A 54874-nucleotide genomic window follows, 5' to 3' on the forward strand; every position below is an offset into this window, starting at 1 on the left:
GCGGGCGACGTTGCCGATTCAGCCCGACCCGTCGCCGCCGGCCAAAAGGTCGGCGACGAAGGCCGGCACGGTCTCGCTCGCGGGACCGAGGCGGGTCCGGGCGAACATCCCGGCATTGTCGGCGGCCTCGAGGTTCAGGGCGAGCGTCGGGATACCGAATTCCCGCGCCTGCGCGGCGTAGCCCGCCGCCGGATAGACCGCCCCCGAGGTGCCGATGGCGACGAACAGATCGGCCTTGAGCAGCGCGTCCTCGATGGCGACGAGGTGCTTGGGCATCTCACCGAACCACACCACGTCCGGGCGCATGCCGCCGGTCGCGCCGCAATGCGGGCAGGACGTGGCGACCGACAGGTCCTCGCGCCAGGGTCTGCTCTCGCCGCAGGCCGTACACCGGGCGCGCAACAGCTCGCCGTGGATATGCGTCACCGCGCGCGAGCCGGCCCGCTCGTGCAGGTCGTCGACGTTCTGCGTGCACAGGAACAGTTCCCCGCCGCGCTTCGCGAGGTCCGCTTCCAGCCGGGCCAGAGCCGCGTGGGCCGGGTTGGGCTCGGCCTTCATCGCGTCGCGGCGGCGCATGTTGTAGAAATCGTGGACCAGCACCGGATCGGCCGCGAAGGCTTCGGGCGTGGCGAGCTTCATCGGATCGAACCGGCTCCACACCCCGCCGCGGTCGCGAAACGTGCCGAGCCCGCTCTCGGCCGAGATGCCGGCCCCCGTCAGCACGAAGATGTTTTGGATGTCCATCGTGCCCCGGCGACGGAAGATTGCATTCGGCCCTCTGGCCGTACCCGGCGACAGGCTGACGGAGTTGAGACGGACCCGCAAGTCTCACCGCGCCGGCTTCGGGACCGAACCAAGCCGCTGCGCGGCTATTTCGGCGACAGCGCTTCCAGCTCCGGGAACGGCGTATACGGGGCCTTGCAGCGCTGGTCGGAGTCGTCGGTGTATTTGTTGAGGGTGACCGACATGCCGTTCGGCCCCTCGACCACCTCACCCGAGATGCCGCGGTTGCGAACGCCGGTGACGTCGTTGGCGACCGTCACCTTGACGCAGACGGGATTGATACCGGCCTCTCGCGGCGGAACGCTGATCTGCGCGGTGTTGTAATAGCGCTTGCCGACCAGCCAGTTGTCCACGCCGAGGGCGTTGCTGCGCGCGACCAGCTTGGCGAAACCCAGTCTGATTTCCTGATCCCGGGTTTTCGTCTGCTCGGCGTTGAAGGGCACGAGCGGCGTCGAGGCGCAGCCGCCGAGGAACGCGGCGGTGACGCCGGGGACAAGCAGTTTTCGCAGCACGAGAGGGACGCCTGACGAGAGAGGACCGGTCCCCGGTACCATGCCGCTCCGGTTGCAGCTGTGGCCGAACGGTTGCGGACAGCACTATTCGATAACACGCTGCGGCGTCGCTCGGAGCCGCTTCCGCTCCTTTGTCCGTTAAGCCGCCACCTTCTGCGCCAGCACCTTGTCGATGCGGCGCCCGTCCATGTCGACGACCTCGATGCGCCAGCCCTGCGCCTCGATGGAATCGCCCTCGGTCGGGATGCGGCCGAGCTGGACGATGAAGAAGCCGGCGAAGGTCGAGAAATCGTCCGAGCGCGGCTTCTCGGAAAAGTCCAGGCGGTCGAAGGCGTCGGCGGCCGGCATCATGCCGTCGATGAGGAGCGAGCCGTCCTCGCGCTCGACCACCATCTTCTCCTCGCCGGGCTCGGGGATCTCGCCGGCCATGGCCTCCAGGAGGTCGGTCTGGGTGACGATGCCCTCCAGGCTGCCGTACTCGTCCACCACGATCGCCATCCGCACCGGTTTGGTCTGGAACATCTCCAGGACCTTCAGGATCGCCAGCCCCTCGTGGACCACGATCGGCTCGCGGGTCGCGGCCTTCACGTCGAGGGGCTTGCCGTCGAGGAACTGGTCGAGAAGGTCCTGCTTGCGCAGCACGCCGACCACGTCGTCGATCTGGCCGCGGCTCACCACGATCTGCTCGTGGCGGCAGGCGCGCACCGCCTCGATCATCTCTTCTTGCGTGTCGTCGAGATCGACCCAATCGACCTCGTTTCGCGGCGTCATGATCTCGCGGATGCGCCGCTCGCCGATGGCGAGGATGCGGGCCACCGCGTCCTCCTGCGCCTCGTGCAGCAGACCGGCCTCGTGGCTGGCGGTGACGAGCAGGCTGAGTTCGGCGGGCGAGGGCAGGTGGCCCTCGCCCTCGCCGGGGCGTAAGCCCAGCAGACGCAGGACGCCGTTGCCGAGCCCGTTGAGCAGGTGGATCGCCGGGCCGAACACCAGCAGGAACAGGGAGAGCGGGCGCACGATGACGAGCGCCGTGCGCTCGCTGCGCTGAAGCGCGAGGCTCTTCGGCGCCAGCTCGCCCAGCACGATGTGCAGGGTCGTGATGATCGCGAAGGCCAGCACGACGGCCAGCGTGTGCGTGGTGACGCCGGCCGCCATCGGCGGCAGCCACGCGAAGGCGGGCTCGATCAGGTGGGCCAGCGCCGGCTCGCCGACCCAGCCGAGCGCAAGCGAGGACAGGGTGATGCCGAGCTGCGTCGCGGCGAGATGCGCGTCGAGCCGGTCGGTGGCGCGCTGGAGCGCCTTGGCGTTGAGGCGGCCCTCGTTGACGAGTTCGGCGATCCGGCTGCGCCGCACCGCCACGAGGGAGAATTCCGCCGCGACGAAGAAGCCGTTGGCGAGGACGAGGACGACGACGGCGACCAAGCCGAGCGCCGAAGACCAGAGACCGTCGGAAATCGTGCCCTCCCGGGGCGATGCCGCATCAACGACCGCACCCATCGGCGGCAGGCTGCAATTAAGGCCGAACCCGGGGGCGGGGGAAGGGGGCCGGGGCCAATCGTCCGTGGTTCGGGGCGAAGCGATGGCCTCGCGCCATCTTTTCGCTCCCAGGGTCCGGCATCGCGGTATAGGGACCGGGCGCCGACCGGCCACCGTGACGAAGGACCCATCGTGATCAAGCTGCCGAGGCTGCTTCGGCCGAAACGCCGCGATGCCGCGCTGGCACGACCCTTCTTCGATGCCGCGTTCTACCGCTCGGAATATCCCGACGTGGCCGCGGGCGGGATGGACCCGCTGCTGCATTATCTCGACCACGGCTGGCGCGAGGGCCGCAACCCGTCCGCCGTGTTCGCGACGCTCTACTACGCCGACCGCCATCTGCCGGGCGGCGTGCCGGAGAATCCGCTCACCCATTACGCCCGGCTCTCGCCCGCCGAGCGTCTGCGCATTCCGACCCGGCCGGGGCCGGATTTCGTCGCGCTCCAGGCGGAGGTGATCGCGCCGTATTTCGACGCGCGCTCCTATTCCCGCCTTGCCGGACTGGAGGAGGGCGGCGAGGACCCGCTTCACCACTACGTCACGAAGGGCTGGCGCCGCGGTCTGGCCCCGAACGAGGCCTTCGACGGCACGGCCTATCTCCAGGCCCACGCCCATGTGCGCCGCCTCGACGTCAGCCCGTTCTACCACTTCGTCTCGACCCGGCGGCTGAACCCCGCCGAGGCGTCCCTGCCCGAGCGGCGGGTGCCGGGAGAGGGGTCCCGGCTCCCGGCCGATCCGGCCGACGCCACCGACGCGCAGATCTACGAGGTGGTCGCGGCCGAATTCGACAAGGCGTATTACCTCGACCGCAACGCCGACATCCGCCATTCCGGCGTCGATCCGATCCGCCACTTCCTCGATTTCGGCGTGCGCGAGGACCGCGACCCGAACCCGCACTTTTCGCTGCGCTTCTATCGCTCGCAGTATCGCCGGGAGATTGCGCCCGGCCTGAACCCGTTCTTCCACTATCTGGCAATCGGCCGGGAGCGGGGCTTCAAGCCGAACGCGTATGGCCGCGGTCCGTGGCCGGCGCAGGTCGCGCCGAGCGAGGCCGAATGGGCGCAGGCGCGGCCCGCCGCCGATCTCGCGGGGGCGTCGGTCGTCCTGATCATGCCGGTCTACAAGGGGATCGACGACACCCTGCGCGCGATCCATTCGGTGTTGAGCGCCCCCCAGGCGACGCCTTTCGCGCTCCTCGTGATCGACGATTGCAGCCCCGAGCCGGTGCTGTCGGCCGCGCTCGCGGAACTAGCCGGGCGCGGCCTGTTCGTCGTCGAAAGGAATGCCGAAAACCTCGGCTTCGTCCGCACCTGCAACCGCGGCCTCGCCCTTGCGGAGGCCCGCGACGTGGTGCTGCTCAATGCCGACATCGTCGTCTTCGGCGACTGGCTCGACCGCCTGCTCCGGCACGCCGCCGACGATCCGACCATCGCCACGGTGACGCCGTTCTCCAACAACGCCACGATCTGCAGCTACCCGGTCTTCTGCATCGACAACCAGGCGCAGCTGGAGATCGGCCCGGCCGAGATCGACGCCTATGCGGCCGCCTGCAACGCCGGCACCCGCTCGACCGTGCCGACCGGCGTCGGCTTCTGCTTCTACATGCGCCGGGCCGTGATCGACGCGGTCGGCCCCCTCGACGCCGAGACCTTCGGGCGCGGCTACGGCGAGGAGAACGACTTCTGCATGCGGGCGCTGAAGGCCGGCTTTTCCAACGTGCTCGCCCACGACGTGTTCGTGTTCCACTCGGGCTCGGTCTCGTTCGGATCGCTCATCGCCACCAAGGGCGCCGACATCTTCCGCACCGTGCTGACCAAGCACGCCGACTATCAGCGCCGGATCGAGACCCATATCCAGGTCGATCCGGCCCGCTTCGCGAGGGCCCGCCTCGACCATTACCGCTTCGCCCGCCGCGCGACCGTGGCGGAAGGCCGGCGCGTCGCCCTGATCGTCACCCACGATTTCGGCGGCGGCATCGAGACCCATGTCGAGGCGATGAGCGCGCGGCTGGCGCAAGCCGGGCTCGACGCGGTCTACCTCCGCACCGACGAACTCACCGGCCTGCGGGCCGACCTGCCCGAGGCGAGCCGGATCGACTTCCCAGCCTCGGTGCTGGAGCCGATCTCCCTCGCCCACGACCGCGCGTTCCTCGCCGAACTGATCTCCTGGCTCGATCCGGCCCTGGTCCACGTCCATTCGCTGGCCGGGCTCGACTGGCCCTCGACGCTCGCCCTGATGGACCTGATCCGCAACCTGCCCACCGGCTTCGAGGCGACGCTGCACGACTATTCGGCGGTCTGCCACCGCAACCATCTCGTGCGGCCGGAAGGCGTCTATTGCGGGTTGCCGGCCCCGTCCGTCTGCCGCGACTGCATCCGCCTCGACGACGATCCCGAGAGCCCGCCGCCCGATCCCGAGGCGCGCCGCCGCGCCTGGGCCGATTTTCTGGGCGCGGCGCGGCGCGTCTACGCGCCCTCGCACGATCTCGCCGCGCGCATCGGTGGCAGGCTCGGTCTCGACGGAATCGTGCTGCGCCCGCACGAGGAGAGCATGCCAGAGGCGTCGCCGCGTCCGAGCGAGCGCCGGGAGGGGCCGCTGCGGGTGGCGGTGATCGGCTCCATCGGCGTCCACAAGGGCTTCGACGTCGTCCACGACCTCGCCCTCGACGCGCAATTGCGGAACCTGCCGATCCAATACACCCTGGTCGGGCACAGCTACGCCACCAAGGCGATGGAGGCGGTGGGCGTGCGCGAGACCGGTCGCTACGGCAGCGACGCGGCGGCTCTGGCCGAAATCGCCCGGCTCGATCCCGACCTGATCCTGCTGCCCTCGATCTGGCCGGAGACCTATTGCTACACGCTCTCGCTGGCGCTCGCCGCGGGCGTTCCCCCTGTGGTGTTCGACCTCGGCGCGCAAGCCGAGCGGCTCTTGGACTTGGGCCAGGGGTATCGGCTCGATCCGGCGCTCGCCGGCGATCCGCAGCGGCTCAACGCGGCCTTGCTGGCGCTGCCGCTCGACGCGCTCCGGGCCGCGCAGCCGGCCTTCCGCCCGGCTGCCTATCCGCGCATCCTCGAGGATTATTACGGCTTGCCGGGCAAGGCTTTCGCGGCGGATCGGGGCGGGGCGGACGGGGGGGCGGCCTGAGCGGGCGGCGCTTCCTTAACATCCATTCATTTACGGCCCCCGTCTCCCGGGGCTACAACGGTCGAGCTTGGCCGAGTCGCGCGCGGCCTCGTCCAGGCGTTCGTTGCAAGCCAAGGGGACTCCCATGACCACGCAGAACCTCACCGTGACCGCTCGCGAGCGCGACACGCTTCTGGCGGCGTTGCGCTACTATCAGTTCTACCGGATGCAGGGTCACCCCTTCGACCCCCGGAAGGACGACCTGATCGACACCATCGCGGCCACCAGCGGCGATGCCCTCGATCTGGCCGAGGTCGACGACCTCTGCGCCGGCCTGCGCGGCAACGTGCACGCTTTGGCCGCCACAGGCTGAAGAGCCCTCCGCAACGAAGCAGCGCCCGCCCGCCCGACGACAGGGGTCAGGCCAGCAGGGCGTTGAGGATCACGGCCGCCCCCAGGCCGATGGCGAACACCGCGGCGAGAAGAGGCGCGTCCGCGGTGGTCAACGGGAGGCTCCGCCCGCCGAGATGCCGACGACGAGCGGCCGGCGGGCGACAAACAGACCGTCCGCCGCATCCGCCGTCTCGATGCGGGCGCTGACCGGGCCGGTGGCGCCGGCCTGCGGCAGGCGATGGGTGAAGGCCTTCGACGCGGGCTGCGCCGGCACCGCCTCGACCACCGAGGGCACCAGGGCGGCGTAGGCGCTGAGCACCGCACCGGCCGCCGCGATCTTGAACAGGTCCCGCATGATGTCCGCCCCTCTCGTCGGAGCCTTGCCGGCTCTCGTCTGAGGCTGAACCTAGGCTGGACAGATTGCCGACGCCTTGCGCGGGCGCACATGGCGACGGCCCGGACGCGCCGCCGCCCCGACATTTCCGAATCAGGCTGAACGAAACTTTTCCGGGCCTGCCGCCGTATCGGCTCGGTCGTCGCGAGAGGGCGGGCCATAACGCCCCCGCCGCGGCCCGAAGGCTCAGGGAGCCCTTCGCCAGGAGAGCAGGGCAGGGCATCCTGAACGGATGTCCTGCCCGTTCGGGCTCAGGCCTTCGCCGGCGCCCGCGCGGGCTCGGCCTCCGCCAGCTCCGGCCCGAACCGTTCCGCCGCGTAGGCGTCGAGGTCGAAGCGGTCGTCGGGCATCTGGAACATGAAGCGCTCGGCCACCTGCCCGATCACGAGATCGGGCCGGACCCGCTCGAGGTAGCCCCAGTCGAGCGACGACGACCAGATGAAATGCACCTCGGCGAAGGTCTCGGCGATGAGCGCGGTCAGCATGATCGGCGCGAAATGCGCGTAGGAATCGCCGAACAGCACCACCTTGCGCGGGTCGGTCCCCGGCGATTCGTTGCGATAGATCACGTGCGAGCCGACATGGAGCGTGTCGGCGCGGCCCGTGCGCTCGCGTAAGGCAACGATCGGGCTCGCATGGACCCGCACGGCGTCACGCTGCACCTGGCGGATCGGCCAGGGCTCGCTCTGCGGCGGGATCAGCTTGGCGCCGAGGTCGCCCGCCCGCTCCAGCCACTCGTGCGGCGCGTTGTGCAGATCCTTCGGCGCCGCACCGCAAGCGTCGCAGATCAGGCGATAGGCGGTCTCGCAGCCCTCGAACGACCAATGGCTGTCGGTGCGATAATAGAGGTCGCGGGCATCCCGCACGGCCCGGAACGCGCCGACGAGGTCGAGACAGGCGCGCCGGGCGCGCCGGTGCCAGAACAGGGCGCGGCGCAGGCGCAGAGCCGGCGAGAGCCGCACCTTCACGGCGAGCCCGTCGAGCTTGTGGTCGTAGACCGTCAGCTTCTCCGGCACGATCACGTGCAGATAGCGGCTCCCGAGCCGCTCGCAGCCGCGCACCCGCGCGATCACCAGCCGCTTCCAGCCCCGCACCCGCCGCGCCATCAGGCGCGAGCGGCTGAACTGGCCGACGACGTTGTTGCTGCCCGCCGTCAGGAACAGCCAGCCGTCCCGCCCGACATGGACGTGCTCCGTTCCTCGGATGCCCCCTTGATTGCCCTCTTGGATCGCCATGCCCGCGGGCTCAGCCCCCGAACACGGAGGTCAGCGTCTCGCCGCCGCGGTTGATCGAGACCTCCCACAGGCCGAAGCTGCGCTGGGTCAGCCGGTCGAGATCCTTGGTCGAGGTGACCGGCATGCCGTTGACCGCCACGATCACGTCGCCCTTCTTGAAGCCGGCGCGGTTGGCGAGCGACCCGTCCTCGACCGAACTCACCGCCACGCCCTCCTCGGGCAGGTCCGCTTGCAGCTCCTCGCCGACGGCGGGGGAGGTGTTGACCAGCGTGGCGCCCGCGAACGGCGTGCGGGTCTTCACCTTGAGGGCGTCGCGCGGGCGCGTCTCCGGGGCCGGGCCGAGCTTGACCGGAATCGTCTGCCGCCGCGTGCCGCGCAGGATGCCGAACTGCGCCGTGCCGGTGATGCCCTTCAGCGCGAAGCGGTAGCCGAACGCCTCCGGATCATCGACGTTCTGTCCGTCGATCGAGAGGATCACGTCGCCGCGCTTGAGGCCCGCCTCCTCCGCCGGGCTCTTGGCCTGCATGCTCGCCACCAGCACCCCGGTCGGCCGGTCGAGGCCGACGCTCTCGGCGATGTCCGGCGTCACGCTCTGCACCCGCGCGCCGAGCCAGGGCCGGCGCACGAGACTGCCGCCGGTTTTCGCCGCATCGACCACCGCGCGGATCATGCTGGCCGGAATCGCGAAGCCGATGCCGTGGCTGCCGCCCGATTGCGAGTAGATCGCGGTGTTGACGCCGACCAAGCGGCCCTGGAGATCGACCAGCGCGCCGCCCGAATTCCCCGGATTGATCGCCGCGTCGGTCTGGATGAAGAACTGGTAGTCCGACGAGCCGACCTGCGTGCGCGCCAGCGCCGAGACGATGCCCTGCGTCACCGTCTGGCCGACGCCGAACGGGTTGCCGATCGCCAGCACGAAGTCGCCGACCTCGAGATGGTCGGAATCGCCGATCGGCATCGGCGCGATGTCGGCGGGCGTCTTGATCTTGAGCACCGCCAGATCGGTGCGGGGGTCGCGCAGCACGATCTGCGCCTCGAACTCGCGCTTGTCGGCGAGCGAGACCTTCACCTCGTTCATGTCGGCGATGACGTGGTTGTTGGTGATGACGAGGCCGGAGCCATCGACGATCACGCCCGAGCCGAGCGAGCGCTGCGCCCGCTCGCCCGGCGCCCCGCCGGGTCGCCCGCTGCCGCCGGGCCGGTCCTCGCCGAAGAAGCGGCGCATGAACTCGTCCATGGCCGACGAGCGCGCCGAGCGCTTCTCGACATGGGTGGCGTAGACGTTGACGACGGACGGCGCCGCCCGCTTCACCACGGGCGCGAGGGAGAGCTGCACGTCGCCCTTGGAGAGCGGCACCGCCTTGTCTTGGAAGGTCTTCTCTTGGAAGGCCTTCTCTTGCGCCACCGCGGGCGACGCGGCGAGCAGCAGCACGGACAGTAGGCCGGCCGGCCGGAGCGGCGAGAAGGACATGTCGGGTCTCCCGGAGAAGGCTGAACTCCGGGCTATGTAGCCTCGCCGGTCGCGGGGGGCGAGGGCCGCCTTCGCCGTCCGGGGCGCTGCCCCGGTCCCTGCGGAAGGACTTGTCCTTTCGAAACCTGGACCCAGAGACTTAGAGCGCATTCCGACGAAGTGGATGCCGGTTCGTCGAAAGAATGCGCGGCAAAACAAAAACTTAGAGCCGCGCGTAGGGTTCCGTTTGGTCGAGCACGGCTCTAGTGCTTGAAGTCCTGCCCCCTCAGATCGAGCATGAAGCCCTTGCCGCGCACCGTGGTGATGACCGGGCCGCCGAGCCGCACGAAGTCCGAGAGCTTCGTGCGCAGGTAGCCGACATAGACATCGACCACGTTGAGCGAGAGCCCGCCCTGGCTCGCCCACAGCCGGTCGAAGATCTCGCCCCGCGAGATCGGGCGGTTCACCTCCTGCATCAGCAGGGCGAGCAGTTCCGCCTCCCGCGGCGTCAGCCGGGCCGAAGCCTCGCCGAAGCTGACTTGGCGGATGTTCACGTCGAGCGTCAGGCGGCCCGCGGTGAAGACCGTGCGCGGCGTGTCCGCCTCGCGGCGGCGCAGCAGGTGGACCTGAAGGCGGGCCAGAAGCTCGTCGAACACGAACGGCTTGACGATGTAGTCGTCGGCCCCGAGCGCCAGCCCCTCGGCCCGGTCACGCACCTCGTCGCGGGCGCTCAGGAACAGGATCGCCCCGGGATAGCCGCCTTCGCGCAAGCTGCGGCAGACGTCGTGGCCCGAGCCGTCGGGGAGCGTGATGTCGAGCACCACCGCCTCGGGGGCCGCGTCGCGGGCGGCGCTCAGCGCATCCTCGACGCGGCCGGCCACGCCCACATCGAACCCTTCCGCCTCCAGGCCGCGGGCCAGCATGCCGCGGATGTCGATATCGTCCTCGACGATCAGAACGCGCGTCGTCATGCGGCGTCGATCCTCTCCCGTGTCGCCCCGTGTCCAGCCGGATCGGCGCCCAGATCGAACGCGGGCAGGTCGAGGACCACCCGTGCGCCCGCGCCGCGCCCGGCCTTGCCGAGGCTGATCCGGCCATCATGACGCTCAACGACCCAGCGCGCCAGAGCCAAACCGATGCCGAAACCCGGCTCTCCCGTCGGAGACTCGCGCCGGAACCGCTCGAACAGACCCTCCGCATCCTCGGGGAAGCCCGGCCCGTCATCCTCGATGGCGATGAGGGCGCGCTCGCCGTGCGGCCCGAAGCGCTCCTCCACCGAGACGGTGACGCGGGTCAGGCCGGCGGCGTGGCGGAAGGCGTTGTCGATCAGGCTCTCGATGACCTGACGCAGCCATTCGGGGTCCGCGGAGAGTTCGATGTCGCGCTCGCCCGGTTCCAGCACCAGCTCGATCCGGCGGCGGGCGGCCTCCGAGACGAGGTCGTCCACCGCGTCGCTCGCGATGGCGACCGCCGAGACCGGGCGCCGGTCGAGTTCGATCTGGCCGGATTCCGAGCGGGCGACCCGCAACAGGTCCTCCACCCGCCGCTTGAGCCGCTGCGCCCGCTTGCGGATGGTGCCGAAGACGGGGGTGAAGTCGGCGGGCCGCGGGCTGCCGCGCTCGATCGAGCGCTGGGCGAGGTCGCATTCGCCGAGGATGACGGTGAGCGGCGTGCGCAGCTCGTGGCTCACGTCGGCGAAGAAGCGGCGGCGCGAGCGGTCCACCATCTCCAGCCGCTCGTTGGCGGCGCGCAGATCGGCGGTGCGGGCCTGCACCGTGTCCTCCAGGGCGGCCCGGTCGGCGGCGAGCCGCCCCTCGCGCCGCGACAGGCGCGCCACCATGCGGTTGAAGTTCGCCACCAGCACGCCGAGTTCGTCGCGCGTCTCGACCGTGAGGCGGGTGTCGAGCGCCCCGCTGCCGACGGCGCCCGCGGCGCGGCGGATCTCGTCGATGCGCGCCAGGGTCGGCCGCGTGACCGTGCGGTAGAGCAGCCCGACGAAGGCCAGCGCCAGCGCCATCGCGGCGAGCGAGGCGGCGGTGAGCCGTTGCGAGAGGGTGCGGGCATCCTCGGAGCCCGCGTTCATGCTGCGCCGCTCGGCCTCGATCAGTAGCGACAGCGGCGGGCCGGTCATGGCGCCGAAGCCGTTGAGCGCCCCCTGCATGGCGTTGCGCCGCCGCTCCGGCTCGCTCTCGCGCTGGGCCATCTGCACCTGCCGGTCGAGCATGGCGCGGGCGGCGCGCACGCTGGCGAGCGGCCGGGTGCGGGCGACGTACTGGATGCGGTCCTGCGGGTCGTCGCTCGACCCCAGCCCCCGGCCCAGCGCATCGTCGACGGCGGTCAGTGCCTGATCGACCCGGTCGCGGGTCACCGAGAGGGCCTCGGGCGGGGCGTCGGGGTTGTTGACGCTCTCGATCGCCGCCAGCCCGTACTGCGCGAGCCGGCCCGACAACTCGGCCATCAGCTCAAGCCGGTGCTGGGCCGCCAGCGTGCGCTCGATGACGCGTTCCGACAGCCGCGTCGACCACAGCACGCCGCCGGCGGCCATCAGCGCGATGAGCGCCGTGCCGCCGAGCAACAGGGCGAACCGGACCTTGAGCGAACGCATGAGCCGCATTGTTCCCGCCGCTCAAGGCGGCGGGCGGACCCTGCCACCGCGCGGCGGGGGGCTCAAGCGCCCGGACCCCTACGTCTTGTCCCGCACGCTCCCCTTCGCCGCGCAGCGCCAGCTCTTCACGTGCAGGTCGGGATGCTCCTCCTGCCACGCGGCCAGGGTCGCCTGGGAGTTGCGCAGGCACAGGAACGGATTGGGATTGTCGAAGGTGAGGTTGATCCGCTCGTCGTGGCACTTCGTCGGCTCGGCGATGAGACAGACGGACAGGAGCAGGAACATGCCGCACGACCTCGCAGGATGAGCGCGGCCTGAGGCCTCCGCCTGCGCGCCGCATCCGGGAGAAGTGGGACGAAGCGGAAGGCCGGCAAGTGATTTTGTGCAGCGTGGAATGGGCGCAGGCACAGGATCGTGCCGGCTTTACGCCGGCACGAACATCTCGCCCTTGCCGAGCGTCGCCAGATCGCCCGAGTAGCGCCGCAGCGTCCCGCCGAGCAGTCCGGCCTGCGCCGCGCCGAGGCGCTTGAGCGTCTGGGCCAGGAGCCGGACGAAGACGAGGTCGGGGGTGCCGGTCTCGACGAAGGTCGGAAGCAGGGCGCCGTGGCCGCCCGCGATCAGGGTGCCGCGGCGCATGCCGTAGCCCGGATGGTCGCCGATGGCGCCCGAGACCACGATGGTGCCGGCGATCATGCGCGAGGCGGTCTGCGCCCCCGCGGAGCCCGCCAGGATGAGGCCGCGGCGCATGCGGTCGCCGAGATGGTCGCCCGCCCGGCCCTTGATGACCAGCGTCGCCCCGTCGAGCCCGGCTTTGGCGGCGTAGACCGCCCCGCCCGCGTGGTCGCCGGCATCCCCCTCGATGGTGATGGTGCCGCCGGTGGCGCCGGTGGCCGCGAACGGACCGGCCGAGCCGGTGACGGTCAGCGTGCCGCCCGCCATGCCTTCGCCGAGGCGCTGGCCGACATCGCCCTCGATCCGGATCGTGCCCTCGGAGAGCGCCGCGCCGACGCGGTCGAGACGGTCGGAGCCGCCTTCGATCACGAGCGTGTCGGAGCCGTCGAGATGGATCTCGAACAGGTCGCCGAGGCTCACGCCGCGGCGGCTGGTGCCGACGGCGAGCTTGCCGGCTTCCGATTCGGACAGGCCCCTGAGCGCCAGCGGCGTCACGTTGAGGAGGTCGATCCGCTCCGGCGGCGCCCCGCGCAGTCTCAGCGTGCTCATGCGGCGGGTTTCTCCAACAGGTCGCGGAGGTGGTAGTGGTGCCGGCCGAGGTTGCCGCCGTAATTGCCGGCGGTGACCGCCACCAACCCGTACTTGGCACCGATCTCGGTGGAGGCGTGGAGCGCCGCGCGCATCGATTCGGCCACCGCCTGCGAGGTCAGCGCGTCGATCACGATCTCCAGCACCACGCCGCATTCGGGCGGCAGCGCGGAGCCGGCGCGGCCCTTGAGCGTCGGGCAATAGGCATCGTTGGTCGAGGCCATCATGCCCTTGGTGCGCCCGCCGACCTTCGAGCCGGAGCGGACGATGCCGCCGGGGAAGGGCAGGATCGCGCCGGGGATCGCCTTGGCAGCTTCCACGGCGATCTCGGCGACGATGAGCGTGTCCGAGTGCTTGCGGCCGAGGAACAGCAGGTTGCCGCCGCCGACCGCGCCGTCGACCGCGCGGGTCGAATCCTCGCACAGGAACTCGCCGTCCATGACGGGGATGCGCCAGTAGCGGCGCATCTTGCCGTTCGCGTCCGGCAGGCGCTTGGCGACGGCGAAGCCGTCACCGAAATAGCGGATCGCGCCGCCGAGCTTGATCTTGTGCGGGCCCTCGACGCCGGCGAAGCACGCCGTGCCGGGGCAGGTGAGGATGCACTGGCCGACGCGCTTGAGCAGCTGCTCCTTCAGCCCGTTCGGCTCGAAGCCGAACAGCAGGATGCGCACGCCCGGGCGCCCGTCCGGGGTCTCGTCGGGCGAGAGTTCGGCGTCGATGCCGGCCTCGGCGCCGCAGCCGATCACCGAGGTGGCGAAGCCCGTCATCACCGTCGCCGCGATCATCGCCCATTTCGGCGTGTCGTTGGTCACGATGATCGCGGTGCCCGCGACGTCGAAGGCCTCGGCGAAGGTGTCCTCGACCTTGATGCCGTTGAGGGTGAGGTCAGCCATCAGATCAGTTCCCTCACGCCCGGCACGCCACGTCTTCGAACGTCCCGGTGTTTTCCGGGAACGCGGCATCCGGCACCGCGAAGGTGTCGAGGCCGGCGCCGAAGCGGTCCTGCAGGTAGGTCTCGGCGCGCTTTTCCATGCCGGCATCCGCCTCGACGTTCAGCGAGAGCGTCTTGCCGGAGATCCAGGCCACGACCTCGCCGTCCTCGACGATGCGGCGGCCGTCCTTCAGCACCAGCTTGGCATGGCTGAACATCGCCGTGCGATCCTTCTGGTCGCGGTAGATCGCGATGTCGGCCTTGGCGCCCTCGCGCAGGTGGCCGCGGTCGGTCAGGCCGAGGAGCTTAGCCGGACCCGAGCGGGTCAGCTGGGCGATCTCGCTCAAGGAGTATTCGCGCTCGATCTTGGGCAGGCCCGAGCGCTCGCCGACGACCGCCGGCAGCGTCGCGATTTCCTTCGCCCGCTCCTCGGCATCCATCAGCAGGTGGATGATGCGCGGATACTCGGTGAAGACGCCGCCGTTCGGGTGGTCGGTGGTGAGGATCGTGCGCTCGGGGTTCGACGAGAGCAGCATCAGCTCCAGGCCGATCGCCCATTGCAGCGAGGAGACGGGCCCGCGCGGCCGGTAGAGGAAGGGCACCACGCCGCCGCCCTCGGCGTCACCCGCCGACAGCACCCACTTCTTCGGCTTGGCGCCCTTGCGCCCGCCGAACTGGCGCAGGATGTCGAGCGAGATCGTCACGGTCTGGCCGAACACCACCTGACCGACGTCGTAGGTCGCGTTGGGGTGGGCTTCCATCGCGGCGTTGATCCGCTCCGCAGCCGAGCGGAAGCCGCCGGTCATCGGGTTCTCGGGATCGGCGACGCCGTAGGCGTAGAACTGGGCGTGGGCGAAGTGGATGCGCCGGCCTTCCGCGGCCTCCAGCGTCGCGACGAGGGAATCGTCGGCGCCGGGCAGGCCGAGGTTGTTGCAGTGGACGTGCAGCGGATGCGGAACGCCGATCTCTTCCACCGCGTCGAGCAGCGCCGACATGATCTTGCGGGTCGAGAGACCGTAGCAGGGGATCTCGTCGTCGAGGCTGAGCTTGAGGACGCCGTCCTTGAAGGCCGAGGCGCCGCCCGCGTTGATGCACTTGACGCCCAGGCCCCGCGAATGGGCCAGCGTCTGCTGCACGAGATCGCGCACCGCCGCCTTGCCCTCGCCGTCGCGCAGGAGCTGGAGCAGGTGGTCGTCGTTGCCCAGCACCGCGAGGCCGCCGCGGTCGAGCAGCGGGATGTCGGCGAGTTCGAGATGGGTCGCGAGCGCGTTCGAGGGCGGCAGGGCCGGCTCGACCGCGGTGGTGTAGCCCATCCGCGCGTAGTTCGCGCCGACCCAGCTGCCCGAGCCGCCGGCATGGGCGAAGGGATGGCCGTTCGGGGCCGATTCGCTGACATAGAGGTCGGGCAGGAGCAGGCGGCTCATCACCACGTTGCCGCCCGCGATGTGCGAGTGGACCTCGACGCCGCCGGCCATCACGACGCAGCCGGTGGCGTCGATGGTCTCGTCGGGGGCACGATCCGATGGGGCGACGACGCGGCCGTCCTCGATCCAGACGTCGCCGACGCCGTCGCGCCCGGCGGTCGGATCGACCACCCGTCCGCCATGGATACGCGTCAGCATGAGACACCCTTCTCGATGAGGCGGTCGCGGATGCGGGCGAGCACGTCGGCTGCGGTCTGGCCTTCCGCCGGAGCGGTCGCCTCCGCGTAGGCGATGACGCCGCGCCGCTGGTTCCACAGCGCGCCGCCGACCGTTTCGCCCGGCACGCCGACGGTGATGACGACCTCCGCGGTCTCGCCCGCGGCCTCGGTCGAGCCCTCGCCGACGATGGCGACGGTGGGGAGCGTGCCGAGCCAGTCCGGGCGCGGCGCGGGAAGCGCGGCGAGCCAGAGGGCGGCGTCGGCCTCGCCCGCTTCGATCTGGCGGGTGCTGTCGAAGCGCCAGGGATCGTGCTCGGGCAGATGCCGGCCGAAGCCGACGCGGGGCGCTTGGCCCGTGGTCCAGGCGGAGAGCTGCACCGCGGCGCGGCCCTGGAACGGGTCGGCGAGCGGCAGGGCAAAGAAGCGGGTGGTCTCGTTGAGATCGCGGATCAGGCCCTGGAGCATCTCCACGCCGATCTCGCCGAGTTCCTCGGCATCGTAGATGACGACGCCGTATTGCGCCGCGAACAGGCGCCGGGCGAGGTCGGCGAACGCCGCCTCACCGGCCAGATGCCCCTTGGCGAAGGCGCGCAGATGCCCGAGCGAGACCGCGAGCCCGCCCTCGTCCGCACCGTAGGCGACGTGGCGGATCGCGCCGTTCTGCGGTCCGCCGAGGGAGAGCAGGGCGCGCTCGGAGCCGGTCGCCCGGCCCCGGCGGATCGGGGCGGCGGCGATCTCGCCGATCAGGTCGCCGTCCCAGGGACGGTTGCCGAGAACCAGCACCACGTCGGCACGCGCCGACGTCTCGGCCCGGGTCGTGGTCATCGCCCCGCCCGCGCTGAGCGCGCCCAGTTCGGCGTAGACGCTTTTCCCCGCGACCGGATCGAGCGAGGCGCCGAGCGTCTCGGCCAGCCGGTAGGCCGCGCGCAGGCCCGCGACATCCGCGTTCAGGCCGGTCAGCACCGGCACGCGTGCGGCGGCGAGCAGGTCGGCGGCGGCCGCAACCGCCGCGTCCACATCCGCCGCGCCCCCCTTCACCCAGGCTGCCATGATTCCTCACCGTCGTTTCTTCGGGCATCCCCGCGGGATGAGCAGGGCGAAAGACGGCCGTGTCCGAGGGACGCCGGAGAGGACGCCCTTGGTGGAGCCTCGATGTCCCGCGCCGTCACAGGCGGCGGGCAGATGCTCGGACCGGCTCCGCGAGGGAGCGACGTGGTTTTGCATCGCTGACACCGCGCCCGCAAGTCCCCTTGCCGGTCCCGCCACGCTTTCCGGATCAGGATTTTCGGCCCGACTTGCGGGCAGGGGGCGGGCAAGGGTTCTGGCAGGGGGCGGGCCGAGGGTTCGGGCAAGAGTGCGGTCGAGCGAGGTTGTCGAGCGAGGTTGTCGTGGGCGCCGCCGCATGGGACAAGCCGCCCGCCGGGATCGAGGCGCTGCGCCGCGGCCGGCCCATATTCGGATCGGAAGAGGGGAGCGACGGTGGCCGAGGTCCCGCAACGTACGGGTGAGACCGCGACCGGAACCGCCGCGGGTGTCCGCGTCCGTGCTCCGGCGCGCCTCCATTTCGGCTTTCTCGATCTCAACGGCGGCCTCGGGCGCCGCTTCGGCAGCATCGGCCTCGCCCTCGACGCGCCGGCGGTGCAACTCGTCGCGCGCCCCGCCAAGCGCGTCGCCGCGACCGGTCCGGAGGCCGAGCGGGTGCGGGCCAACCTCCTGGCGGCGGCCTCCTATCTCGACGTGCCCGACACGGTGGCCGTCGAGGTCGAGGAGGCGATCCCGCCCCATGCCGGCTTCGGCTCGGGCACGCAGCTCGCGCTGGCGGTCGCCGCCGCCCTCGCGCGTCTCAACGGCCAGCCCTTCGCCCCCGCCGATTTCGCCGACGTGCTCGACCGCGGCAACCGCTCCGGCGTGGGGCTCGCCGCCTTCACCGAGGGCGGGCTGATCGTCGATGGCGGGCGCGACGATTCCGGCGCGCCGCCGCCGGTGATCGCCCGGCTGCCCTACCCGGAGGATTGGCGGGTCGTGCTGATCCTCGACGAGGCCATGACCGGCGTGCATGGCTCGCGCGAGACCGAAGCGTTCCGCGATCTGCCGCCCTTCGAGGCCGCCCAGGCCGCCGAGATCTGCCGCATCGTGCTGATGCAGATCCTGCCCGCCGCCGCGACCGCCGAGCCCACCGGCTTCGGCGCCGGCATCACCGAGATCCAGAAGCGCATCGGCGACCATTTCGCCCCGCACCAGGGCGGGCGCTACGCCAGCCCCGCGGTGGCGGAGGCGCTGGCGACCATCGCCCAGAGCGGCGTGCCGGGCTACGGCCAGAGTTCCTGGGGCCCGACCGGCTTCGCGCTGATGCCGTCTCAGGCGGAGGCCGAGCGGCTGGTGGCAAGTCTCGCCCGGCCGGGGCGGCTCCGCTTCGTCATCGCCCGCGGACGCAACGACGGCGCCTCGGTGACCGATCTTTAGATTTTTTTCTCCAGAACCGTTCCAGATAAACCCGCGCTTGACGGGCGCCGGTGCGATACGCTTTGCACCTGAAGCGGCCTTTTGAGACCGCGATCACGGGAGACGAACACCATGGCCCGCTCGATCCTGCACATGCTGACGCCGCTCAAGCACATGAGCCCGTTCGACGTGAACATGGCGATCGATGCCGGCTTCGAGACCCTGATCCCCTATACCGGCGTCACCCTGGCGGACGTGGTCTCGCTGACCCAGGACTCGATCTTCTCCCGCGCCCCGCAGGACGGCGTGCGCACCGGCATCTTCATCGGCGGCAAGAACGCCGAGGACGCCCTCGACATGGTGGACCGGGCCAAGAAGGCGTTCGTGCCGCCCTTCGTCAACCACGTCTTCGCCGATCCGGCGGGCTCCTTCACCACCGGGGCCGCGATGGTGGCCGAGGTGAACCGGGCGCTGAAGGCGAAGTTCGGCACCGATCTCAAGGGCAAGCGCATCGTCATCTTCGGCGGCGCCGGCGTCGTCGCCTACGTCGCCGCGGTGATCGGTGCACTGGAAGGCGCCCAGACCGTGCTGGTCGGCCATGACGGCGAGGAGCGCGTCTCGAAGATCGCCTTCACCATGAAGTGGCGCTTCGGCATCGAGGTCGGCGCCGTCGACGGCACCCTGCCCGAGGCACGCCGCGCCGCCATCACCGACGCCGACGTGATCCTCTCCGCCGGCCCCGCCGGCATCCCGATCCTGACGGCCGAGGATCTCGAATCCGCGCCCAAGCTCCTGGTCGCCTCGGACGTGAACGCCGTGCCGCCGGCCGGCATCGCCGGCATCGACGTCAACGCCAAGGACGTGCCGCTCCCGGTCGGCAAGGGCGTCGGCATCGGCGCGCTGGCGGTCGGCAACGTCAAGTACCAGACCCAGTGCCGCCTGTTCCGCAAGATGCTGGAAGCCGACGAGCCGCTCTGCCTCGACTTCCGCGACGCCTACACGCTCGCCGTCGAGATCGCGGGCTGACCACGCCGCGCATGAGGGAGGGCGGCGCGCTCCTGATCGCCGCCCAGTCCGGCCGGGCGCTGGCCCAGGCCGCGCGCCGGGCGGGTTTGCGCCCCTTCGTCCTCGACCTGTTCGGCGATGAGGACACCCTGGCGCTGGCCGAAGCCCACCGCCCGCTTCCCGGCCGCTTCGGTGCGGGGCGGCGGGACCGGGGCGCGGTGCTCGCGGGGCTCGAAGCCCTGGCTGCGGAGGCCGGAAGCGCGCCGCTCGGCGTGGTCCTCGGCAGCGGGTTCGAGGGCGCGCCCGCCCTGATGGCCGAGATCGCCGGCCGCTTTCCCCTGCTTGGGGCGACGCCGGCTGCGGTCGCCGCCCTGAAGGACCCCGCGGGCTTCGCCGCCCTGTGCGAACGCCTCGCGATCCCGCATCCGGCGATCACCCATGGGCCGCGTGGGACGCGGGTTCCCCTCCCCCTTGTGGAGAGGGACAGGGGTGGGGGTGGTGCAGAAGGCACCGCCGAGCCTCATCCGGCACCACCCCCACCTCCTCCCTCCTCCCCACGGGCGGGAGGGGAAGCGCCGCTTTCGGCTCGTCTTGCATCGGCGGAACGAGGAGCGTGGCTCCTCAAGCGTGCGGGCGGCTGCGGTGGCTCGCATGTCCGCCTCAGTGCCACCGGCACGGTGCCCCCCGGCCATTACCTCCAGCAAAAAGCCCCCGGCCGCGCCTTTGCCCTGAATTTCCTCAGCGACGGCACCCGCATCGAACCGCTGGCGCTGACCGAGCAGTGGCAGGTGCCCTCCCGCCTGCGCCCGTTCCGCTACGGCGGCGCGCTCGCCCGCGGCCGGGACGAGCCGCACCCGGTTGCCGCGCCCGTGCGGGAGGCCGTGATCGAGGCCGTCGGCCGGATCGTGCGCGCGACCGGTCTTGCCGGCCTCGCCAGCGCCGACCTGCTGATCGACGGCGACGATTGGCGTCTCCTCGAGATCAACCCGCGCCCCGGCGCGACTCTCGACGTGCTCGACCGGCGCCCGACACCCCTGCTTCTGGCGCATATCGAGGCGAGCCTCGGCCGCCTGCCGATTCCCGAAGCCGCGCCCCCGGATGCAACAGGCGCCGAGATCTGTTACGCGGCCCGGACTTACGCGGCGCTGCCGCCGTTCGACTGGCCGGATCACGTGCGGGACCGGCCGCGAGCGGGCATCCGCGTGGGGCGCGACGCACCGCTCTGCACGGTGACGGCGACCGGGCCGGATGCGGCGGCGGCGATACGGAATTTGCGGGCACGGGCGGATGCGCTCCGCGCCCGCCTCGACGACACGGAGAACAGGCATGAGTTCCAACACGACCGTCCCGAGCCTCAACGCGCTGGCGGGCCCGCTGGTCGAGAGCCTCGTCGCTGACGCGGCCAAGCTCCGGCTCGTCGTCGCGCAGGAGAACGGCGCGCGCACGGTCGATGCCGGCGCCAACGCCCGCGGCTCGATCGAGGCCGGCCGGCGCATCGCCGAGATCTGCCTCGGCGGCCTGGGCACCGTCTCGATCGCGCCGACCGGCCCGATCGCCTCGTGGCCCTATTCGGTCGTCGTCCATTCCGCCGATCCGGTGCTGGCCTGCCTCGGCAGCCAGTATGCCGGCTGGAGCCTCGCCGACGAGGAGGGCGATTCCGGCTTCTTCGCCCTGGGCTCGGGCCCGGGCCGCGCGGTCGCCGTGGTGGAGGAGCTCTACAAGGAGCTGAACTACCGCGACAACGCGAGCCAGACCGCCCTCGTGCTCGAATCGGCCTCGGCCCCGCCGGCCTCGGTCGTCCAGAAGGTCGCCGCCGCCACCGGCATCGCCCCGGAGAACGTCACCTTCATCTACGCCCCGACCCAGAGCCTGGCCGGCGCGACCCAGGTGGTCGCCCGCGTGCTGGAGGTGGCCCTGCACAAGGCCCACACCGTCGGCTTCGACCTACACCGCATCCTCGACGGCATCGGCTCGGCCCCGCTCTCGCCGCAGCACCCGGACTTCATCCAGGCGATGGGCCGCACCAACGACGCCATCATCTATGGCGGCCGGGTCCAGCTCTTCGTCGATGCCGACGATGCCGACGCCAAGCAGCTCGCCGAGCAGCTGCCCTCCACCACCTCGGCCGATCACGGCGCCCCCTTCGCCGAGATCTTTTCCCGTGTGAACGGCGACTTCTACAAGATCGACGGCGCGCTGTTCTCGCCGGCGGAAGCCATCGTGACCTCGGTCAAGACCGGCCACACCTTCCGCGGCGGCCGCCTGGAGCCGACGCTGGTGGACGCGTCGTTCACGTAAGAAGCGACGGCGATAACCCTTTCCCCCGCGGACCTCGGGCTTGCCCGAGATCCGCAAGATATCTGCCCAAGTCGGGCCAGCCCGACTTGAGGGGGGGAGGGGGCCTCGCGGATGCGAGGCGGGAGAGGGGAGCGACGCTTCCGGAGAGTCGTGTCGAATGCGGCCAAGCGGCGCCGTCGCTCCCCTCTCCCGATTCCCTTCGGGGGCCACGCTCCCCCCGCAGAAGGGGGGAGGGGGAGAAAAACGGAAAAAAGAATGCGCATCGGGCTCGCGGCCGACAACGGCAATTGGCACAAGGCGCGCCTGCGCGTGGCGCTCCAATCCTTCGGCGTCGAGCCGGTGCTGTTCTCCCTCGCCGACGTCGCCGTGGTGACGGGCGGGGGCGAGCCCCTGCGGGTGCCGGGCTTCGCCGACGGCCTGCCCGACGGCGTCCTCCTGCGCACCATCGCGGGCGGCACGTTCGAGGCCACCACCATGCGGCTCGGCGTGCTCCACGCCCTGGTCGCCTCCGGCGTCACGGTCTGGAACGGTCCCGTGGCCATCGAGCGCTCGGTGGACAAGGCCGCGACCTCGCTGCTGATCGCCCGCGCCGGCCTGCCGACCCCGGACACCTTCGTGGTCTCGAAGCGCGAGGCGGCGGCCGAGATCGTCGCCCGCGAGGCGCGGCCCGGCCGGCCGATCGTGCTCAAGCCGCTGTTCGGCTCGCAGGGCGAGGGGCTGATGCTCCTCGAAAGCCCCGACGACCTCCCGTCTCCGGAGACGGTGAGCGGCGTCTATTATCTCCAGCGCTACGTGCCGCGCCGCGACGGGCTGTGGCGCGACTACCGCGTCTTCGTCTGCGAGGGGCGGGCCATCGCCGGCATGATCCGTGAGGGCGACGGCTGGATCACCAACGTCCATCTCGGCGGCCGCCCCTTCGCCTGGGACGTGCCGGCCCGCGCCGCCGAACTCGCGGAGGCCGCCGCCGCCGCGGTCGGCGTCGACTACACCGGCATCGACCTCGTCGAGGACGGGGAGGGCGGCTTCCTCGTGCTGGAGGTCAACTCCATGCCGGCCTGGTCCGGCCTGCAGCAGGTGACCGAGGTGGACATCGCGAGCGCGGTCGCCCGCGGCTTCCTCAACGCCGTGCGTGCCGCCCGCCCGCCGCGGCTCCTCTCGGCGCTCGGATGAGCGCGGGTCTGCCCGCCGCGACGGTGGCCGGCCTCTACCGCGCCGCCTGCCTCGCCGAACTCGACGCGCTCAAGCCCGGCAACGTCCACGCCTACGCCCCCGGCCACCGCATGGTGACGGCCGATTTCGTCACCAGCGCCGAGGTGTCGGCGCCCCCGCTCGCCGCCCGAGGAGCGCGGGTCGGCGCGCGGGTGCGCGGCGGCGTCGAGGCGACGATGGAAGCCGTCGGCCAGAACACCAATCTCGGCATCCTGCTGCTCTGCGCGCCGCTGGCCCGCGCCGCGGAAGAGGACGCGCCCCTGTCCGACGCGTTGTCCTCCGTACTCGCCGGTTTCGATGCCTCGGACGCATCGGACGTCTTCGCCGCGATCCGCCGCGCCAATCCCGGCGGCCTGGGCCAGGCCGCGCGCCACGACGTGACCGACACCGCCGCCGTCCCGCCGCTCAGGGACGCGATGGAGGAGGCGGCCCCGCGCGACCGCATCGCCCGCGCCTATACCGACGGCTTCGCCGACCTCTTCACGATCGGCCTGCGGGCCCTCGCGAAGGCGCGCGAAACAGGACTCGCCGCACCCTGGACCACCACCGCGGTGCATCTCGCCTACCTGACCACGGTCCCGGACAGCCACATCGCCCGCAAGCACGGCCCCGACCGCGCCGAGGCCGTGCGGGCTGAGGCCGCGACGCGATTGCGCGGGCTCGACCTCGCGCAGGACAACGCCGTCGCGGTGCTGCTCGATTACGACCGCGCGCTGAAAGCCGCCGGCCTCAACCCCGGAACGAGCGCGGATTTCACGGTCGCGACCCTGTTCCTCGAGACCCTGCTATGCGCCCGCGGCGAGGCTGCGTGACCCGCGCCCGCGAAGGAACGATGTTCGGTCCCGTCAAGGCCCCTCGGGGTCCAAAAAATCGCCGATTTCCGGGTCTGGCGCGGGTTGTTCGGGGCAAAGGCCCGCTGTAGGGTCCGCGCCGCTATCCGGGCTAACCGGCTCGGCCCCCTGCCGGGCGCCGCGAACAAGGATGGCCTTCGGCCCCGCCTCCTCTCAGGGCGGGCCTTTTTTCCATGAATTCAGGGAGAGACCCCGAATGGCCAAGATCAACAAGCTTCAGGTCGGCGAAGCCCTCGTCGGTGACGGCAACGAAGTCGCCCACATCGACCTCATCATCGGACCGCGTGGTTCGGCCGCCGAGACCGCCTTCGCCAACGGCCTGGTCAACAACAAGCACGGCTTCACCAGCCTGCTCGCCGTGATCGCGCCGAACCTGCCGTGCAAGCCGAACACCCTGATGTTCAACAAGGTCACCATCAACGACGCCCGTCAGGCCGTCCAGATGTTCGGCCCGGCCCAGCACGGCGTCGCGCTCGCCGTTCAGGACGCCGTCGCCGAGGGCATCATCCCGGCGGACGAGGCTGACGACGTGTTCGTGCTCGTCGGCGTGTTCATCCACTGGGAAGCGGCCGACGACGCCAAGATCCAGAAGTACAACTACGAGGCCACCAAGCTGTCGATCCAGCGCGCCGTGAACGGCGAGCCGAAGGCCGCGACCGTGACCGAGCAGCGCAAGTCGGCGACCCACCCCTTCGCCGCCAACGCTTAGATCGGACACAGTCCTGGGCAGAGCGAGCCTCCGCCCGCACCGCGGGGCCTGCTCCAGCGACTGGCTTCGATCTTCCTTGGACGTTGATGGATTGGGACGGCTTCGGCCGTCCCTTTCTTTTTGGGCGGATGCCGCTCAGCGCAGCCGGCCGTCATGGATCGCCGAGGCGACCAGGGCGCCGGCCGCACCGGCCGCCGTCAGCCGCGCCACGTCCTGCGGTCCGCGCACGCCGCCCGCCGCGTAGACGCTTCGGCCTTCCGCCCGCGCCACGGCCTGCGAAACCCGCGAAAGATCGGGGCCGGTGCCGGTGCCGACGCGGGCCAGCGTCATCACGATCACCGCCTCGGGCCACGCGCTGGCGTCGTCATGGAGAGCGTCCGGGCCCAGCCGCTCCGCCCCGCGGCTGTCGAGGGAGAGCACGGCGCGGTTTCCCAAGGCCCGCGCGAGCGAATCGTCCCGCTGGCTCTCGCTGCCGATCACCGGGCGCCCGAGCCCCGTGGCGAGGAACCGCTCGACCGCAGCCGTTTCCGAGAACCCCGCATCGACCCACAGCCCGACGCCGGGACAGGCCCGGGCGACCGCCTCCAGGCTGGCGCGGTCGGGCTCGGTCCCGTCCATGATCGCGTCGAGATCGGCGACGTAGAGGAGGTCGGCGTCCACCGCATCGAGCAGGCCGCGGGCGACGTCCGCCGGCGCCGAACCCCTGGCCAAGGGGGTCACGATCGGGGCATAGGCATCACGCTCGCCCGCACGGGCGCGCACCACCGCGCCGTGGCGCAGATCGATCACCGGGATCAGGCGGAACGGCGCCGCCCGACCTTGCAGAGCGTGAGACATCGCGTGAACCGGAACGGGACCAGAATCGTCGGGTGGGACCTCGGCGGGGTGCATGTCAAGGCGGCGCTGATCGAGGGCGGCCGCGTGATCGAGGCGGTGCAGGCGGCCTGTCCGCTCTGGCGCGGGATCCCGGCCCTCGACCGGACGTTTTCGGAACTGCCCGCGTGGGCGCGCGGCGAGGCCGACCACGCCGTCACCATGACGGGCGAGCTCACCGACTGCTTCGCGGATCGGGCGGACGGCGTCGAGAAGCTGTCGGAATGGGCCGCCGCCACCTTGAAGGGACGCGTGTGCATCTATGCCGGGAGCGCCGGCTTCGTCGCGGCTGAGGGCGCGAAGAGCGTCGCCGAAAAGATCGCTTCCGCGAACTGGCACGCCACGGCCGCCCTCGTCGGCCGCTGCCTGCCGCGCGCGCTCCTGGTCGATATCGGCTCGACCACCGCCGACCTGATCCCGATCGTCGAGGGGCACCCCGCCGCCACCGGCTACAGCGACGCCGAGCGGCTGGAGACCGGCGAGCTCGTCTATACCGGCGTCGTCCGCACGCCGATCCTGGCCTTCGCCACCCACGCGCCCTGGCGCGGGCGGCGCACCGCGCTGATGGCCGAGACCTTCGCCACCGCGGCCGACATCCACCGCCTCACCGGCGACCTGCCGGAGGGCGCCGACCAGCAGCACAGCGCCGACCTCAAGGGCAAGTCGCTGGCCGAGACCGAGACGCGGCTGGCCCGCATGGTCGGCCGCGACCGGGGGGAGGGGACGAGCGAGGAATGGCGCGCCTTGGCCGCCTGGTTCGCCGAGGCGCAGCTGCGCCCGCTGCACGACGCCGCCTCGGTCTTGCTGTCGCGGCCCGATCTGCCGGCGGACGCCCCGCTCGTCGTGTGCGGGGCGGGCCGCTTCCTGGCCGAGCGGCTGGCCGGTCGCCTCGGGCGCGCGGCGGTGCCGCTTGCCGGCCTGATCGCCGACCGCGTGGCGGCCGAGGGGACCGAATGGGTGTCCACCTGCGGCCCGGCGGTGGCGGTCGGGTTGATCGCCTGAGGTGGGTTGATTGCCGGAGTATCGTCCCGAAAGGTGGTTTCCGGCTTTCGGAAGAAGACGATGCGGCACAAGGATCGAGAGGATCGCCCTGGATCCGATATCCAAGACGATCCTCTTGAGGAAGTTGTCCCGTCCCGCGCGTGGAGCGGGACGAAACGAGGAGAGGGGAAGAATGACGGTCGCCCAAAAACTCACCCGCATCCTGGCGACGCGCACGGGTGCCGAGATCGAGTTGGCCTTCGTCACAGAGGATGGTCGCACCACGAAGGTGCTGGCGAGCGAGGATCAGGTCGATCGGCTGGTGGACGAGTTGGAGGACATCCTGAACTCCCCCGGCGAGGACGATTCCGGCGAGCCGCCCGCCGCCGCCTGAGCGATCGAGCCTCGTCCCGAAAGCCGGTGTCCCACCTTTCGGGCCGAGGCTCTCCGTTGTTCTGCCGCATCGGCCTTTTCCGAAAGCCGGTGTCCCACCTTTCGGGCCGAGGCTCTATCGCAAGAAGTCGCCGAACGAGCGCGGCCCGTCACCGGTCGCGATGGTGGCGATCACCTTGAGGCTCGACGGGTCGATCAGGCTCAGGGCGTTGTCGCCCCAGTTGGCGACCACCACGGTCCGGCCGTCGCGGGTGGCGGCGATGCCTTCCGGATGGTCGCCGACATCGACCGTGCCGAGTTTCGTCATCGTGGCGGGGTCGAAGGCCGTCACGGTGTTGGAATACTGGTCGGTCACGAAACCGCGGCCTTGGGCGAAGGCGATGACGTAGGGTCGCTGGCCGGTGCCGACGCGCCCGGTCTCGCGGCCCGCCGCGATGTCGATGGCCGAGACGTCGTCGGACAGGACGTTGGCCGTGTAGGCGCGGGTGCCGTCGGGCGAGAGCGTCAGGCCGAACGGGTGGGTGCCGACGGCGATGCGCCGCGTCTCCTTGCGGGTGGCCACGTCGATCACCGAGACCGAATCGGATTCGCGGTTGGCCACGAGCAGCGTCGCCCCGTCCGGCGTCACGGCGATGCCCGAAGGCGATTTGCCGGTGGCGATCTCGCCGTCGAGGCTCAGGCCCTCGGGCGTGGGGCGCAGCACGAACACCCGCTCGGCGAACCAGTCGGCGACGTAGACCTCGCCGCTCATCGGATTGACGCCGATGCCGAGGGGGCCGCCGGGCAGGCCGAGTTCGGACAGGACCTTTTGCGCGTCGAGGTCGATCACCGTGACGCCGTGGCCCTCGGGCCGCGTAACGTAGGCCCGCTTCCGGTCGGGGGAGAGGGCGATGCCGGCGGGCGCACCCGCGACGGGGATCGTGTGCAGGATTGTCCGGGTCGCCAGATCGACGATCTCGACGGCGTTGCCGAGCTGCGTCGTGACGAGGGCTTCCTGGGCCGGAGACGGGGTGGCCGCAAGCAGAGCCATCAGGGGCAGGCACAGGGCGATGGACGGCACCAACCGCCTCCCCACGGGTGGGGGAGGCGTGGGGCGGCGCGCTTGGCCGAGCATCGTCATCGAGCGCGCCGCCTGCATCATCTGAGAACCTACGAGCCCTTCTCGGCCTTGGCCTTCACGTTCTCCAGACCCGCCTTGTAGAGGCCGAGCACGGCCTTCTTGGCGGCCTCGTCGCTCAGGTCCGGCGGCGGATCGTTGTTCATGTAGCCGCGGTAGAACGCGCCGCGCCACGTCATCTTGGACTTGGTGCCGTCGCCCTCGACCTCGATGGTGGAGGAATAGTCGTTCACCGGCAGCACCTTCACGTCGACCTTGTCGATCCGGTACATGAAGGTCTTCTTCTCGGCGTCGTACTTGGCGAGCTCTTCGTCGACCGTGGCGCCGCCCTTAAGGGTCAGCGTGCGGGTCGCCTTGACCTCGTTGCCGCCCTTGCCCTCGGTCTTCTCGACGACCGGGATCCAGCTGCCGTCCTGGAAGTTGCCGACGATCGCCCAGACCTTGTCGGCCGGGGCGTTGATCTCGATCGACTCCGAGACCTTCTGGCGGGTCGGGCCGTGGGCCTGGGCCGCGAAGGTCACCGTGGCCAACGCCGCGACCGCGGCGAGCGTCCGAAACTGCATCTCTCGTCTCCTCCCCAGCGCCGCAGGTGCGGCGCGGTCTCACCCTTCTGACGAAGTGTCACCCACACATTGATCGCCGCGACGGCTTCGCCAGGGGGGCGCCCCGGCGATCGCGGTGAAATCTGTGGGCGGTGGCGGGCCGGCCCTCAGGAGCCGCCCTTCTCAAGCCGCGCCTTGAGGGTCCCAAGGCTGGCCTGAATCCAGGCCCGCACCGCCTTCTCCGAGTTCTCGTCGTTGAGGGCGGGCGGGGGATCGTTGTTGGGGTAGCCGCGATAGAACGCGGCCTTCCACTCGACGCGGGACGCCGCCTCGCCCTCGGGCACGACCGAAACGGTCGCCGAATAGTCGTTGGCCGGCAGGTCCGCGACGTCGTTCTTGGTGAGGTAATAGGCGAAGCTGCGCGCCTCGGCGTCGAGCTTGCGGCTCTCCTCGACCAGGGTGTGGCCGTTGTCCAGCGTGAGCCGGTAGGTCGGCTTCTTCTGATCCTCGGTCACCGCCTCGGCCCTGACCACGTGGGCGATCCACGTGGCGTCGGTCGGGTTGCCGACGACCGCCCAGACCTTGTCGGCCGGGGCCTGGATCGTGACGCTCTCGACCACCTTGCGGCGGGTCGGCGCGTGCTGGGCGCTCGCCGCGGTGGCGGTGGCGGCCAGCGCTGCGGCGGCGAGGAAGACGGTTCTGATCATGGAAGGCTCCTCCGGCCTGCTCACGCCTTGAGGACCCGCTCGCTGCGCCCGAGGGCGGCGGCAACCTTGTCCTCGATCCAGTCCCAGGCCTCGCGCTCGGCGGGACCGGCGGTCTTCTGGATGGCGATGGCGTGGTAGGCCATCTCGGTCAGGATCTTGTCGGGTTCCAGCATGTGGAGCCGGGTCGAGAGGATCGCGGCCTCGATCACCGCGCCTTGCGCCCGGTTATAGCCGATGAACGGCACGTGGCTCTGCGCGTGGACCATACGGCCCCGGTAACGCGGGCGGGTCTCGTCGTCCTCGATCCCCGCCACCTCGAACTCGGCATGGCCGAAGCACTCCGCGAGGCGCTTGCCCGGAATCCGGTCGCAATCCACCACCGGCCAGTCGCGCCGCCCCGTGACGACGCCGGCGATCACCCGCACGTCGCTGGGGGCCGAGGCGCAGAAATAGGGCCGCTCGGTCAGGTTGGTGATGGTCGGCGAGGGCCGGAACGGGGCGAGCACGAAATCCTCGCCCTCGCGGATCAGGCCGAACGGCACGAGGTGCATGGCGCCGTCCGCCGAGAGGGTGGTGACGACGGTCTCGAGAATCAGCGGCATCGGTTCAGCTCCGCTCCTCGTCCGGCACCAGCCGGCCGCAGACGATGCGTGCAGCCTTCGGCTCGCTGAGCGGATCGCGCAGCGCGGCCTCGCCCCGGCCGGTTTCGATCTCGGGCCGGGCCGCATCCTGTTCGGCCGGGATCGCCGCGGCGCGCTCGGCCGCCGGCGCGGCGGGGCCGCTATGGCTCGTATGCGCCGCCTTCTTGGTCGGCCCGGCCTGCTTGAAGGCGGTGGTGTCCTGCGCCTCGCGGTCGGCGGCGCAGCCCCAATCGAGCGGCTCGTCCTGCACGTAGCGTTTGCCCAGCCGAAACGCGGTCTCGGCCTTGGTCAACTCGCCGCCGAGATAGAAGGCGTGAGCGCCGTCGCTCTCCACGCTCAGATCGGGGAAGAACGCCATGGCGTCGGTGCCGGTCTTGTGGATGTCGCGGTTGAAGACGTGGATGCCGTCCTCGGCGACCGCGATGCGGTAGTTCGGATCGCGGACCTCGGCGGCCTGAGCGGCGATCTCGTCGGGGGTCTGGACGAAGGGGCGCTTGTCGTGAAGGGCCAGGAGTTCCCGCCCATAGCCCTTCGGCAGGGCCGCGTCGGCTTTGGCCGCATACATCACGCGCCGCGCCGCATCGTGCTCCTCGACGGTGCGGCGCGTGTGGTTGGAGACCTGCACGATCAGCACGTTGCCGATGGACAATTCCGAGCACATGCCGACAAGCAGAGCCGTGACGCCGAGGCTATCGGCCTCGGTGAGTTCGGTGAGGTTGCCGGTGCCCATCATCATGGCGATGTCGGGCCAGCGGGCGCGGATGTCGCGGTAGCGGACGATCGAGTCGACGAAGCCGAAATGGATCGGCTCCAGGATCGGGTCGGCCAGAAATGGTTTTCCGGCCTTCACCATCCGCTCGATGGCTCGATCCAGCGAGGGCAGGTCGTCGGGCCGCATCGGCACGAGGACGGGCACCGCCTCGGTCTCGAAGGCGAGGTCCAGCGTCTCCTCGTTGAGGCTGAGCAGGTAGTCCGCTCCGGCCCTGGCCCCGCGGGTGAGTTCGTCCAGCGAGAAGGAATCGACGCTGACCTTCAGCCCGGCGGCCTTGAGGCCGCGCACGCTCTCTTCGAGATGGGGGAACTCGGTGTCGGGCAGCCCGCCGAGATCGATCACGTCGGCGCCCTTGGCGGCGAGCGCCAGGCCCTTCGCGACGATCTCGTCCGGCGTCATCTTCGAGGCATCGACGATCTCGGAGAAGATGCGCAGGTCGTGACGCGTCAGATCGACCTTGCGGGCGGTGAGCCCGAGATAGGCCGGCAGATCGACCACCTCGTCGGGGCCCCGCTCCACGGGGAGGCCGAAATGCAGGCTCAGCGCTTCCGGGTTCGCGCGGCAGCGGCCGGGCAGGACGATGCGGGTGGCGCCCTCGGGCATCGTCACGCGGCGCTTGATGATCTCTTCCGTCATCAGCGCCGCGACCTTCACGCCGGCGTCCGCGATCGACCAGACGTAGCGCTCGGCCGGCAGGGTCGCGGCGACCTTTTCGAGGCGGGCATGGGCCAGCTTGCCGGTGATGAAGACGAGGTGGTCGGGCGCGCTCATGCGGCCTCACTGACGGATTCGGGGCCGCGCACCACGATTCGACCGGGGTAGCGGGCGGCAAACAGCGGGAAGGCCGCGTCCACCAGCCCCGCGGCGGCGAGTGCCTGCGGGTCGGCGGCCGGCACCGGCGCGGATTTTTCGAGGATGCAGCGCTCGGCGCCGAGCCGCGTCGCGAGCCAGAGCGCGAGGCTGTCGGAGGTGACCGCCCAGCTCTCCGGGATGTCGGGGCACCCTGCCTTCAGCGCGGTTGGGTCCCAGACGACGGATCGGCTTTGGGCGAGGGCGTCGGCCACGGCGTCGAGGCTCGCGGCGACGGTGAGGCGCGGTTCGAGACAGCAAAAAACCTCGGCCATGCGGCCCATGGCGTCGAGGGCGAGGCGGTGGGCCAGCGCGTCGTCGAAGCCGAGGGCGGATTGGGCCGTGCGCACCGCGTCGGCGAAGGGGCCGCCGCCGGGGACGATGGCGACGTTTATCATGGCGCAGTCGCCGAGGAGGGTGCGCAGGCGCGCGCTGTCGGTCAAAAGGCTGCCGCCGAGTTTGACGACAGCAAAAACCCTCCCCCCTCTGCGGGGGAGGGTGCCTCGCGGATGCGAGGCGGGAGAGGGGAACCCCGCTTCCGGTGAATTCACCTGCGATGGCGGCCGAGCGGCACTGTCGCTCCCCTCTCCCGATCCGCTTCGCGGGCCACCCTCCCCCGCGGAGGGGGGAGGGTTATGGGCGTCGTGCTTCATCACGCGGCGTCGGCGCGGCGCGGCATCCGCAGCGCGGCGACGGCCTCAAGGATGCGGGCCTCGTCCAGCCCCTGGCGCCGGTCGCCGCCGCGGCACAGGCCACCGCGGAAACCGAGATAGTCCGGCCTGAGCGCGGCGAGCGCCGGGATGTCGGCGAGCCGCAGGGAGCCGGCGAGGCCGCTGATCAGGCCGGTGGCGCGGCAGGCGGCGACGAAAGCGGCGAGGGTCTCAACCGACAAGACATCGCGCAGGCCGGTGCCGCGCTTGCCCCGCGTGTCGATCATCGCCCCGGAAAACCCCGCCGCCGCGAGGCGCGCCGGGAGATCGTCCACCTCGAAAAAATCCTCGGCGAAGACGACGCCGATCAGCCGGCCCGGCGCCGCGGCGGCGGCCTCCGCGAGGGCGGCGTCGGAGGCGGTGCCGACCGCGATCTTGATCCAGCGCGGCCCGGCCTCCGCCATCGCGGCGACCCCCCCCGCGAGGTCGGTCCCGCTGCCGTCGCCCGCGACCGCACTGGTGATCGCCCGCCCGTCGATCGTCGCGACGATCGCCCGCACCGTCGTGGCCGGCAGGGCGCCGAGCGCGCCGCGCTCGGGATCCTTGGCGTCGATCAGGTCGGCGCCCGTGCGCAAGGCGAGGCGCGCCTCCGCGGCGTCGCGGACGCTGACGAGGAGGCGGACGGGGGGGCGATCCTGAGACACGGGAACGCTTAAACGCTCGGACGGGGCGCCTGCGCAAGTCCTCTCGGGAGCATACGGGGTTCGCCGAAAAGCGTTACGACCGCCCCGGCAGCGGCTCGGCCAGCAGGCGGTTCTTCACGATCCAGCGCACGGCGTGCGACCAGTCGTCGTCGGTGTTGGCCCGGATCGTCACCTGCCCCTGGCGCACCACCTTGCCGCTCTCGGCCTCGGAGATGGTGATCACGAGGTTGAACAGCTGATTGGCGCCCTTGTCGGCGAACGAGGTCACGGCGAGTTCGGCGCCGAGCGCCTTGGCGATCGGGCCGGTGCAGCCGTTGCACTTGTAGAGCGGGCTTTCCTTGCGAAGCTCCTCCGCCTGGGGCGCCAGATCGACGCTCTCGATCCCGGCTTTCTCGGAGAGCTGCGCCTTCAGCACGTCGGTGACGAGGCCCAGCCGCTTCTGGTCGGCCGGCGGGTTCTTGCGGCCGTAGGCGAGCGTCGGGTCGTTCATCTCGGCGGGGAAGATCGCGGCCTTGCGAGCCTCCTCGGCGAGAGCGGTGCCGGTGAGCGCCGGCAACAGCACCAGAGCCGCCAGGGCGTGACAGCGGACGGCCGAACGGGCGCGCAGTCTCATGGGGAAAGCCTCGACGTCTCGGCGCGGCGCGAGGGGCCGCACGGCAAAATATCTCGGGCGACCGGAGGATTTGGCAACGGGCGGCGTGCTTCGTCCCGCCGGGCTCACGCATTTGTACGCCGCCCATGTCTTAGAAAAATCTTATGTTTTCGCCGTTGAGGCGGCCGGGGCAATGTTGCTAGCGTTGTGCCCGCATGCGCGTTTCCCCGTCTCTCCTCCTCGCCCTCGCGTTTCTCGCGGGAATCCCGACCGCCCAGGCGCAGGAGCCGGAGGCGCCAGCCGGTGCGTCGCCGCCGGCCCCGGCCCCGCAGGCCGGCGGCGATACGCATATCGCGATGATCTATCGGCCGGTCCCGGCCCCGTCTTCGTACGACGCCGAGGCCGAACCCGAGGATCTGGGCGTCGCCGGTGCCCGGATGGCGGTGAAGGACAACAACACCACCGGCCGCTTCACCAAACAGACCTACGCCCTCGACGAGGTGGCGCTGGAGGCGGGCCAGGACGCGGTCGCGGCGGCCAAGGATCTGGCGGCCAAGGGCGTGAAGTACTTCGCCCTGACCCTGCCGGCGGAGGAGGTGCTGGCGGTGGCCGACGCCCTCAAGGATCAGGACATCGTGATCCTCAATGCGGGCGCCCCCGACGACCGCCTGCGTGGAGCCGATTGCCGGGCCAACGTCTTCCACACGATCCCCAGCCGGGCCATGCAGACCGACGCGCTGGCGCAGTACATGACACTGATGCGCTGGCGGAAGATCTTCCTGATCGTCGGCCCGACCGAGCGCGACAAGGCCTATGCCGACGCGTTGAAGAATTCGGCCAGGAAATTCGGCCTCAAGATCACCGCGGAAAAGCCCTGGACCTTCGGCCCGCTGGCCAAGGCACGGGGCGACACGCCGACCCGGGCCGAGGCGATGGTGTTCACCCGCGGCCTCGACTACGACATGGCGATCGTCGCCGACGAGGAGGGCGACTGGGGCGACTACGTCCCGTTCCGCACCGTCGATCCGCGCCCTGTGGGGGGCACGCAGGGGCTGATCGCCACCACTTGGCACCCGACTCTGGAGACCTGGGGCGCGGCCCAGGCGCAGAACCGCTTCCGCCGCCAGACCGGCCGGCTGATGCGGCCCCTCGATTATCAGGCCTGGGCGGCGATCCGCACCGTCGGCGAGGCGGCGACGCAGAAGAAGACCACGGATGTGGGCGTGCTGCGCCCTTATCTGACGACGCCGGACTTCTCGCTGCCGGCCTACAAGGGCGTCTCGCTCACCTACCGCCCCTGGGACCACCAGCTGCGCCAGCCGGTGATCGTGGTGCAGCCGAAAGCCATGGTCTCGGTGGCTCCCGAACAAGGCTTCATCCACCAGCGCACCCCTCTCGACACGCTGGGCACCGACGAGCCGGAGACGACGTGCAAGCTGAAGTGAGCCGGGCTTGATCCGCGCCACGGTGTGGCAATCCACCGCCCGGCCCAAGCGGGTGGGCGCGCCAATTTTTCCTTTGTGCCGGGCGCCCTACTTCGCCATCTCGGCCTGAGGAAACGACTCGAACCAAGGCGCGTCCAAGCGCCGGAACGACAGGGAGGAAGCCGATGGTCGCTCGCGTCAGGGCGGGACTGGGTGTGGCGGCGCTCGCAGGCGTCTGGCTTGCGGGCGCGCAGGGCGCGCAGGCCTTCACCGCCTACGTCACCAACGAGAAGGCCAACACCGTCTCGGTGATCGACACCACGACCATGGCGGTGACCGCGACGTGGAAGGTCGGGCGCCGGCCCCGCGGCGTGACGCTGTCGAAGGACGACAAGGAGCTGTTCGTCTGCGCCAGCGACGACGACCGCATCGACGTGCTCGACACCGCCACCGGCAAGGTGGTGCGCTCGCTGCGCTCCGGCCCCGATCCGGAGCAGTTCATCCTCGATCGCAGCGGCAACCCGCTCTACGTCGCCAACGAGGACGACAGCCAGGTCACCATCCTCGACATCGAGAAGAACAAGGTGCTCGCCGAGATCCCGGTCGGCGTCGAACCGGAGGGCATGGGCCTGTCGCCGGACGGCAAGATCCTGGTGAACACGTCCGAGACCACCAACATGGCCCACTTCATCGACACCAAGACCTTCGAGGTGATCGACAACGTGCTGGTCGATGCGCGCCCCCGCTTCGCCGAGTTCTCGAACGACGGCAAGATCCTCTGGGTCTCGGCCGAGGTCGGCGGCACGGTGTCGATCATCGACACCGGCACCCGCAAGGTCATCAAGAAGATCAGCTTCAAGATCCCCGGCGTCACCGACGAGCAGATCCAGCCGGTCGGCGTGCGGCTGACCAGCGACGGCGCCAAGGCCTTCGTCGCGCTGGGCCCGGCCAACCGCGTGGCGGTGATCGATGCCAAGACCTACGAGGTGCAGAAGTACCTGCCGGTCGGCCAGCGCGTCTGGCAGCTCGCCTTCACGCCCGACGAGAAGCAGCTCTTCACCACCAACGGCACGTCGAACGACGTCTCGGTGATCGATGTCGAGGCGCTGAAGGTGGTGAAAAGCATCCCCGTCGGCCTGCTGCCCTGGGGCGTGGCGATCTCGAAGAAATAAGCCGGCAAAGAACGTTCTGGGAGGAAACCACATGGCATGGACCACGCGCCTCGGCCTCGCCGCCGCGGCCCTGATGCTGGCGGCCGCGCCCGCCAGCGCCCTCGACCTGACGAAGAAGCGCCAGAACCTGCCCGACCTCGTTCTCGGCAACGAGGAGGGCAACGACTTCGTGGTGGAGAACCGGGACATCGAGCTGGAGGCCGGCAAGGCCTACCGCCTGCGGATCGTCGCCAAGGGCCGGCAGGAATACAAGTTCTACGCGCCCGAGTTCTTCCGCTACATCTGGCTCAATCAGATCGTGATCGAGCACAAGGAGATCCACGGCGGCGGCCCGCCCGATCACCTCGAATTCGACGATCCCGGCGAGATCGCCATCGAGTTCGTGGCGATCAAGCCCGGCGAGTACCGGTGGTATGCGCAGGGGCTGGAGGAGAAGGGCATGGCCGGCAAGATTTCGGTGAAGTGAGATGATGAACCTCGCCAAAATCACCAGCATTGCGCTCGTCCTGCTCGCCACCCCCGCGCTCGCCGACGACAAGGCCGACTGCGCGGCCGGCATCGCCGACATCAAGGCCAAGGTCGCGGCGCTTGCCCCCGACGCCGTCCCGCAAAAACTGAAAAAGGCCCTGCGGGTGGCCGAGCGCGAGCAGGGCGAGGGCGAGTTCGACGAGTGCGTGGAGGCCCTCGACGACGCCAAGCGGGCGCTGCCGCGATGAGCGCAGCCCTGGAGGTCGCGAACGTCGGCCACCGCTTCGGCCAGCGTGCCGCGCTCTCGGACGTGTCGATCACGGTGGAGCGCGGGCGCTTCATGGCGCTGCTCGGGCCCAACGGCGCGGGCAAGACCACGCTGTTCTCGGTGATCACGCGGCTCTACAACAACCAGGAGGGCCGGGTGTCGATCCTCGGCCATCCCCTCGACCGGGAGCCGTCCCGCGCTCTCGCTCGGCTGGGCGTGGTGTTCCAGGCGCGAACCCTCGACACCGACCTCACCGTCGCGCAGAACCTGCACTACCACGCGAGCCTGCACGGCATCGCCCGCAAGGCGGCCCGCGCCCGCATCGAGCAGTTGCTCGCCCGCGTCGGCCTGTCGGAGCGGCGCGACGACAAGATCCGGACGCTGTCGGGCGGCCAGTCCCGGCGCATCGAGATCGCCCGCTCGCTGATCCACGAGCCGCGCCTGCTGCTGCTCGACGAGCCGACGGTGGGCCTCGATCTCGAATCCCGCGCCGACATCGTCGCCATCGTCCGCGCCCTGGTGCGCGAGGAGGGCCTGTCGGTGCTGTGGGCGACCCACATTTTCGAGGAAATCTCGCCTGAAGACGACGCGGTGGTGCTGCACAAGGGCCGCATCGTCGCCCGGGGCAAGGCTGGCGAGATCGGCGCGCCGGGCGAGACCCTGGAGGCCGCCTTCCGCCGCCTCGTCTCCGAGCCGGGCAAGCCGACCGGAAAGGTTGCCGCATGAGCGCCCCTTCGAACCCCGCCGTGGCGGCGCCCGCGGACGCAGGCGCCAAGCCGGTGCCCCATGCCGGCCGGCTCGACGCCGTCGGCTACCTGATCGCGCTCGGCGGAATCGTCCGCCGCGAGCTGCTGCGCTTCTTCAATCAGAAGGAGCGGTTCTTCTCCGCGCTGGTGCGCCCGCTGGTCTGGCTGTTCATCTTCGCCGCGGGTTTCCGCAACACGCTCGGCGTTTCGATCACGCCCCCTTACGAGACCTACGTGCTCTACGAGGTCTACGTCGTGCCGGGGCTCGCGGTGATGATCCAGCTGTTCAACGGCATGCAATCGTCGCTGTCGATGGTCTACGACCGCGAGGTCGGCTCGATGAAGGTGCTGCTCACCTCGCCCTATCCGCGCTGGCTGCTGCTCTTGGCCAAGCTGATCGCGGGCGTCTGCGTCTCCATCGTCCAGGCCTACGCCTTCCTCGCCATCGCGTATTTCTGGGAAACCGACATCCCGACGGTCGGCTACTTCACCGCCCTGCCGGCCTTCCTGGCCGCCGGGATGATGCTCGGCGCCATCGGCCTGTTCCTGTCCTCGCTGGTGCGGCAACTGGAAAACTTCGCCAGCGTGATGAACTTCGTGATCTTCCCGATGTTCTTTGCCTCTTCCGCCCTATATCCGCTCTGGCGCATCCGGGAATCGAGCGATTCGCTCTACTGGATCTGCCAGGCCAACCCGTTCACCCACGCCGTCGAGCTGGTGCGCTTCGCTCTCTACGGGAAGTTCGAGCCGCTGAGCTTTGCGGTCGTGATCGGGACCGGCCTCCTGTTCTTCACGCTCGCCGTGATCGCCTACGACCCGGGCCGGGGAATCATGGCCCGTCGCGGCGGACCGGCCGGCGAAACTCCGTGAGAGGATTTTTATGCGCTCGACCCTTCCGCTGACCCTCCTGCTGGCGCTCGCCGCCGGGCCGGCGCTCGCCCAGCCGAAGCAGGACCCCGACTGGCCCTGCGCCCAGCGCCGGGTGCCGACCATCGGCTACGGTGCGGTCTGGACCGGGCCGGACCCGACCGCGGCCGCCAGCGACTGGGGCAACGACCGCGAGGCGGCGCAACTCGCCCGCAAGCTCGCCTCCCGCCGCACGGAACTGCGCGAGGCCGACACCCTGATCGACGAGTTCGTTGAAAAGATCGATCCGGCCGAGAAGGAGAAGCGCCTCACACACGTCTTCGCCGGCGTCTACGAGATCATCACCGGCGAGCGCTCGACGGTGATGAACGGCATCGTCCGTTACGCCCAGGGACAGCGGCGGCTGGCCGAGCGCATCCGCGACGAGGCCGACAAGGTCAGCGAGCTCAAGGACGCGCCGGACAACGACACCACCAAGGTCGCCTCGAAGGAAGTCGCGGAACTGGAGACCAAGTTCGCCTGGGACCGCCGCATCTTCGACGAGCGCAACCAGTCGGTTTCCTACGTCTGCGAGGTGCCGACGCTCCTGGAGCAGCGCCTGGGCGAGATCGCCAAGCGCATCCAGGCGAAGCTCTGACGCCCGCGCCTCACGGGCAATAGCGCAGCGGACGGCCGAACGGGTCGTCGTAGCCGAGGCCGGGGCGGAAGCCGTAATAGCTCGGCTTGCCCAGGCCATAGGCCGAGCCGACATAGCTCGGATCGTCGGGCGCATCGGTCGGCACCGGCGCCATTCGCGGCGCGCAACCCGCGAGCCGCCGCGGCGGGGGCAGACGCTCCCCGATGGAATCGCCCTCGGCGCGGGGGAAGAACCGCGGCGCCGGCGGGCCGGGCACCGGACCGAGATCGAGCAGGTCGGCGGCCTGCGCCGGCGTGCCGGCCAGGACGAGAAGGGCCACCGCCCACGACCGCCCGCCCGTCATCGCCGCTCCCCCGCGCAAGAACCCAAGAAGCCGTCGCAGTTTATGGTGAACGGTTCGTTACCGCGCCCCCGCCGGGCCGGTGACCGCGAAGCCGAGGAAGCCTGCGCCGGCTGTAACGGGCGGAGCCTCGTTCACCCCCGCGGATAGACGATGATCGACAGATAGGTCGTCGGCGTCTTCAACAGCTTCGCCGGACCGTGCAGACCGTTCGAATCGAACATCAACGCGTCGCCGGGGCCGAGGTGATAGTCGAGGCCGGAATGGTGATACACCACCTCGCCGGTCAGCATGTAGATGAACTCCGTGCCGACATGGCGGAAGCTGGTATAGGCCTCGGCCTCTTCCTGCAGCGTGATCAGGTAGGGCTCGACCACCACGTCGCCGCGGATGCCCGCGCCGAGCAGTTCGTAGATGTGGCCGACCTTGGTGCCGCGCCGCTCGATCAGCACGCCCTGGCCGCTCTTCACGTGGGAGCAGTCGCGCGTCTCCTCGAAGGCGGCGAACAGCGCCGTGATCGGCACGTTGAGCGCCAGCGCGATGGCGTTGATCGAGGCGAGCGAGGGCGAGATCGCCCCGTTCTCGATCTTCGAGATCATGCCCGGCGAGATGCCCGCCGCGGCCCCCAGATCGGCCACCGACAGGTCGCGCTCGCGCCGCAGCACCCGCACCTGATGGCCGAGCGCCTTCTCCAGCGGCCGTTCTTCCGCAATCGGCGCGTTCGAGGCGGTGTTCAGTATGGGGCCCGCAGTCACCGTCTCACTCTCCGGTCGGCAAGCCCGCACTATGGAACGTGGCGTGGCAGGCCGCCAGTGAAGCACCGGTCGCAGCGGGCCGGTTCCACCACCGGATCGAGGCGCGATCCGATGAGCGAGTTTCTCATCAAGAAATTTTAGTTCCCTTCAATTGACAGTGATCACGGCCCATGCGAGCAATCCGGCAACGGGCGAAGCGGCTCGCGAGGGTGAACGCGATGTGCGGGATTGTCGGACTTTTCCTGAAGAACCCGAAGTTGGAGCCGCAGCTCGGCGCGCTCTTGGCCGACATGCTCAAGACCATGACGGATCGCGGCCCCGACAGCGCGGGCTTCGCGGTCTACGGCTCGGACGGCGCGGGCGTGAAGCTGACCCTGCGCGGGCCCGATGCGAAGGCGTTGGAGGCCGCCGTGTCCGGGCTCGAAGGCGCGCTCGGCGGCTCCGTCTCGGCCACGGCGCGCGACACCCACAGCGTCATCGCCCTGGCCTCCGATCAGGAGGAGAAGGCCCGCGCGTGGCTCTCCGCCAACGCGCCGGGCATCGACGTGGTCAGCGCCGGCAAGCGGATGGAGATCTACAAGGAGACGGGGCTCCCTGAGAACGTCGCCCGGCGCTTCGACCTCTCCAAGATGACCGGCACGCACGGCATCGGCCACACCCGCATGGCGACCGAGAGCGCCGTGACGACGAACGGCGCCCACCCGTTCTCGACCGGCCTCGACGAATGCCTCGTTCACAACGGCTCGCTGTCGAACCACAACGACATGCGCCGCCGCCTCCAGCACGAGGGCATCACCTTCGCCACCAAGAACGACACCGAGGTCGCCGCCGGCTATCTCAGCTGGCGCATGCGCGAGGGCGCCTCCCTGAAGGACGCGCTCGAATCGAGCCTGACCGACCTCGACGGCTTCTTCACCTTCGTGGTCGGCACCGAATCGGGCTTCGCCGTCGTGCGCGATCCCATCGCCTGCAAGCCCGCCGTGATGGCCGAGACCGACGACTACGTCGCCTTCGGCTCCGAGTACCGGGCCCTGATCGGCCTGCCGGGCATCGACAAGGCCCGTGTCTTCGAGCCCGAGCCCGCGAAGGTCTATGCCTGGGAGCGCCACTGATGCCCGTCTACGATCTGAGAAGCGCAGGTCTGCGTGATCTGAACCGCCAGCTCCACGCGCTCCGGCCCGACACCAACGAGACCCACTGGACGGTGCAGAACCCCGACGGGGCGCACGCCATCGCGGCCGGGCTCGATGCGCCGGTCACCGTCGAGATCGAGGGGAATGTCGGCTATTACTGCGCCGGCATGAACAAGCTGGCCAACGTGGTGATCCACGGCAGTGCCGGCACCGGGGTCGCCGAGAACATGATGAGCGGCTTCGTCCACGTGAAGGGCGATGTCAGCCAGTCGGCCGGCGCCACCTCGCATGGCGGCATGCTCGTCGTCGACGGCAATGCGGGGGCCCGCTGCGGCATCTCGATGAAGGGCATCGACATCCTCGTGAAGGGGTCGATCGGCCACATGTCGGCCTTCATGGCCCAAGCCGGCACGCTCACCGTGCTGGGCGATGCGGGCGAGGCTTTGGGTGACTCGCTCTACGAGGCCCGCCTCTACGTCCGCGGCTCGGTGAAGAGCCTGGGCGCCGACTGCATTGAGAAGGAGATGCGCGACGAGCACCGCGAGCAGCTCTACGCCAAGCTGAAGGCCGCGGGGCTGGCGGGCGAAGTCGATCCCGGCGAGTTCCGCCGCTACGGCTCGGCCCGCACCCTCTACCACTTCCACGTCGACAACGCCGGAGCCTACTGATGGCCGAGAACGCTAAGGCCCCCCGCACGGCGCCGCGCTATTCGGCGACCTTCACCCCCGAGGTGATGTCCGAGATCCGCCGCGCGGCGGCGACCGGCATCTACGACATCCGCGGCGCCGGCGCGAAGCGCAAGCTCCCCCACTTCGACGACCTGCTCTTCCTCGGCGCATCGATCAGCCGCTACCCGCTCGAAGGGTATCGCGAGCGGTGCAGCACCGAGGTGATCCTCGGCTCGCGCTTCGCCAAGAAGCCGATCCATCTCAAGACGCCGATTACGATTGCCGGCATGAGCTTCGGCTCGCTCTCGGCCAACGCCAAGGAGGCGCTCGGCCGCGGCGCCACCATCGCCGGCACCTCGACCACGACGGGCGACGGCGGCATGACGCCGGAAGAGCGCGGCCACTCCAAGACGCTGGTCTACCAATACCTGCCGTCGCGCTACGGCATGAACCCGGACGACCTGCGCCGGGCCGACGCCATCGAGGTCGTGATCGGCCAGGGCGCCAAGCCCGGCGGCGGCGGCATGCTGCTGGGCCAAAAAATCACCGAGCGCGTCGCCGGTATGCGCTGCCTGCCCGCGGGCGTCGATCAACGCTCCGCCTGCCGTCACCCGGACTGGACCGGGCCGGACGATCTCGAGATCAAGATCGGCGAGCTGCGCGAAGTCACCGAGTGGGAGAAGCCGATCTACGTGAAGGTCGGTGCGAGCCGCCCCTATTACGACACCGCGCTCGCGGCGAAAGCCGGCGCCGACGTGGTCGTCCTCGACGGCATGCAGGGCGGCACCGCCGCGACGCAGGACGTGTTCATCGAGCATGTCGGCCTTCCCACGCTCGCCGCGATCCGCCCCGCCGTCCAGGCCCTGCGCGATCTCGGCCTGCACCGGAAGGTCCAGCTCATCGTGTCGGGCGGCATCCGCTCCGGCGCGGATGTGGCCAAGGTGCTGGCCCTCGGGGCGGATGCGGTCGCCATCGGCACCGGTGCGCTGATCGCGTTGGGCGACAACGATCCGCGCTGGGAGGACGAGTATCAGGCGCTCGGCACCACGGCCGGTGCCTACGACGATTGGCACGAGGGCAAGGATCCGGCGGGCATCACCACGCAGGATCCGGAGCTGATGAAGCGGCTCGATCCGGAACTCGCGGGACGGCGGCTGGCCAACTACCTCGCCGTGATGACGCTCGAGGCCCAGACCATCGCCCGCGCCTGCGGCAAGAGCCACCTGCACAACCTCGAACCCGAGGATCTGGTGGCGCTGACCATCGAGGCCGCCGCCATGGCCCAGGTGCCGCTCGCCGGCACGAGCTGGGTGCCCGGTCAGACCGGCCTCTAGACGACGACCAAGGCCGCTCTCGCCAGGAAAGAGCGGCCTTTTTCTTGGATGTGGGGCCTAGAGCGTGGCTCGGCCCACCGACGGGAGAACAGCACCATGCCGCTCGATCTCGAACACGCCGCCAAGGAACGCGGCATCAAGTACTTCCTCGTTTCCTACACCGACCTGTTCGGCACCCAGCGCGCCAAGCTGGTCCCGGCCGCCGCCATCAAGAACACCTGCAAGAACGGCGCGGGCTTTGCCGGTTTCGCCACCTGGCTCGACATGAGCCCTGCCGATGCCGACCTCCTGGCCGTGCCCGATCCCGACGGCCTGATCCAACTGCCCTGGAAGCCCGAGGTGGGCTGGCTGCCCGCCGACCTCGTGATGGACGGCAAGCCCGTCGAGCAGGGGCCGCGCAACATCCTCAAGCGCCTGATCAAGGACGCCGCCCGCGACGGCCTCCAGATGAAGACCGGCGTCGAGTGCGAGTTCTTCCTGATCACGCCCTGTGGCTCCGAGCCCGCCGACATGGCCGACAAGCAGATCAAGCCCTGCTACGATCAATCGGCCCTGATGCGCCGCTACGACGTCATCACCGAGATCTGCGACGCGATGCTGTCGCTCGGCTGGAAGCCGTACCAGAACGACCACGAGGACGCGAACGGCCAGTTCGAGATGAACTGGGACTACGACGACGCCCTCGTCACCGCCGACCGGCACGCCTTCTTCAAGTACATGACCCGCTCGATCGCCGAGAAGCACGGCCTGCGCGCGACCTTCATGCCCAAGCCCTTCATGGACCTGACGGGCTCCGGCTGCCACGCCCACGTCTCGGTCTGGCGCGACGGCCATAACGTGTTCAGCGACAAGTCCGACGAGGTCGGCATGTCGCAGAACGGCTACCACTTCATCGGCGGGCTGATCCATTCGGCCGACGCGCTCGCCGCGATCACCAACCCCTGCGTCAACTCCTACAAGCGCATCAACGCGCCGCGCACGACCTCGGGCGCGACCTGGGCGCCCAACACCGTCACCTACACGGGCAACAACCGCACCCACATGATCCGCATCCCGGACGGCGGGCGCCTGGAATTCCGTCTCGCGGACGGCGCGGCCAACCCCTACCTGCTCCAGGCCGCGATCCTGGCCGCGGGCATGGACGGCATCCGCAACCGTCGCGATCCGGGAAAGCGCCTCGACATCAACATGTACACCGACGGCCACACGGTGGAGGGCGTGAAGCGCCTGCCGCTCAACATGCTCGACGCCATGCGGGCGCTGGAGCGCTGCGATGTGCTGAACGAGGCCTTCGGCTCCTTCGTGCCGAGCTACCTCAAGCTCAAGACCGAGGAGTGGAACAGCTATTGCCGCCACCTCACCCAGTGGGAGCGGGATACGACGCTGGATTGCTGAGTCCGGCCACCGCGCGCCGGTCGGCTTCGGGCGCGGTCGGTCTCCGTTCAGTCTCGGCCTGCCATCCCTCGCGAACGGCAGAGGACCGCAAGGGGCTGAAGAGGATGATGGGCTTCCACGCACGATCGGATCTTCATCACGGGCGAACCGCGATCGCTGCCCTCGTCTTACTCGGGGGCGTCGCCCTCGCTCCTCAGCGGGCGAGCGCTGGGGGGACGGGGCAGGGCTGTCACGTCCTGCCGACCGTGACGGCCGAAATCAACGCGATGGGGACTTACAAGAGTGGGACCGAAGAGCGCGATCCGGACGCGAAGGCGTTCAACCGCCAGTCCCTTGCGGGCCTCGATGCCTTCACCAAGACGATCGGGAGCCTCGGTGATGCCGCCATGAGCGGGGATGCCGCGGTTGCCCGCTGCTTCGGCCCGGCGATGACGGCATGGGTCGCGACCGATCCGCTGACGGCGCCCACCTCCGATCAGGCGCGCTTCTCTCAGCAATGGTCCCTGGCCTCGACCGCTCTCGCGATCATCAAGGCCCAGGCCGGCGGCGCGCGGATCCCGCCGGAGGTCCAGAGTTGGCTGCGGACGGTCAGCGATCAGGTGCGTGCCTATCACGATGCCCGGTCGATCAAGAACAACCATGCCGCCTGGGCTGCCCTCGCCGTCGGGGCGGCGGCCTACATTCTGCACGATGACGATGCGTGGCGCTGGGCCATGGGACGGGAGGCCATGGTGACCGACCGAATTCGGGACGACGGGGTCATGCCCCTGGAACTCGCGCGCGGACCCAGGGCGTCGAACTACCATGTCTTCACCGCGATCCCGCTCCTCGGCTTAAACCTGCTGCGGCGCTGCCGCGGCGGTCTCGACGCACGACAGAGCGACCGTATGCAGCGGCTCGAAGGATTGCTGGATACGCTCGAGGCCAACCAGCAGCTCCTTGCGGAGCAGGCATCGAGCCGACAATTGCCGCTCAGTGCGGTGGATGTTGTCAAGGCCCTGGAGGGCAAGGGCGCGCCGAACGTGTCGATGGACATGCTGGGCGGCAGAATCGACAATCTGCGCGCGCTGCCCACGCGCTGCCGGTAAAGGATCGCTCCGGAAGGCGGTTTCCGTCTTTTTCGAAAGAGAGCACGCCCTGGACTGGTGTATGGGGCGCGGCCCTGAGCGAAAGCGGCCGTGCCTCGTCCCATGACGAGGCACGGCCGACAATCGGCGTGCGACTCGGGAGAAACCCTAGAACGGGATGTCGTCGTCCAGATCGTAGTTCGGCTTACCGCCGCCACCGCCACCGCCGGAAGGACGACGGTCGCCGCCGCCCGAGGAGCGGCCCGAGCCGTAATCGTCGCGTCCGCCGCGGTCGCCACCCCGGTCGCCGCCGCGGCTGATCTGGCCGCCGCCGCCCTGGTCGTCGTCGCCCGCGAAGTCACCGCCTCCGCCACCGCCGCGCCCGTCGAGGATCGTCATCTCGCCGCGGAAGCGCTGGAGCACGACTTCGGTCGTGTACTTCTCCACGCCCGACTGGTCGGTCCATTTGCGGGTCTGGAGCTGGCCCTCGATATAGACCTTCGAACCCTTGCGCAGGTACTGTTCCGCCACGCGGGCGAGGTTGTCGTTGTAGATCACGACCGAGTGCCACTCGGTCTTCTCCTTGCGCTCGCCCGACATCTTGTCCTTCCAGGACTCCGACGTCGCGATGCGCAGGTTCACCACGGGGTCGCCCGAGGACAGGCGCCGGGTCTCGGGATCGCGCCCGAGATTGCCGACGAGGATCACCTTGTTGACGCTGCCCGCCATCCCACTCTCTCCATCCGATCCGATCTCACAGGGCTCATCCTTGCCCGCGATGGCGCGAACCTTGGCGGTCCCGTCATCCCGGAGCAAGTCGTCCGTGCCGCTTGTGCCCGCTTCCCACCGCCGGGCCGCGCCACGTCGTTATGTTCTACTTTTGTTCGATGGCCCCGGCAAGGGTCCGCCTCACGACACCTTCACCACCAGCTTGCCGAAATTGGCGCCCTTCAGCATGCCGATGAAGGCGCCCGGAGCGTTCTCCAGACCCTCGACCACGTCCTCGCGCGCCTTGACCCGCCCGGCCTTCAGCCAGCCGCCGACATCGCGCAGGAATGCCTCGTGCAAATCCGCAAAATCCCAGACGATGAAGCCGCGCAGCGTCAGGCGCTTGGTCAGCACATTGCGCATCAGCAGGCCCGAGCGGTCGGGCCCCGGCGGCAACTCGCTCATGTTGTAGCCCGAGACGAGGCCGCAGACCGGCACGCGGGCGAAATCGTTGAGAAGTGGCAGCACCGCGTCGAACACCGCCCCGCCGACATTCTCGAAATAGACGTCGATGCCGTCGGGGCAGGCGCGGGCCAGGGCCTCGGAAAAGTCCGGGGCGCGGTGATCGACCGCCGCGTCGAAGCCGAGCGTCTCGGTCAGGTAGGCGCATTTCTCGGGCCCGCCCGCGATGCCGACGGCCCGCGCGCCTTTGATCCGGGCGATCTGGCCGACCATCGAGCCGACCGGGCCGGCGGCGGCGGCGACCACGACGGTCTCGCCGGATTGCGGGCGGCCGATCTCGAGAAGGCCGGCATAGGCCGTCATCCCCGGCATGCCGAGCGCCCCAAGGAAGGCGCTCGGCGGGCCGTCCGCCGGATCGAGCTTGTGCAGACCGCGTCCATCGGAGACGAGGTAGTCCTGCCAGCCCGCCGGGCTCAGCACGAGATCGCCGACCGCGAAGGCCGGATTGTGCGAGGCCTCGACGGCGCTGACCGTCTGCCCGACCATCACCTCGCCGATCTCGACCGGCTTGGCGTAGGATTTGGCCGCGCTCATGCGCCCGCGCATGTAGGGATCGAGCGACAGGAAGCGGGTGCGCAGCAGAACCTCGCCGTCCCGCAGCGCGTTCACGCGGTTCTCTTCCAGGCGGAAATGCTCCGGCTTCGGCTCGCCATGCGGGCGCGCGGCCAGGACGATCCGGCGGTTGACGACGGTCATGGGCGTCTCCGGGGTCAGAATGGAACTGGGCAGATGGGTCGGGCGTCGGTCCCGGCAATCGGATGGAAGTTGTACGATGCGGGCGAAGGCTGTGATCGTCGCGCTGGCGATGCTGACGAGGGGAGACGCGGCGATGGCGGAGGGCCATCCGCTGGAGCCGTATGTCGGGACGGCGCGGGTTCTGGTTCTGGCGGCGCCGGACGGACGTGACGCCCGGCTCGTGGCCCAGCGACAGGCCCTGGCCTCGGCCCGCGCGGGCTCGGCCGAGCGCGACCTCGTCACCGTCGAGGCAGTGGGGAAGGCCGCGGAGGCGGTCGCGATCCGCAGGAAACTCGGGCTGCCCGCCGATGCCTTCCGGGCGGTGCTCGTCGGCAAGGATGGTGGAGTCAAGCTCACCGTGTCTGAGCCGATCCCGCCCCAGCGGCTCTTCTCCACCATCGACGCCATGCCGATGCGCCGCAACGAGATGCGGCGTTGAAACGAGAAGGGGCCGCTGTGCCAGCGGCCCCTCTCCGATCGTTTTTTTGATTTCGGCGCTCAGTAGCAGCGCTCGACCCAGACCCGACGCGGCCCCCAGGGAGTCCAGCGGGTGCGCGGGACGGTGTAGCAGCCGCCGCCGTAATAGGGGTCGTAGCCGACGGTGGAGTAGCCGTAGGGGCTCCCGTAATATCCGCCGTATCCGCCGCCGTAATAGCCGGCACCGAGGACGGCGCCGGTCGCGAGGCCGAGGCCCAGCCCTAGGCCGAGACCGCCATAGCCGCGGCGATAGCCGTAACCACGGTAGCCGTAGCCGCCATAGCCGAAGCGGGCCCCGCGGTAGCCGCCGCCATAGCCGCCGTAGCCGAAGCGCGCCGCCCGGTAACCGCCGAAGCCACCGCCGAAGCGGTGCCCACCGAAGCCGCCGAAGCCGCCGCCGAAGCGGGGGCCGCCGAAGCCGCGACCGAAGCCGCCGCCGTGGAAGCCGCCGCCATGGAAACCGCCGCCATGGAAACCGCCGAAGCCGCGGGCGTCGGCGGTCGCCGGGATCATCGCCAGCGCGCCGGCCATGGCGGCCGATGCCAGAACAATCCGTTTCATCGAACCATCTCCAACAGAGGGAAGGGTAACTCCCCCGTGCGCTCAGAACGTGCGGCGCACGCGAAGGGTTCATGCGACCGGCGGTCTCAATCGCGTGAGGTGGGATGAAAACCGCGCCTGGCTCGTGCAGCCGGCGTCGCCGGGGCGCGCTCCGACGCATGTCGGCGGTCGGGCCGGGCCCGGCGTCCGAGGTCGATACCGGCAAGCCGGGCAGGCCGGGCCATCGCGCGAAGGGCGGCTCACCCGGCTTGAATGCCGCCATGCTTTCGGGCGAGGAGGGGCCGGCCCGGACGAGCCTCGCCCCGGATCATCCGTCCGCGAGGCCCGCCGATCGACAGGGACCGTGGAACCCGTGACGCGCCTCGCCCTCCTCGCCGCCTGCCTCCTCCTGTCCGCCCCGCTCGTCGCCTCGGCCGAGCCGGCCCCGGCTGCCAGCAAGGGGCCGTGCCGGGCGGTACAGTCGGAGGGGCAGCCCTTCACGGTCTGTACCGTCGATCTGCGGCGCGAGCGGGTGCGGCTGTTCTGGCTCGGGCCGGACGGGCTACCCTATTCCTCCCTCGGCAGCCTCGCCGACCGCCAGGGCACCCGCCTCAGCTTCGCGATGAATGCCGGCATGTACGACAAGGGGCAGGCGCCGGTCGGGCTCTATGTCGAGGAGGGGCGCGAGCTGAAGGGCGTTTCGACCGCCAACGGCCCGGGCAACTTCCATCTCAAGCCCAACGGCATCTTCTACGTGAAGGGCGACCGGGCCGGCGTGATGGACACCGCCCGCTACCTGAAGGCCAAGCCCCACCCCGATTTCGCGACGCAATCCGGCCCGATGCTGGTGATCGAGGGCAAGATCCACCCCAAGATCTCCGAGGACGGACCCAGTCAGAAAATCCGCAACGGCGTCGGCGTGCGCGACGACGGCCGCACGGCGATCTTCGCCATCTCCGAACAGCCGGTGACGTTCGGGGCCTTCGCCCGGCTGTTCAAGAACGAACTCGGCTGCCGCAACGCGCTGTTCCTCGACGGCAGCGTGTCGAGCCTCTACGCCCCCGGCCTTGGCCGCTCCGACCTCAGCCGCCCGCTCGGGCCGCTGGTCGGGGCGGTGGCGAAGTAGGGGGTGGCCCCTCGCCCTGCGGCTGAGGAAGGAAGAGAGTCGGCCGGAGCCGTGATCGCCGGGACGCCGGTCACTCCTTCGGTGGGTCGGCCAAGCCGGTGAGAACGCCTCGCTCCAGAAGCGTTTCGACCGCAACGTAATAGACGGATTGGGGACCGCGCCGGTTGCTCTCGGCGACGATGTCAGACGGGATGCCCCGGCGGAGCAGGTAGGCGTCCGCCTGATCCTCGTTGAGATAAAGATCCAGATCGAAGCCGAGCACGATGAACCGCTCGGCCTCGGCCCGCACATTCGAACTGGCGTGGAAGCCGAGGAAATTGCCCTCGGAGGCGAGGCGGTTCGTGCCGCCCATGAGCACGAGGATGCAGGCGCTGTCGCAATCCATGCCGGCGACGACAGTCGCGCCGGGACGCGCCTCGATGGCTCGGGCCACCTGCAACGCTTCATCGACGAGACCGCCGGTGCTGTCGATCTCGATCCAGACCGGGTCGGCGACCTTGTCGAGCGCCGCCTGGACCGCCTGGGCGAATCCGTAGCCGATACCGCCGCTCACCACGATCCGGTTCGTGTCCGGGACGACCTCGACGGTGTAGCGCGCCCGTGCGGTCTCGATCAGCGATTGCGGTGTGGTCGTCACGTCGATGAGCGAGCCGTACGCCATGATTCCCCCGACGATGCCGGCGCAGGTCGCGGCCATCCGTAGGCCTGCCGCGAGCCGCCGTCGCCGCAGGCGGGCCGCCGAGCGCCGCGCGACCCGCACGAGGGCGACGCTGACGAGCGTCAGGGCCAGCGCGGGACCGATCCAGAGGAAGCGCAGGCCCCAGAGCGAGGGCGGATTCTTCGGGTCGAACAGATCGCCCGTTCCGATGAAGACGACGCTGCCGACCACCGCTGCATAGGCGAGGGCCGCGGCGGCGAGAGCGAGGACCGGCGGAGGCAGGGACGGGGCGCCGTCGAGGAGCGGCGTCCGATCGAGGGGCGTCCACTGGCCGCTGACCGGCGACCAGACCGGGTCGGAGCATAGGATTCGGCCGCGCTCGATCAGGGCGCAGATCTCGTCGACATCGTAGGGGCCCTTCGGCTGCCCGTCGGGGCCGATCCGCCACCAGGGGCCGTCCGTCGTCACCACGGCAGAAAGGCCAACGTGCCGGTCAGGGTGAGGAGGAGAAGGATCAGGAGCCACGCCGTCATTCCCCACGTCACCGGCCGGTGGTGGACCGTCAGCCCGTTCGCTGCGTCCCACGGCGTGCGGCCCTCTCGCTTCAGCTGCCGATAGGCGGCCGCATTGGCCGCAAGGCCGAGGAGCAGCAGGCCGAAGGCTTGCCCGCGTGCGGCGACCGACCATTCCCGCCGCAGCATCGTCCGGAAGTTCGGCCGGCGCCCGTCCTGCCGCAGGCGGATGCCGAACAAGGCCTTGCCGGGCGTCGATCCGCATCGGGCCACGGCGAGGGCGCAGAGCGGGATCGCCATGACGGTCTCCACGATCGCGGAGACGGCGAGGCCGAGCTTCGTGTCGAGGAAGCGCAGGGCCGCTCCACCCTCGTCGGGCCGGAAGAGGGCGAAGGTTCCGATCAGGAGGGTCAGCAGCAGGTTGCCGATCAGCCCCGAATCGACCATGCGGGCGGCGAAGCGTCGCCACGGATGCGGCGCGGTATCGCGCCAATCGAGCCGGGCCGGGAGGCTGGTGGGCGCGGGCGGAGCCAGGAACAGCAGGGGATGGGCGTCGCCGGCCCGGACCGCCTCCGGCCCGTCGAGCCGGGTTTCGGGCGTGATCTCGCCGTGGCGTACCGCACGAGCGACGGAGGCGCGGGCCAGAGAGCGGACGTCTCGTTCGTCCGTTTTAAGCTCGACCGTGCCCGTCACGGCGTGACCGAACCGGTCCTCGATGCGGCTGCGACTCTGGCGCGATCCATGGGCTTGCGATTCGCCTTGCGGTGATGATCGGGCAAGGTATCGAAACGTAGCCGTACGGCAAGACACGCGCATCGATCTGGCGTGGATCGCCCACGCCCGACCGATGCGCGGATGCCGGGCTTACTCCGAAACCGGCGCCGCGCCCGGCTCGGCGACGGCGGCGAGTTCGGCGACCGAACCGGCCTGGGCCTCCACCACCGCGGCGGCGGTGACGTTGACGATGCCGCGGGCCGTCACCGACGGCGTCAGGATGTGGGCGGGCTTGGCCGGGCCGATCAGCAGCGGGCCGACCGGGAGGGCGTCGGCCAGCACCTTGGCGAACTGGAAGGCGATGTTGGCGGCATCCAGGTTCGGGAAGACGAGGATGTTGGCCGCGCCCTTGAAGCTCGATCCCGGCAGCACCCGGTCGCGGATCAGCTCGGACAGGGCCGAATCCGCCTGCATCTCGCCGTCGACCTGAAGCTGCGGCGCGCGGGCGCGGATGCGTTCGAGGGCGCCGCGCATCTTGCGGGCGCTCGCCGAATCCGACTGGCCGAAATCCGAGTGGCTGAGCAGCGCGATCTTCGGCGTCAGGCCGAAGCGCGAGACGTGGTTGGCGCAGGCCAAGGCCACGTCGGCGATCTCCTCGGCGGACGGGTCGGGGCGCACATGGGTGTCGGCGAGGAAGAACGCGCCCTTCTTCGTCACGATCAGGCTCATGGCCGCGAAGTCGAGCACGTCGGGGCTCTGGCCGATGATGTCGCGGATCACCCGCAGGCGCGTCTCGAACCGGCCCTCCAGGCCGCAGATCAGCGCATCCGCTTCGCCGCGACGGACGGCGAGCGCGCCGATCACCGTGTTGTTGGTGCGCACCAGGGTGCGGGCGAGATCGGGTGTGATGCCGCGCCGTCCCGCCACCTCGAGATAGGTCGAGACGTAGGCGCGGTAGCGGGGATCGTCCTCGGGATCGATCAGGTCGAAGTCGTCGTTCGCGCGGATCGCGAGGCCGAAGCGCTTGATGCGGGTCTCGATCACCCGCGGGCGACCGATCAGGATCGGCCGGGCGACCTTGTCCTCGACCAAGGCCTGGGCGGCGCGCAGCACCCGCTCGTCCTCGCCCTCGGCGTAGACGACGCGCTTGGGGTTCTCCTTCGCCTTGGAGAAGATCGGCTTCATGATGAAGCCAGAGCGGTGGACGAACCGGTCGAGCGAATCCGCGTAGGCCTGGATGTTCTCGACCGGGCGCCCGGCCACGCCCGAATCCATCGCCGCCTGGGCCACGGCCGGGGCGATGCGCAGGATCAGCCGCGGATCGAACGGGCTCGGGATCAGCGAGTGGGGCCCGAAGGGACGCGCCTCGCCGCCATAGGCGCGGGCCACCACGTCGGAGGGCGTCTCGCGGGCCAGAGCGGCGATCGCCTTCACCGCGGCCTTCTTCATCTCCTCGTTGATCGCGTGCGCGCCGACATCGAGGGCGCCGCGGAAGATGTAGGGGAAGCAGAGGACGTTGTTGACCTGGTTCGGGAAGTCCGAGCGCCCGGTGCAGATCATCGCGTCGGGGCGCTTCTCCTGCGCCAGATCCGGCATGATCTCCGGGTAGGGGTTGGCCAACGCCATGATGAGCGGCTTGTCGGCCATCTTCTCCAGATATTCGGGCTTCAGCACGCCGCCGGCCGAGAGGCCGATGAACACGTCGGCGCCGCCGATCACCTCGGCGAGCGTCCGCGCCTCGGTCTCCTGCGCGTAGACGTCCTTCCAGCGGTCCATCAGCTCGGCGCGGCCCTTGTAGACCACGCCCTTGATGTCGGTGACCGTGATGTTTTCGCGCGTCGCCCCGAGCGACACGAGGAGGTTCAGACAGGCGAGTGCCGCGGCGCCCGCGCCCGAGGTGACGATCTTGGCATCCGACAGCTGCTTGCCGGCAAGCTCCAGCGCGTTGAGGACGGCGGCCGCGACGATGATGGCGGTGCCGTGCTGGTCGTCGTGGAAGACCGGGATGTTCATCCGCTCGCGGCAGCGCTCCTCGACCTCGAAGCACTCCGGCGCCTTGATGTCCTCGAGGTTGATGCCCCCGAAAGTCGGCTCCAGCGAGCAGACGACGTCGACGAGCTTGTCCACGTCCTTCTCGTTCACCTCGACGTCGAACACGTCGATGCCGGCGAACTTCTTGAACAGGACCGCCTTGCCCTCCATCACCGGCTTCGAGGCCAGCGGGCCGATGTCGCCCAGGCCCAGCACCGCGGTGCCGTTGGTGAGCACGGCGACGAGATTCTGGCGGATCGTGAGGGTGGCGGCCTCCTGCGGATCCTCGTGGATCGCCATGCAGGCGGCGGCCACGCCGGGCGAATAGGCCAGCGCGAGGTCGCGCTGGTTGCCGAGCGGCTTGGTCGCCTGGATCTCCAGTTTTCCGGGTTTGGGCAGGCGGTGGTAGACGAGCGCCCCGGACTTCAGATCCTCGGACATGTTGTCGGCCATGACGCCGTCCTCTCCCGCTCGTGCCGCGCCGCTCGCTCTTTCGCTTCCGCGGAGGGCGCATCGTTGAGGCATCTGTTGCAACGGCTGAGGCGGGGGCGCAACCCGCACAACGAGACCCGGCTGCATCTCGCGGGCTTGGCGCGGCGCTGGAATTTCTCAATCGGCGCATACTCTTACGGTCGCCCGAAGGTGCGCTTCCCCGAATCCGGCCGGCGGCTGACGATCGGCCGCTATTGTTCCATCGCCGACAAGGTCGAAATCCTGCTCGGCGGCAATCACCGGCTCGACTGGGTCTCGACCTATCCCTTCGCGGCGATGCCGGGGTTGTGGCCGGGCGCCGACGCATCGCAGGATTATCAAGCCTCCCGCGGCGATGTCGTGATCGGGCACGATGTCTGGCTCGGCTCGGGCTGCCTGATCCTGTCGGGCGTCACGGTCGGCCACGGCGCCGTGGTGGCGGCCCATGCCGTCGTCACCCGCGACGTGCCGCCCTACGCGGTGGTCGCCGGCAACCCGGTCAAAATCGTGCGGCGGCGCTTCGACGAGGCGACGGTGGCCGCGCTGGTCGAGACGGCGTGGTGGGAGTTTCCGCACGCGACGGTGACGCGGTGGGTGCCGCTTCTCCAAAGCGGGCGGGTGGAGGAGCTGATCGCGGCGGTGCGGGCGGAGCGGGCCGTTGCGACGCCGCCGCGATTGCCGTAACCGGCCCGCATCCCTTCACAAACGAAGCCGCCGCCGATGTCCGACCAGCTTCCCGACCGCCTCTCGGTCAACCCGAACAGCCCGTTCTACGACGAGGCGGTGCTCGCCCGCGGCGTCGGCGTCCGCTTCAAGGGCGTCGAAAAGAACAATGTCGAGGAATACTGCGTCAGCGAGGGCTGGGTGCGGCTCTCGGCCGGCAAGACCCTCGACCGGGCCGGCAATCCGA

57 protein-coding genes (1 of these 57 cut by a window edge) are annotated in these 54874 nt (G+C 70.1%); 27 read left to right on the forward strand and 30 right to left on the reverse strand.

Annotated elements, in window-relative coordinates; translation table 11 throughout:
- Positions 1-18: 18 nt before the first annotated feature.
- The 3 genes from BM140_RS04790 to BM140_RS04800 all read right to left on the reverse strand — a co-directional run bounded on the left by BM140_RS04790 (position 19) and on the right by BM140_RS04800 (position 2789).
- Positions 19-744: an SIR2 family NAD-dependent protein deacylase gene (locus BM140_RS04790; protein ID WP_091942501.1), complete on the reverse strand. Its 726-nt coding sequence runs from the start codon at positions 742-744 to the stop codon at positions 19-21.
- 125 nt (positions 745-869) lie between these two features.
- Positions 870-1295, reverse strand: a complete 426-nt coding sequence (locus tag BM140_RS04795; protein ID WP_091942503.1) for a hypothetical protein — start codon at positions 1293-1295, stop codon at positions 870-872.
- 138 nt (positions 1296-1433) lie between these two features.
- The gene (locus tag BM140_RS04800) at positions 1434-2789 is read right to left on the reverse strand and encodes a hemolysin family protein (RefSeq protein WP_244535294.1); all 1356 of its coding nucleotides are present in this window, start codon (positions 2787-2789) and stop codon (positions 1434-1436) included.
- A 171-nt stretch (positions 2790-2960) separates the two neighbouring features.
- On the opposite strand from BM140_RS04800, the gene BM140_RS04805 reads away from it, so the two are divergent.
- Complete coding sequence (locus BM140_RS04805) at positions 2961-5972, forward strand: glycosyltransferase (protein ID WP_091942507.1); 3012 nt, start codon at positions 2961-2963, stop codon at positions 5970-5972.
- A gap of 124 nt (positions 5973-6096) precedes the next feature.
- Complete coding sequence (locus BM140_RS04810; RefSeq protein WP_091942510.1) at positions 6097-6324, forward strand: hypothetical protein; 228 nt, start codon at positions 6097-6099, stop codon at positions 6322-6324.
- A gap of 129 nt (positions 6325-6453) precedes the next feature.
- On the opposite strand, the gene BM140_RS04815 is transcribed toward BM140_RS04810, so the two are convergent.
- The 10 genes from BM140_RS04815 to BM140_RS04860 form a co-directional block, all read right to left on the reverse strand.
- A complete protein-coding gene (locus BM140_RS04815) occupies positions 6454-6699 on the reverse strand; it encodes a hypothetical protein (RefSeq protein WP_091942512.1) in 246 nt (81 codons plus the stop codon).
- Positions 6700-6989: 290 nt separating this feature from the next.
- Positions 6990-7973, reverse strand: a complete 984-nt coding sequence (locus tag BM140_RS04820; protein WP_091942514.1) for an alginate O-acetyltransferase AlgX-related protein — start codon at positions 7971-7973, stop codon at positions 6990-6992.
- A 10-nt stretch (positions 7974-7983) separates the two neighbouring features.
- Positions 7984-9444 (reverse strand): DegQ family serine endoprotease, encoded by a 1461-nt coding sequence (locus BM140_RS04825; protein WP_091942516.1) that lies wholly within the window; start codon positions 9442-9444, stop codon positions 7984-7986.
- Between the two features lie 242 nt (positions 9445-9686).
- The gene (locus BM140_RS04830; RefSeq protein WP_091942518.1) at positions 9687-10394 is read right to left on the reverse strand and encodes a response regulator transcription factor; all 708 of its coding nucleotides are present in this window, start codon (positions 10392-10394) and stop codon (positions 9687-9689) included.
- Positions 10391-12028 (reverse strand): sensor histidine kinase, encoded by a 1638-nt coding sequence (locus BM140_RS04835; protein WP_091942742.1) that lies wholly within the window; start codon positions 12026-12028, stop codon positions 10391-10393. The genes BM140_RS04830 and BM140_RS04835 overlap by 4 nt, the downstream gene beginning before the upstream one ends.
- 78 nt (positions 12029-12106) lie before the next feature.
- Positions 12107-12313 (reverse strand): hypothetical protein, encoded by a 207-nt coding sequence (locus BM140_RS04840; protein WP_091942520.1) that lies wholly within the window; start codon positions 12311-12313, stop codon positions 12107-12109.
- Between the two features lie 138 nt (positions 12314-12451).
- Complete coding sequence (locus BM140_RS04845) at positions 12452-13249, reverse strand: formylmethanofuran dehydrogenase subunit C (RefSeq protein WP_091942522.1); 798 nt, start codon at positions 13247-13249, stop codon at positions 12452-12454.
- Entirely contained in the window at positions 13246-14181 is a 936-nt protein-coding gene (gene fhcD / locus BM140_RS04850; protein ID WP_091942524.1) for a formylmethanofuran--tetrahydromethanopterin N-formyltransferase, read from the reverse strand. The genes BM140_RS04845 and fhcD overlap by 4 nt, the downstream gene beginning before the upstream one ends.
- Positions 14182-14194: 13 nt before the next feature.
- Positions 14195-15841 (reverse strand): formylmethanofuran dehydrogenase subunit A, encoded by a 1647-nt coding sequence (locus BM140_RS04855; RefSeq protein ID WP_091942526.1) that lies wholly within the window; start codon positions 15839-15841, stop codon positions 14195-14197.
- Entirely contained in the window at positions 15835-16911 is a 1077-nt protein-coding gene (locus BM140_RS04860) for a molybdopterin-binding domain-containing protein (RefSeq protein ID WP_091942528.1), read from the reverse strand. The genes BM140_RS04855 and BM140_RS04860 overlap by 7 nt, the downstream gene beginning before the upstream one ends.
- A 429-nt stretch (positions 16912-17340) precedes the next feature.
- Between BM140_RS04860 and BM140_RS04865 the strand changes: the two genes are divergently transcribed.
- The 7 genes from BM140_RS04865 (at position 17341) to fae (ending at position 24375) form a co-directional block, all read left to right on the forward strand.
- A complete protein-coding gene (locus tag BM140_RS04865) occupies positions 17341-18324 on the forward strand; it encodes a beta-ribofuranosylaminobenzene 5'-phosphate synthase family protein (protein ID WP_091942530.1) in 984 nt (327 codons plus the stop codon).
- A 111-nt stretch (positions 18325-18435) separates the two neighbouring features.
- Entirely contained in the window at positions 18436-19329 is an 894-nt protein-coding gene (mtdB, locus tag BM140_RS04870; protein WP_091942532.1) for an NAD(P)-dependent methylenetetrahydromethanopterin dehydrogenase, read from the forward strand.
- Positions 19330-19340: 11 nt separating this feature from the next.
- Positions 19341-20705 carry an ATP-grasp domain-containing protein gene (locus tag BM140_RS04875; protein WP_244535295.1) on the forward strand — a complete coding sequence of 455 codons (1365 nt, stop codon included), beginning with the start codon at positions 19341-19343 and terminating at the stop codon, positions 20703-20705.
- A complete protein-coding gene (gene mch, locus BM140_RS04880; RefSeq protein WP_091942534.1) occupies positions 20635-21606 on the forward strand; it encodes a methenyltetrahydromethanopterin cyclohydrolase in 972 nt (323 codons plus the stop codon). Before BM140_RS04875 ends, mch begins: the two co-directional genes overlap by 71 nt.
- Positions 21607-21861: 255 nt before the next feature.
- Positions 21862-22776, forward strand: a complete 915-nt coding sequence (locus tag BM140_RS04885; protein WP_091942536.1) for an ATP-grasp domain-containing protein — start codon at positions 21862-21864, stop codon at positions 22774-22776.
- On the forward strand, positions 22773-23627 hold the full coding sequence (locus tag BM140_RS04890) for a triphosphoribosyl-dephospho-CoA synthase (protein WP_091942538.1): 855 nt from the start codon (positions 22773-22775) through the stop codon (positions 23625-23627). The genes BM140_RS04885 and BM140_RS04890 overlap by 4 nt, the downstream gene beginning before the upstream one ends.
- 235 nt (positions 23628-23862) lie before the next feature.
- Positions 23863-24375: a 5,6,7,8-tetrahydromethanopterin hydro-lyase gene (gene fae / locus BM140_RS04895; RefSeq protein WP_091942542.1), complete on the forward strand. Its 513-nt coding sequence runs from the start codon at positions 23863-23865 to the stop codon at positions 24373-24375.
- A gap of 135 nt (positions 24376-24510) precedes the next feature.
- Here fae and BM140_RS04900 read toward each other — a convergent pair whose 3' ends face one another.
- Positions 24511-25212, reverse strand: a complete 702-nt coding sequence (locus tag BM140_RS04900) for a HisA/HisF-related TIM barrel protein (protein WP_091942544.1) — start codon at positions 25210-25212, stop codon at positions 24511-24513.
- A gap of 3 nt (positions 25213-25215) precedes the next feature.
- Between BM140_RS04900 and BM140_RS04905 the strand changes: the two genes are divergently transcribed.
- Together BM140_RS04905 and BM140_RS04910 are read left to right on the forward strand one after the other, a co-directional pair.
- Positions 25216-26250 (forward strand): hydantoinase/oxoprolinase family protein, encoded by a 1035-nt coding sequence (locus tag BM140_RS04905; RefSeq protein WP_091942546.1) that lies wholly within the window; start codon positions 25216-25218, stop codon positions 26248-26250.
- A 172-nt stretch (positions 26251-26422) separates the two neighbouring features.
- Positions 26423-26623 (forward strand): hypothetical protein, encoded by a 201-nt coding sequence (locus BM140_RS04910; protein WP_091942548.1) that lies wholly within the window; start codon positions 26423-26425, stop codon positions 26621-26623.
- 114 nt (positions 26624-26737) lie between these two features.
- Here BM140_RS04910 and BM140_RS04915 read toward each other — a convergent pair whose 3' ends face one another.
- From BM140_RS04915 to BM140_RS04950, 8 genes are all read right to left on the reverse strand, one after another.
- A complete protein-coding gene (locus BM140_RS04915; RefSeq protein ID WP_091942746.1) occupies positions 26738-27652 on the reverse strand; it encodes a YVTN family beta-propeller repeat protein in 915 nt (304 codons plus the stop codon).
- A gap of 119 nt (positions 27653-27771) precedes the next feature.
- Entirely contained in the window at positions 27772-28302 is a 531-nt protein-coding gene (locus tag BM140_RS04920; protein ID WP_091942550.1) for an SRPBCC family protein, read from the reverse strand.
- Between the two features lie 146 nt (positions 28303-28448).
- On the reverse strand, positions 28449-28988 hold the full coding sequence (locus BM140_RS04925; protein WP_091942552.1) for an SRPBCC family protein: 540 nt from the start codon (positions 28986-28988) through the stop codon (positions 28449-28451).
- A 20-nt stretch (positions 28989-29008) separates the two neighbouring features.
- The gene (locus BM140_RS04930) at positions 29009-29590 is read right to left on the reverse strand and encodes a DUF447 domain-containing protein (RefSeq protein ID WP_091942554.1); all 582 of its coding nucleotides are present in this window, start codon (positions 29588-29590) and stop codon (positions 29009-29011) included.
- Between the two features lie 4 nt (positions 29591-29594).
- Entirely contained in the window at positions 29595-31172 is a 1578-nt protein-coding gene (locus tag BM140_RS04935; protein ID WP_091942556.1) for a DUF6513 domain-containing protein, read from the reverse strand.
- A complete protein-coding gene (locus BM140_RS04940; RefSeq protein ID WP_091942558.1) occupies positions 31169-31693 on the reverse strand; it encodes an amino acid kinase family protein in 525 nt (174 codons plus the stop codon). Before BM140_RS04940 ends, BM140_RS04935 begins: the two co-directional genes overlap by 4 nt.
- A 209-nt stretch (positions 31694-31902) precedes the next feature.
- Positions 31903-32604, reverse strand: coding sequence for a (5-formylfuran-3-yl)methyl phosphate synthase (locus BM140_RS04945; RefSeq protein ID WP_091942560.1), 702 nt, complete (start codon positions 32602-32604; stop codon positions 31903-31905).
- A 73-nt stretch (positions 32605-32677) separates the two neighbouring features.
- Positions 32678-33217 (reverse strand): DUF3280 domain-containing protein, encoded by a 540-nt coding sequence (locus BM140_RS04950; protein ID WP_091942562.1) that lies wholly within the window; start codon positions 33215-33217, stop codon positions 32678-32680.
- A gap of 194 nt (positions 33218-33411) precedes the next feature.
- On the opposite strand from BM140_RS04950, the gene BM140_RS04955 reads away from it, so the two are divergent.
- The 7 genes from BM140_RS04955 to BM140_RS04985 all read left to right on the forward strand — a co-directional run bounded on the left by BM140_RS04955 (position 33412) and on the right by BM140_RS04985 (position 38778).
- Positions 33412-34641 carry an ABC transporter substrate-binding protein gene (locus BM140_RS04955; protein ID WP_091942564.1) on the forward strand — a complete coding sequence of 410 codons (1230 nt, stop codon included), beginning with the start codon at positions 33412-33414 and terminating at the stop codon, positions 34639-34641.
- 164 nt (positions 34642-34805) lie between these two features.
- Positions 34806-35792, forward strand: coding sequence for a YVTN family beta-propeller repeat protein (locus BM140_RS04960; RefSeq protein WP_091942566.1), 987 nt, complete (start codon positions 34806-34808; stop codon positions 35790-35792).
- A 31-nt stretch (positions 35793-35823) separates the two neighbouring features.
- A complete protein-coding gene (locus BM140_RS04965) occupies positions 35824-36258 on the forward strand; it encodes a cupredoxin domain-containing protein (RefSeq protein WP_091942568.1) in 435 nt (144 codons plus the stop codon).
- Between the two features lies 1 nt (position 36259).
- A complete protein-coding gene (locus BM140_RS04970; protein WP_425287040.1) occupies positions 36260-36508 on the forward strand; it encodes a hypothetical protein in 249 nt (82 codons plus the stop codon).
- Positions 36505-37254, forward strand: coding sequence for an ABC transporter ATP-binding protein (locus BM140_RS04975; RefSeq protein ID WP_091942570.1), 750 nt, complete (start codon positions 36505-36507; stop codon positions 37252-37254). Before BM140_RS04970 ends, BM140_RS04975 begins: the two co-directional genes overlap by 4 nt.
- Positions 37251-38144, forward strand: coding sequence for an ABC transporter permease (locus tag BM140_RS04980; protein ID WP_091942572.1), 894 nt, complete (start codon positions 37251-37253; stop codon positions 38142-38144). The genes BM140_RS04975 and BM140_RS04980 overlap by 4 nt, the downstream gene beginning before the upstream one ends.
- A 10-nt stretch (positions 38145-38154) precedes the next feature.
- Positions 38155-38778: a hypothetical protein gene (locus BM140_RS04985; RefSeq protein ID WP_091942574.1), complete on the forward strand. Its 624-nt coding sequence runs from the start codon at positions 38155-38157 to the stop codon at positions 38776-38778.
- A 10-nt stretch (positions 38779-38788) separates the two neighbouring features.
- Here BM140_RS04985 and BM140_RS04990 read toward each other — a convergent pair whose 3' ends face one another.
- Complete coding sequence (locus BM140_RS04990; RefSeq protein ID WP_091942576.1) at positions 38789-39121, reverse strand: hypothetical protein; 333 nt, start codon at positions 39119-39121, stop codon at positions 38789-38791.
- Positions 39122-39252: 131 nt separating this feature from the next.
- On the reverse strand, positions 39253-39858 hold the full coding sequence (locus BM140_RS04995; protein WP_091942750.1) for a helix-turn-helix domain-containing protein: 606 nt from the start codon (positions 39856-39858) through the stop codon (positions 39253-39255).
- 233 nt (positions 39859-40091) lie between these two features.
- Between BM140_RS04995 and BM140_RS05000 the strand changes: the two genes are divergently transcribed.
- The 5 genes from BM140_RS05000 (at position 40092) to BM140_RS05020 (ending at position 45491) form a co-directional block, all read left to right on the forward strand.
- A complete protein-coding gene (locus BM140_RS05000) occupies positions 40092-40985 on the forward strand; it encodes a class II glutamine amidotransferase (protein WP_091942579.1) in 894 nt (297 codons plus the stop codon).
- On the forward strand, positions 40985-41674 hold the full coding sequence (locus tag BM140_RS05005) for a protein glxC (RefSeq protein ID WP_091942581.1): 690 nt from the start codon (positions 40985-40987) through the stop codon (positions 41672-41674). Before BM140_RS05000 ends, BM140_RS05005 begins: the two co-directional genes overlap by 1 nt.
- Positions 41674-43008: an FMN-binding glutamate synthase family protein gene (locus tag BM140_RS05010; protein ID WP_091942583.1), complete on the forward strand. Its 1335-nt coding sequence runs from the start codon at positions 41674-41676 to the stop codon at positions 43006-43008. Before BM140_RS05005 ends, BM140_RS05010 begins: the two co-directional genes overlap by 1 nt.
- 96 nt (positions 43009-43104) lie before the next feature.
- Positions 43105-44403 carry a type III glutamate--ammonia ligase gene (gene glnT, locus BM140_RS05015; protein WP_091942585.1) on the forward strand — a complete coding sequence of 433 codons (1299 nt, stop codon included), beginning with the start codon at positions 43105-43107 and terminating at the stop codon, positions 44401-44403.
- A 245-nt stretch (positions 44404-44648) separates the two neighbouring features.
- Positions 44649-45491 (forward strand): alginate lyase family protein, encoded by an 843-nt coding sequence (locus tag BM140_RS05020; protein WP_165616390.1) that lies wholly within the window; start codon positions 44649-44651, stop codon positions 45489-45491.
- A 147-nt stretch (positions 45492-45638) separates the two neighbouring features.
- On the opposite strand, the gene ssb is transcribed toward BM140_RS05020, so the two are convergent.
- Entirely contained in the window at positions 45639-46199 is a 561-nt protein-coding gene (gene ssb, locus BM140_RS05025) for a single-stranded DNA-binding protein (RefSeq protein ID WP_091942589.1), read from the reverse strand.
- 180 nt (positions 46200-46379) lie between these two features.
- The gene (locus tag BM140_RS05030) at positions 46380-47396 is read right to left on the reverse strand and encodes an NADP-dependent oxidoreductase (protein WP_091942591.1); all 1017 of its coding nucleotides are present in this window, start codon (positions 47394-47396) and stop codon (positions 46380-46382) included.
- A 76-nt stretch (positions 47397-47472) separates the two neighbouring features.
- Between BM140_RS05030 and BM140_RS05035 the strand changes: the two genes are divergently transcribed.
- Positions 47473-47874: a DUF4174 domain-containing protein gene (locus BM140_RS05035; RefSeq protein WP_091942593.1), complete on the forward strand. Its 402-nt coding sequence runs from the start codon at positions 47473-47475 to the stop codon at positions 47872-47874.
- Between the two features lie 59 nt (positions 47875-47933).
- Here BM140_RS05035 and BM140_RS05040 read toward each other — a convergent pair whose 3' ends face one another.
- Positions 47934-48473, reverse strand: coding sequence for a hypothetical protein (locus BM140_RS05040; protein WP_091942595.1), 540 nt, complete (start codon positions 48471-48473; stop codon positions 47934-47936).
- 352 nt (positions 48474-48825) lie between these two features.
- Here BM140_RS05040 and BM140_RS05045 point away from each other — a divergent pair, with 352 nt between their 5' ends.
- Positions 48826-49578 (forward strand): phosphodiester glycosidase family protein, encoded by a 753-nt coding sequence (locus BM140_RS05045; RefSeq protein WP_091942752.1) that lies wholly within the window; start codon positions 48826-48828, stop codon positions 49576-49578.
- Between the two features lie 70 nt (positions 49579-49648).
- On the opposite strand, the gene BM140_RS05050 is transcribed toward BM140_RS05045, so the two are convergent.
- The 3 genes from BM140_RS05050 to BM140_RS05060 form a co-directional block, all read right to left on the reverse strand.
- Positions 49649-50707 carry a GYF domain-containing protein gene (locus tag BM140_RS05050; RefSeq protein WP_091942597.1) on the reverse strand — a complete coding sequence of 353 codons (1059 nt, stop codon included), beginning with the start codon at positions 50705-50707 and terminating at the stop codon, positions 49649-49651.
- Complete coding sequence (locus tag BM140_RS05055) at positions 50701-51441, reverse strand: RDD family protein (RefSeq protein ID WP_114435977.1); 741 nt, start codon at positions 51439-51441, stop codon at positions 50701-50703. The genes BM140_RS05050 and BM140_RS05055 overlap by 7 nt, the downstream gene beginning before the upstream one ends.
- Before the next feature lie 171 nt (positions 51442-51612).
- Complete coding sequence (locus tag BM140_RS05060; RefSeq protein ID WP_091942601.1) at positions 51613-53946, reverse strand: NADP-dependent malic enzyme; 2334 nt, start codon at positions 53944-53946, stop codon at positions 51613-51615.
- Between the two features lie 75 nt (positions 53947-54021).
- Here BM140_RS05060 and BM140_RS05065 point away from each other — a divergent pair, with 75 nt between their 5' ends.
- Positions 54022-54648 (forward strand): CatB-related O-acetyltransferase, encoded by a 627-nt coding sequence (locus BM140_RS05065; RefSeq protein WP_091942603.1) that lies wholly within the window; start codon positions 54022-54024, stop codon positions 54646-54648.
- A gap of 36 nt (positions 54649-54684) precedes the next feature.
- On the forward strand, positions 54685-54874 hold the 5' portion of the coding sequence (locus tag BM140_RS05070; protein ID WP_091942605.1) for a DUF3297 family protein. 59 nt of this gene lie beyond the right edge of the window; the window shows 190 of its 249 coding nt (coding positions 1-190); the start codon lies at positions 54685-54687; its stop codon lies beyond the right edge, outside the window.

Origin of the sequence: Methylorubrum salsuginis (assembly GCF_900114375.1) — a bacterium.
GTDB lineage: Bacteria > Pseudomonadota > Alphaproteobacteria > Rhizobiales > Beijerinckiaceae > Methylobacterium > Methylobacterium salsuginis.

Coding starts and splice junctions, on each gene's coding strand:
- BM140_RS04790 (WP_091942501.1), bottom strand. CDS start 744: ATGGACATCCAAAACATCTTCGTGCTGACGGGGGCCGGCATCTCGGCC.
- BM140_RS04800 (WP_244535294.1), bottom strand. CDS start 2,789: ATGGGTGCGGTCGTTGATGCGGCATCGCCCCGGGAGGGCACGATTTCC.
- BM140_RS04810 (WP_091942510.1), top strand. CDS start 6,097: ATGACCACGCAGAACCTCACCGTGACCGCTCGCGAGCGCGACACGCTT.
- BM140_RS04815 (WP_091942512.1), bottom strand. CDS start 6,699: ATGCGGGACCTGTTCAAGATCGCGGCGGCCGGTGCGGTGCTCAGCGCC.
- BM140_RS04820 (WP_091942514.1), bottom strand. CDS start 7,973: ATGGCGATCCAAGAGGGCAATCAAGGGGGCATCCGAGGAACGGAGCAC.
- BM140_RS04825 (WP_091942516.1), bottom strand. CDS start 9,444: ATGTCCTTCTCGCCGCTCCGGCCGGCCGGCCTACTGTCCGTGCTGCTG.
- BM140_RS04830 (WP_091942518.1), bottom strand. CDS start 10,394: ATGACGACGCGCGTTCTGATCGTCGAGGACGATATCGACATCCGCGGC.
- BM140_RS04835 (WP_091942742.1), bottom strand. CDS start 12,028: ATGCGTTCGCTCAAGGTCCGGTTCGCCCTGTTGCTCGGCGGCACGGCG.
- BM140_RS04840 (WP_091942520.1), bottom strand. CDS start 12,313: ATGTTCCTGCTCCTGTCCGTCTGTCTCATCGCCGAGCCGACGAAGTGC.
- BM140_RS04845 (WP_091942522.1), bottom strand. CDS start 13,249: ATGAGCACGCTGAGACTGCGCGGGGCGCCGCCGGAGCGGATCGACCTC.
- fhcD (WP_091942524.1), bottom strand. CDS start 14,181: ATGGCTGACCTCACCCTCAACGGCATCAAGGTCGAGGACACCTTCGCC.
- BM140_RS04855 (WP_091942526.1), bottom strand. CDS start 15,841: ATGCTGACGCGTATCCATGGCGGACGGGTGGTCGATCCGACCGCCGGG.
- BM140_RS04860 (WP_091942528.1), bottom strand. CDS start 16,911: ATGGCAGCCTGGGTGAAGGGGGGCGCGGCGGATGTGGACGCGGCGGTT.
- mtdB (WP_091942532.1), top strand. CDS start 18,436: ATGGCCCGCTCGATCCTGCACATGCTGACGCCGCTCAAGCACATGAGC.
- BM140_RS04875 (WP_244535295.1), top strand. CDS start 19,341: ATGAGGGAGGGCGGCGCGCTCCTGATCGCCGCCCAGTCCGGCCGGGCG.
- mch (WP_091942534.1), top strand. CDS start 20,635: ATGAGTTCCAACACGACCGTCCCGAGCCTCAACGCGCTGGCGGGCCCG.
- BM140_RS04885 (WP_091942536.1), top strand. CDS start 21,862: ATGCGCATCGGGCTCGCGGCCGACAACGGCAATTGGCACAAGGCGCGC.
- BM140_RS04890 (WP_091942538.1), top strand. CDS start 22,773: ATGAGCGCGGGTCTGCCCGCCGCGACGGTGGCCGGCCTCTACCGCGCC.
- fae (WP_091942542.1), top strand. CDS start 23,863: ATGGCCAAGATCAACAAGCTTCAGGTCGGCGAAGCCCTCGTCGGTGAC.
- BM140_RS04900 (WP_091942544.1), bottom strand. CDS start 25,212: ATGTCTCACGCTCTGCAAGGTCGGGCGGCGCCGTTCCGCCTGATCCCG.
- BM140_RS04910 (WP_091942548.1), top strand. CDS start 26,423: ATGACGGTCGCCCAAAAACTCACCCGCATCCTGGCGACGCGCACGGGT.
- BM140_RS04915 (WP_091942746.1), bottom strand. CDS start 27,652: ATGGCTCTGCTTGCGGCCACCCCGTCTCCGGCCCAGGAAGCCCTCGTC.
- BM140_RS04920 (WP_091942550.1), bottom strand. CDS start 28,302: ATGCAGTTTCGGACGCTCGCCGCGGTCGCGGCGTTGGCCACGGTGACC.
- BM140_RS04925 (WP_091942552.1), bottom strand. CDS start 28,988: ATGATCAGAACCGTCTTCCTCGCCGCCGCAGCGCTGGCCGCCACCGCC.
- BM140_RS04930 (WP_091942554.1), bottom strand. CDS start 29,590: ATGCCGCTGATTCTCGAGACCGTCGTCACCACCCTCTCGGCGGACGGC.
- BM140_RS04935 (WP_091942556.1), bottom strand. CDS start 31,172: ATGAGCGCGCCCGACCACCTCGTCTTCATCACCGGCAAGCTGGCCCAT.
- BM140_RS04950 (WP_091942562.1), bottom strand. CDS start 33,217: ATGAGACTGCGCGCCCGTTCGGCCGTCCGCTGTCACGCCCTGGCGGCT.
- BM140_RS04955 (WP_091942564.1), top strand. CDS start 33,412: ATGCGCGTTTCCCCGTCTCTCCTCCTCGCCCTCGCGTTTCTCGCGGGA.
- BM140_RS04960 (WP_091942566.1), top strand. CDS start 34,806: ATGGTCGCTCGCGTCAGGGCGGGACTGGGTGTGGCGGCGCTCGCAGGC.
- BM140_RS04965 (WP_091942568.1), top strand. CDS start 35,824: ATGGCATGGACCACGCGCCTCGGCCTCGCCGCCGCGGCCCTGATGCTG.
- BM140_RS04970 (WP_425287040.1), top strand. CDS start 36,260: ATGATGAACCTCGCCAAAATCACCAGCATTGCGCTCGTCCTGCTCGCC.
- BM140_RS04975 (WP_091942570.1), top strand. CDS start 36,505: ATGAGCGCAGCCCTGGAGGTCGCGAACGTCGGCCACCGCTTCGGCCAG.
- BM140_RS04980 (WP_091942572.1), top strand. CDS start 37,251: ATGAGCGCCCCTTCGAACCCCGCCGTGGCGGCGCCCGCGGACGCAGGC.
- BM140_RS04985 (WP_091942574.1), top strand. CDS start 38,155: ATGCGCTCGACCCTTCCGCTGACCCTCCTGCTGGCGCTCGCCGCCGGG.
- BM140_RS04990 (WP_091942576.1), bottom strand. CDS start 39,121: ATGACGGGCGGGCGGTCGTGGGCGGTGGCCCTTCTCGTCCTGGCCGGC.
- BM140_RS05000 (WP_091942579.1), top strand. CDS start 40,092: ATGTGCGGGATTGTCGGACTTTTCCTGAAGAACCCGAAGTTGGAGCCG.
- BM140_RS05005 (WP_091942581.1), top strand. CDS start 40,985: ATGCCCGTCTACGATCTGAGAAGCGCAGGTCTGCGTGATCTGAACCGC.
- BM140_RS05010 (WP_091942583.1), top strand. CDS start 41,674: ATGGCCGAGAACGCTAAGGCCCCCCGCACGGCGCCGCGCTATTCGGCG.
- glnT (WP_091942585.1), top strand. CDS start 43,105: ATGCCGCTCGATCTCGAACACGCCGCCAAGGAACGCGGCATCAAGTAC.
- ssb (WP_091942589.1), bottom strand. CDS start 46,199: ATGGCGGGCAGCGTCAACAAGGTGATCCTCGTCGGCAATCTCGGGCGC.
- BM140_RS05030 (WP_091942591.1), bottom strand. CDS start 47,396: ATGACCGTCGTCAACCGCCGGATCGTCCTGGCCGCGCGCCCGCATGGC.
- BM140_RS05035 (WP_091942593.1), top strand. CDS start 47,473: ATGCGGGCGAAGGCTGTGATCGTCGCGCTGGCGATGCTGACGAGGGGA.
- BM140_RS05040 (WP_091942595.1), bottom strand. CDS start 48,473: ATGAAACGGATTGTTCTGGCATCGGCCGCCATGGCCGGCGCGCTGGCG.
- BM140_RS05060 (WP_091942601.1), bottom strand. CDS start 53,946: ATGGCCGACAACATGTCCGAGGATCTGAAGTCCGGGGCGCTCGTCTAC.